The sequence below is a fragment of the Streptomyces xanthochromogenes genome, assembly GCF_014650455.1.
In the GTDB taxonomy this organism is placed as follows: Bacteria; Actinomycetota; Actinomycetes; order Streptomycetales; family Streptomycetaceae; genus Streptomyces; species Streptomyces xanthochromogenes.
Map to the genome: position 1 here is coordinate 1 of NZ_BMUZ01000014.1, position 55,695 is coordinate 55,695.

The 55,695-nt window shown below is 71.2% G+C and carries 55 protein-coding genes (1 of these 55 only partly in view); 29 read left to right on the forward strand and 26 right to left on the reverse strand.

Annotated features, from left to right (window positions below; translation table 11 throughout):
• Positions 1-81 precede the first annotated feature (81 nt).
• Positions 82-642 (forward strand): GNAT family N-acetyltransferase, encoded by a 561-nt coding sequence (locus IE267_RS31195; protein WP_229861515.1) that lies wholly within the window; start codon positions 82-84, stop codon positions 640-642.
• Between the two features lie 34 nt (positions 643-676).
• Here the strand turns inward: IE267_RS31195 and IE267_RS31200 are convergent, their stop codons facing one another.
• From IE267_RS31200 to IE267_RS31225, 6 genes are all read right to left on the reverse strand, one after another.
• A complete protein-coding gene (locus IE267_RS31200; protein WP_189765492.1) occupies positions 677-2,323 on the reverse strand; it encodes a type IV secretory system conjugative DNA transfer family protein in 1,647 nt (548 codons plus the stop codon).
• 1 nt (position 2,324) lies between these two features.
• Positions 2,325-3,752 carry an ATP-binding protein gene (locus IE267_RS31205; RefSeq protein WP_161245420.1) on the reverse strand — a complete coding sequence of 476 codons (1,428 nt, stop codon included), beginning with the start codon at positions 3,750-3,752 and terminating at the stop codon, positions 2,325-2,327.
• A 19-nt stretch (positions 3,753-3,771) separates the two neighbouring features.
• Positions 3,772-5,319 (reverse strand): SCO6880 family protein, encoded by a 1,548-nt coding sequence (locus IE267_RS31210; protein ID WP_161245419.1) that lies wholly within the window; start codon positions 5,317-5,319, stop codon positions 3,772-3,774.
• Positions 5,316-6,692 (reverse strand): hypothetical protein, encoded by a 1,377-nt coding sequence (locus IE267_RS31215; RefSeq protein ID WP_189765493.1) that lies wholly within the window; start codon positions 6,690-6,692, stop codon positions 5,316-5,318. Before IE267_RS31215 ends, IE267_RS31210 begins: the two co-directional genes overlap by 4 nt.
• The gene (locus IE267_RS31220; protein WP_167158192.1) at positions 6,682-7,548 is read right to left on the reverse strand and encodes a DUF8175 domain-containg protein; all 867 of its coding nucleotides are present in this window, start codon (positions 7,546-7,548) and stop codon (positions 6,682-6,684) included. Before IE267_RS31220 ends, IE267_RS31215 begins: the two co-directional genes overlap by 11 nt.
• 174 nt (positions 7,549-7,722) lie before the next feature.
• Positions 7,723-8,031, reverse strand: coding sequence for a DUF8827 family protein (locus IE267_RS31225; RefSeq protein WP_053729027.1), 309 nt, complete (start codon positions 8,029-8,031; stop codon positions 7,723-7,725).
• Positions 8,032-8,435: 404 nt separating this feature from the next.
• On the opposite strand from IE267_RS31225, the gene IE267_RS31230 reads away from it, so the two are divergent.
• The 3 genes from IE267_RS31230 to IE267_RS31240 all read left to right on the forward strand — a co-directional run bounded on the left by IE267_RS31230 (position 8,436) and on the right by IE267_RS31240 (position 11,525).
• A complete protein-coding gene (locus IE267_RS31230) occupies positions 8,436-9,395 on the forward strand; it encodes a trypsin-like serine peptidase (protein WP_189765494.1) in 960 nt (319 codons plus the stop codon).
• A gap of 215 nt (positions 9,396-9,610) precedes the next feature.
• On the forward strand, positions 9,611-10,618 hold the full coding sequence (locus IE267_RS31235; RefSeq protein ID WP_229861516.1) for a bifunctional lytic transglycosylase/C40 family peptidase: 1,008 nt from the start codon (positions 9,611-9,613) through the stop codon (positions 10,616-10,618).
• 202 nt (positions 10,619-10,820) lie between these two features.
• Complete coding sequence (locus IE267_RS31240; RefSeq protein WP_161245417.1) at positions 10,821-11,525, forward strand: phosphatase PAP2 family protein; 705 nt, start codon at positions 10,821-10,823, stop codon at positions 11,523-11,525.
• A gap of 77 nt (positions 11,526-11,602) precedes the next feature.
• On the opposite strand, the gene IE267_RS31245 is transcribed toward IE267_RS31240, so the two are convergent.
• Positions 11,603-13,177, reverse strand: coding sequence for an FAD-binding oxidoreductase (locus IE267_RS31245; protein ID WP_189765495.1), 1,575 nt, complete (start codon positions 13,175-13,177; stop codon positions 11,603-11,605).
• 114 nt (positions 13,178-13,291) lie between these two features.
• Positions 13,292-13,444 (reverse strand): hypothetical protein, encoded by a 153-nt coding sequence (locus tag IE267_RS31250; RefSeq protein WP_189765496.1) that lies wholly within the window; start codon positions 13,442-13,444, stop codon positions 13,292-13,294.
• 88 nt (positions 13,445-13,532) lie between these two features.
• Here IE267_RS31250 and IE267_RS31255 point away from each other — a divergent pair, with 88 nt between their 5' ends.
• Both IE267_RS31255 and IE267_RS31260 read left to right on the forward strand, forming a co-directional pair.
• Positions 13,533-14,324 carry an SCO4651 family lipoprotein gene (locus IE267_RS31255; RefSeq protein ID WP_189765497.1) on the forward strand — a complete coding sequence of 264 codons (792 nt, stop codon included), beginning with the start codon at positions 13,533-13,535 and terminating at the stop codon, positions 14,322-14,324.
• Positions 14,325-14,474: 150 nt separating this feature from the next.
• Entirely contained in the window at positions 14,475-14,666 is a 192-nt protein-coding gene (locus IE267_RS31260; RefSeq protein ID WP_161245414.1) for a hypothetical protein, read from the forward strand.
• Positions 14,667-14,920: 254 nt separating this feature from the next.
• On the opposite strand, the gene IE267_RS31265 is transcribed toward IE267_RS31260, so the two are convergent.
• On the reverse strand, positions 14,921-15,265 hold the full coding sequence (locus tag IE267_RS31265; protein ID WP_167158182.1) for a metal-sensitive transcriptional regulator: 345 nt from the start codon (positions 15,263-15,265) through the stop codon (positions 14,921-14,923).
• Positions 15,266-15,517: 252 nt separating this feature from the next.
• Between IE267_RS31265 and IE267_RS31270 the strand changes: the two genes are divergently transcribed.
• Both IE267_RS31270 and IE267_RS31275 read left to right on the forward strand, forming a co-directional pair.
• Positions 15,518-16,138 carry a DUF47 domain-containing protein gene (locus IE267_RS31270; protein WP_053729022.1) on the forward strand — a complete coding sequence of 207 codons (621 nt, stop codon included), beginning with the start codon at positions 15,518-15,520 and terminating at the stop codon, positions 16,136-16,138.
• A gap of 7 nt (positions 16,139-16,145) precedes the next feature.
• Complete coding sequence (locus tag IE267_RS31275) at positions 16,146-17,144, forward strand: inorganic phosphate transporter (protein ID WP_100577830.1); 999 nt, start codon at positions 16,146-16,148, stop codon at positions 17,142-17,144.
• A 900-nt stretch (positions 17,145-18,044) separates the two neighbouring features.
• Here IE267_RS31275 and pstB read toward each other — a convergent pair.
• The 8 genes from pstB to mshD all read right to left on the reverse strand — a co-directional run bounded on the left by pstB (position 18,045) and on the right by mshD (position 27,709).
• Complete coding sequence (gene pstB / locus IE267_RS31280; RefSeq protein WP_161253268.1) at positions 18,045-18,821, reverse strand: phosphate ABC transporter ATP-binding protein PstB; 777 nt, start codon at positions 18,819-18,821, stop codon at positions 18,045-18,047.
• A 78-nt stretch (positions 18,822-18,899) separates the two neighbouring features.
• Positions 18,900-19,976 (reverse strand): phosphate ABC transporter permease PstA, encoded by a 1,077-nt coding sequence (gene pstA / locus IE267_RS31285; RefSeq protein WP_167158180.1) that lies wholly within the window; start codon positions 19,974-19,976, stop codon positions 18,900-18,902.
• 76 nt (positions 19,977-20,052) lie between these two features.
• Positions 20,053-21,051, reverse strand: coding sequence for a phosphate ABC transporter permease subunit PstC (pstC, locus tag IE267_RS31290; RefSeq protein WP_167158178.1), 999 nt, complete (start codon positions 21,049-21,051; stop codon positions 20,053-20,055).
• Positions 21,052-21,188: 137 nt separating this feature from the next.
• Positions 21,189-22,331 (reverse strand): phosphate ABC transporter substrate-binding protein PstS, encoded by a 1,143-nt coding sequence (gene pstS / locus IE267_RS31295; protein ID WP_167158176.1) that lies wholly within the window; start codon positions 22,329-22,331, stop codon positions 21,189-21,191.
• A 415-nt stretch (positions 22,332-22,746) separates the two neighbouring features.
• Entirely contained in the window at positions 22,747-23,175 is a 429-nt protein-coding gene (locus IE267_RS31300; protein ID WP_189765498.1) for an NUDIX hydrolase, read from the reverse strand.
• Positions 23,172-24,188: a CHAD domain-containing protein gene (locus IE267_RS31305; RefSeq protein WP_189765620.1), complete on the reverse strand. Its 1,017-nt coding sequence runs from the start codon at positions 24,186-24,188 to the stop codon at positions 23,172-23,174. The genes IE267_RS31300 and IE267_RS31305 overlap by 4 nt, the downstream gene beginning before the upstream one ends.
• A gap of 13 nt (positions 24,189-24,201) precedes the next feature.
• Entirely contained in the window at positions 24,202-26,427 is a 2,226-nt protein-coding gene (locus IE267_RS31310) for an RNA degradosome polyphosphate kinase (RefSeq protein ID WP_189765499.1), read from the reverse strand.
• Between the two features lie 358 nt (positions 26,428-26,785).
• Positions 26,786-27,709, reverse strand: coding sequence for a mycothiol synthase (mshD, locus tag IE267_RS31315; RefSeq protein WP_189765500.1), 924 nt, complete (start codon positions 27,707-27,709; stop codon positions 26,786-26,788).
• A gap of 228 nt (positions 27,710-27,937) precedes the next feature.
• Here mshD and IE267_RS31320 point away from each other — a divergent pair, with 228 nt between their 5' ends.
• Positions 27,938-29,761, forward strand: coding sequence for a bifunctional metallophosphatase/5'-nucleotidase (locus tag IE267_RS31320; RefSeq protein ID WP_189765501.1), 1,824 nt, complete (start codon positions 27,938-27,940; stop codon positions 29,759-29,761).
• 369 nt (positions 29,762-30,130) lie between these two features.
• Here IE267_RS31320 and IE267_RS31325 read toward each other — a convergent pair whose 3' ends face one another.
• The 5 genes from IE267_RS31325 to IE267_RS31345 form a co-directional block, all read right to left on the reverse strand.
• Positions 30,131-31,510: a sensor histidine kinase gene (locus IE267_RS31325; RefSeq protein ID WP_189765621.1), complete on the reverse strand. Its 1,380-nt coding sequence runs from the start codon at positions 31,508-31,510 to the stop codon at positions 30,131-30,133.
• A gap of 26 nt (positions 31,511-31,536) precedes the next feature.
• Positions 31,537-32,268 (reverse strand): response regulator transcription factor, encoded by a 732-nt coding sequence (locus IE267_RS31330; RefSeq protein ID WP_161244393.1) that lies wholly within the window; start codon positions 32,266-32,268, stop codon positions 31,537-31,539.
• A 136-nt stretch (positions 32,269-32,404) separates the two neighbouring features.
• Positions 32,405-33,562: a S1C family serine protease gene (locus IE267_RS31335; protein ID WP_189765502.1), complete on the reverse strand. Its 1,158-nt coding sequence runs from the start codon at positions 33,560-33,562 to the stop codon at positions 32,405-32,407.
• Positions 33,563-33,683: 121 nt separating this feature from the next.
• The gene (locus IE267_RS31340; RefSeq protein WP_167158168.1) at positions 33,684-34,706 is read right to left on the reverse strand and encodes a LacI family DNA-binding transcriptional regulator; all 1,023 of its coding nucleotides are present in this window, start codon (positions 34,704-34,706) and stop codon (positions 33,684-33,686) included.
• A gap of 81 nt (positions 34,707-34,787) precedes the next feature.
• Positions 34,788-35,555 (reverse strand): response regulator transcription factor, encoded by a 768-nt coding sequence (locus tag IE267_RS31345; protein ID WP_161244395.1) that lies wholly within the window; start codon positions 35,553-35,555, stop codon positions 34,788-34,790.
• Positions 35,556-35,881: 326 nt separating this feature from the next.
• Between IE267_RS31345 and IE267_RS31350 the strand changes: the two genes are divergently transcribed.
• From IE267_RS31350 to IE267_RS31380, 8 genes are all read left to right on the forward strand, one after another.
• On the forward strand, positions 35,882-36,700 hold the full coding sequence (locus IE267_RS31350; RefSeq protein ID WP_189765503.1) for an alpha/beta hydrolase: 819 nt from the start codon (positions 35,882-35,884) through the stop codon (positions 36,698-36,700).
• Positions 36,701-36,706: 6 nt separating this feature from the next.
• The gene (locus IE267_RS31355) at positions 36,707-36,988 is read left to right on the forward strand and encodes a MoaD/ThiS family protein (protein WP_328315117.1); all 282 of its coding nucleotides are present in this window, start codon (positions 36,707-36,709) and stop codon (positions 36,986-36,988) included.
• Between the two features lie 10 nt (positions 36,989-36,998).
• A complete protein-coding gene (locus tag IE267_RS31360; protein WP_229861517.1) occupies positions 36,999-38,312 on the forward strand; it encodes a hypothetical protein in 1,314 nt (437 codons plus the stop codon).
• Between the two features lie 117 nt (positions 38,313-38,429).
• Complete coding sequence (locus IE267_RS31365) at positions 38,430-39,179, forward strand: LmeA family phospholipid-binding protein (RefSeq protein WP_189765505.1); 750 nt, start codon at positions 38,430-38,432, stop codon at positions 39,177-39,179.
• An 849-nt stretch (positions 39,180-40,028) separates the two neighbouring features.
• Positions 40,029-40,109 carry an Ms5788A family Cys-rich leader peptide gene (locus tag IE267_RS40500; protein WP_350751515.1) on the forward strand — a complete coding sequence of 27 codons (81 nt, stop codon included), beginning with the start codon at positions 40,029-40,031 and terminating at the stop codon, positions 40,107-40,109.
• 161 nt (positions 40,110-40,270) lie between these two features.
• A complete protein-coding gene (locus tag IE267_RS31370) occupies positions 40,271-41,116 on the forward strand; it encodes a sulfurtransferase (protein WP_167158162.1) in 846 nt (281 codons plus the stop codon).
• Between the two features lie 59 nt (positions 41,117-41,175).
• A complete protein-coding gene (locus IE267_RS31375) occupies positions 41,176-41,463 on the forward strand; it encodes a DUF1416 domain-containing protein (protein ID WP_030362227.1) in 288 nt (95 codons plus the stop codon).
• Between the two features lie 59 nt (positions 41,464-41,522).
• Entirely contained in the window at positions 41,523-41,864 is a 342-nt protein-coding gene (locus tag IE267_RS31380) for a DUF3099 domain-containing protein (protein WP_167158160.1), read from the forward strand.
• 50 nt (positions 41,865-41,914) lie between these two features.
• Here IE267_RS31380 and IE267_RS31385 read toward each other — a convergent pair whose 3' ends face one another.
• On the reverse strand, positions 41,915-42,280 hold the full coding sequence (locus tag IE267_RS31385; protein WP_100577811.1) for a DsrE family protein: 366 nt from the start codon (positions 42,278-42,280) through the stop codon (positions 41,915-41,917).
• Between the two features lie 143 nt (positions 42,281-42,423).
• Between IE267_RS31385 and IE267_RS31390 the strand changes: the two genes are divergently transcribed.
• The 6 genes from IE267_RS31390 to ygfZ all read left to right on the forward strand — a co-directional run bounded on the left by IE267_RS31390 (position 42,424) and on the right by ygfZ (position 47,279).
• The gene (locus IE267_RS31390) at positions 42,424-43,209 is read left to right on the forward strand and encodes a hypothetical protein (RefSeq protein WP_189765506.1); all 786 of its coding nucleotides are present in this window, start codon (positions 42,424-42,426) and stop codon (positions 43,207-43,209) included.
• A complete protein-coding gene (locus IE267_RS31395; RefSeq protein ID WP_189765507.1) occupies positions 43,206-44,090 on the forward strand; it encodes a hypothetical protein in 885 nt (294 codons plus the stop codon). Before IE267_RS31390 ends, IE267_RS31395 begins: the two co-directional genes overlap by 4 nt.
• Positions 44,087-44,971: a hypothetical protein gene (locus IE267_RS31400; RefSeq protein ID WP_229861519.1), complete on the forward strand. Its 885-nt coding sequence runs from the start codon at positions 44,087-44,089 to the stop codon at positions 44,969-44,971. Before IE267_RS31395 ends, IE267_RS31400 begins: the two co-directional genes overlap by 4 nt.
• Positions 44,972-45,225: 254 nt before the next feature.
• Positions 45,226-45,798: a heme-binding beta-barrel domain-containing protein gene (locus IE267_RS31405; RefSeq protein ID WP_100577809.1), complete on the forward strand. Its 573-nt coding sequence runs from the start codon at positions 45,226-45,228 to the stop codon at positions 45,796-45,798.
• Between the two features lie 67 nt (positions 45,799-45,865).
• On the forward strand, positions 45,866-46,303 hold the full coding sequence (locus tag IE267_RS31410) for a Fur family transcriptional regulator (protein WP_161250111.1): 438 nt from the start codon (positions 45,866-45,868) through the stop codon (positions 46,301-46,303).
• A gap of 10 nt (positions 46,304-46,313) precedes the next feature.
• Positions 46,314-47,279: a CAF17-like 4Fe-4S cluster assembly/insertion protein YgfZ gene (ygfZ, locus tag IE267_RS31415; RefSeq protein WP_161250109.1), complete on the forward strand. Its 966-nt coding sequence runs from the start codon at positions 46,314-46,316 to the stop codon at positions 47,277-47,279.
• An 87-nt stretch (positions 47,280-47,366) separates the two neighbouring features.
• On the opposite strand, the gene dtd is transcribed toward ygfZ, so the two are convergent.
• Positions 47,367-47,792, reverse strand: a complete 426-nt coding sequence (gene dtd, locus IE267_RS31420; RefSeq protein ID WP_167158158.1) for a D-aminoacyl-tRNA deacylase — start codon at positions 47,790-47,792, stop codon at positions 47,367-47,369.
• 166 nt (positions 47,793-47,958) lie between these two features.
• On the opposite strand from dtd, the gene IE267_RS31425 reads away from it, so the two are divergent.
• The 3 genes from IE267_RS31425 to IE267_RS31435 all read left to right on the forward strand — a co-directional run bounded on the left by IE267_RS31425 (position 47,959) and on the right by IE267_RS31435 (position 50,857).
• Positions 47,959-48,552 (forward strand): RsiG family protein, encoded by a 594-nt coding sequence (locus IE267_RS31425; protein WP_167158156.1) that lies wholly within the window; start codon positions 47,959-47,961, stop codon positions 48,550-48,552.
• Between the two features lie 61 nt (positions 48,553-48,613).
• Positions 48,614-49,573, forward strand: a complete 960-nt coding sequence (locus tag IE267_RS31430) for an asparaginase (protein WP_189765508.1) — start codon at positions 48,614-48,616, stop codon at positions 49,571-49,573.
• 24 nt (positions 49,574-49,597) lie between these two features.
• The gene (locus IE267_RS31435; protein ID WP_189765509.1) at positions 49,598-50,857 is read left to right on the forward strand and encodes a GNAT family N-acetyltransferase; all 1,260 of its coding nucleotides are present in this window, start codon (positions 49,598-49,600) and stop codon (positions 50,855-50,857) included.
• Between the two features lie 36 nt (positions 50,858-50,893).
• Here IE267_RS31435 and IE267_RS31440 read toward each other — a convergent pair whose 3' ends face one another.
• On the reverse strand, positions 50,894-51,871 hold the full coding sequence (locus tag IE267_RS31440) for a zinc-binding dehydrogenase (RefSeq protein ID WP_189765510.1): 978 nt from the start codon (positions 51,869-51,871) through the stop codon (positions 50,894-50,896).
• A 280-nt stretch (positions 51,872-52,151) separates the two neighbouring features.
• Between IE267_RS31440 and IE267_RS31445 the strand changes: the two genes are divergently transcribed.
• The gene (locus tag IE267_RS31445; RefSeq protein WP_189765623.1) at positions 52,152-52,748 is read left to right on the forward strand and encodes a TetR/AcrR family transcriptional regulator; all 597 of its coding nucleotides are present in this window, start codon (positions 52,152-52,154) and stop codon (positions 52,746-52,748) included.
• Positions 52,749-52,797: 49 nt separating this feature from the next.
• Here the strand turns inward: IE267_RS31445 and IE267_RS31450 are convergent, their stop codons facing one another.
• Complete coding sequence (locus tag IE267_RS31450) at positions 52,798-54,243, reverse strand: FAD-dependent monooxygenase (RefSeq protein ID WP_189765511.1); 1,446 nt, start codon at positions 54,241-54,243, stop codon at positions 52,798-52,800.
• A gap of 451 nt (positions 54,244-54,694) precedes the next feature.
• Here IE267_RS31450 and IE267_RS31455 point away from each other — a divergent pair, with 451 nt between their 5' ends.
• Both IE267_RS31455 and IE267_RS31460 read left to right on the forward strand, forming a co-directional pair.
• On the forward strand, positions 54,695-55,450 hold the full coding sequence (locus IE267_RS31455) for a TnsA-like heteromeric transposase endonuclease subunit (RefSeq protein WP_229861520.1): 756 nt from the start codon (positions 54,695-54,697) through the stop codon (positions 55,448-55,450).
• Positions 55,450-55,695: the 5' end (the start) of a transposase gene (locus IE267_RS31460; RefSeq protein WP_189765512.1), read on the forward strand. The gene runs 2,007 nt beyond the window's last position; only the first 246 of its 2,253 coding nucleotides appear in the window; the start codon lies at positions 55,450-55,452; the stop codon falls past the right edge of the window. Before IE267_RS31455 ends, IE267_RS31460 begins: the two co-directional genes overlap by 1 nt.

The following is a 55,695-nucleotide window of genomic DNA, read 5'->3' on the forward strand; positions in this document are numbered from 1 at the left end:
TTTGGGGAAAGCCCCGCATCATGATCTGTAGAAATACGGGTCACGGTGCGGGGCTTTTTCGCGTTGTGGCAGTATCTGCCCATGGAAATGGAACACCCCTCGAACCACGTCATACGTCCTGTGCGTGCCGACGAGTGGCGCAAGGTCAAGGAGCTTCGGCTCGCTTCCCTTGCCGATCCTGCCGCCCCGGTCGCGTTTCTCGACACGTTGGAGAGTGCGTCCGCGCAGCCCGACGAGTTCTGGCAGGAACGGGCGACGAACGCCCAGGGCCCGTCCGTGCGGCAGTTCGTCGCCGAGGGCCCGGACGGTGCCTGGGCCGGCAACGTGGTGGTGCTGATCGAGGCCGAGGGTGCCGATGACGTCTTCGGAAACCGGATCACCTCGCCGCAGGCGCACATCGTGGGCGTCTTCGTACGGCCCGAATACCGTGGCATCGGGCTGACCGAGCGGCTCTTCGCGGCCGCGCTCGACTGGGCCTGGGCGCAGGCGCCGCGGGTGGACCGGGTCCGTCTCCTGGTGCACGAGGACAACCCGCGTGCTCGGGGCTTCTACCGCAAGGCCGGCTTCGTACTCACCGGGTTCACGGCGCTGTTGACCGATGACGGCGGGCGCGACCTGGAGATGGAGATCCTCAGGCCGTAGCTGCGACTACATCGGGCGACAGCGTCGGGCGCGGCTACGTCAGGGCCTCGGTCCAGCGGGCCCGGGCCTGTTCGGGGGAGCGGAGCAGGACCAGGAGCGGGAGACCCTGGTCCTGACCGGTCGACAGCAGCTGCGGTAGCCGGGGAAGCGGAGCCACGGCCGCGACGTCGTCGAGGACGAGCGTCATTGGTGGGTCGAGGCGACCGTCAGATGACCGTTCGGCCATGCGGCGGCCGCGCTCGACCACGTCTGAGGCGAGTGCCGTGAGGAGCGGCATCGCGGCGGGGTCGGACCGGGGATCCTCGATCGCTTCGCCCACCACATAAAGAGTGCCCCCCTCGTCCACAAAAGATTCCAGAGCGAGCGAATCCGCTCGGTTCGGTGTGCAGGCGTCGCGGATGTGGATCGAGGAGAGACAGGAGAGGGCTCGGGCCGTCAACTCCTGGGCGATTTCCCGGCGTTCGGGGTAGGCCGTGAGCGCCGACTCCAAGAGGCCCGCGCTGCCGCTCTGCGCCTTGGGGTGCGTGCGCAGGATGCGTACGGCCTCGTGGGCGGCCGTTCCCTGTGCCCAGCGGTGCAGCTGCTTCGTCGCCCGGCCGTCGCGGCTCTCCAGGGCGGCGGCGTGCAGCCAGCAGCGCAGGAGGGTTTCCGCGGTGTCCGCCATGGCGGCGTCCATGCGGGCCTGGGGGCGTACGGGGGCGAGGAGGGCGGCCGCCCTTGCCGCGGCGAGGTCCGCGTCCGCGCAGCCGGCGGTGGGGGACCAGTGGAGTCGTGCGGGAGTGTCACAGCGGTGGGTCGGGTCGTAGACGTGTACGGGGCCGAGCTTGGCCCTGGCGTCCTTCGTCTCCGCCCACAGGGTGGGGTCCGAGGTGACGACGAGCGCCGCGCCCTCTGCGTCCTGGATTGCCTGGAGAGCGTGCGGCCTGCGCGATTCCGGGGGGCCGAAGTGCAGCCGTGGGGTTGGCTGTTCGGCCCGGGGGGCGGGGAACTGTTCCACCCCGCTCAGCGCGGTGGGGGCGCCGGCTCCCCAGGCGGGACGGCCGGGTTCGGGGGTCTCGGGCGCTGCGGGTGCCCCGGAGGCGGGCGCTGCGGGGGCCGGTACCAGCGGTTGCTCGGGACCGGGGTCGAGGGGCTGTTCGGGACCGGGGGCGGTGTCCGGGGTTTCGGCCGGCGGGGTTCGCCGTGCCCACTCTTCCCCACGGTCTCGGCTCCGCTCGACCGGGGGAGGCGCCAGGCGCTCTGCGACACGTCCGCCCACAGCGGGGGCGGGGGTGGCGTCCTGTGTCAGGGGTGCAGGGGCAGCCGGGGGCTGCTGTCTCGCTCTCGCCCGTACCGCTCGCCACCGCGTGAACGTTCCGAGCACGAAGATCGTCAGGACGATCAGGATCAGGAGTTCGCCGATGAGGAGGCCCCAGAAGAGGCCGTAGCCCGGGAGGGCCGGGGGCGGGGTGTCGGGCCAGGCGGCCGGCAGGTCCTGGGGGGCCGTGACCAGGGATCTCAGGGCCATCGGACTGTGCGTGAACGATACGCCTGGGGGCCAGGACCCGTGGGTGAGGACGCCCGCCAGGCCGGTGGCCGTCCAGACCAGGACCGTCAGGCCGAGCAAAAAGGCCAGGAGGCCGACCAGGAGGGAATCGGGGATGCCTCGCTGGTCGCCTCTCGGGGTGCCGGTTCCGCTCACTTCAGGCCACCGTGGACTCGGAGGAGTCGGGTGCGTTGGACAGTTGTTGTTCGATCATCGCTGCTCGGCGTTCCGTCTCCGATTCGAGTTGGGAGTCGAGCTCCGAGGCCAGGATGTCGTCCGTCGCCGCGGACTCCGTCATGGCGCGGTCGGTGAAGACCAGCGGGCGCTCGCGTTCCGTGATCAGGTGCTTGACCACCTGGACGTTGCCGTTCACGTCCCATACGGCAATGCCCGGAGTGAGGGTCGGGATGATCTCCACCGCCCAGCGCGGTAGGCCGAGGACCCGGCCCGTCGCCCTTGCCTCGTCCGCCTTCTGCGCGTAGATCGTCCTGGTCGACGCCATTTTCAGGATCGCTGCCGCCTCCCTGGCCGCGGCTCCGTCCACGACGTCGCTCAGGTGGTGGACGACCGCTACGAAGGACAGGCCCAGGCGGCGGCCGAACTTCAGCAGGCGCTGGAAGAGCTGTGCCACGAAGGGGCTGTTGATGATGTGCCAGGCCTCCTCGACCAGGAAGATGCGCTTCTTCCGGTCGGGGCGGATCCAGGTGTGCTCCAGCCAGACGCCGACGATGGCCATCAGGATCGGCATCGCGATCGAGTTGCGGTCGATGTGCGAGAGGTCGAAGACGATCAGGGGGGCGTCCAGGTCGATGCCGATCGTCGTCGGGCCGTCGAACATGCCGCGCAGGTCGCCGTCGACCAGGCGGTCGAGGACCAGGGCGACGTCCAGGCCCCAGGCGCGTACGTCCTCTATGTCGACGTTCATCGCCTCGGCCGACTCGGCCTCGGGGTGGCGGAGTTGCTCGACGATGTCGGTCAGGACCGGCTGGCGGTCCGTGATCGTGCTGTTGACGTACGCGTGCGCCACCTTGAGCGCGAAGCCCGAGCGTTCGTCCAGGCCGTGGCCCATCGCCACTTCGATGATCGTTCGAAGCAGGGCGAGCTGGCCGGTCGTGGTGATCGCCGGGTCCAGGGGGTTGAGCCGGATGCCGCCGTCCATCGCGGTCATCGGGTCGAGCCGGATGGGGGTTATCCCCAGCTCGCGCGCGATGAGGTTCCACTCGCCGACGCCGTCCTCGCCTTGGGCGTCGAGTACGACGACCTGACGGTCGCGGAACCTCAACTGCCGCAGGACGTACGTCTTTTCCAGGGCCGACTTGCCGTTGCCGGACTCGCCGAGCACCAGCCAGTGCGGGGCCGGGAGCTGCTGGCCGTACAGCTGGAAGGGGTCGTAGATGTAGCCCTTGCCGCTGTACACCTCGCGCCCGATGATCACGCCGGAGTCGCCGAGGCCGGGGGCGGCGGTCGGCAGATAGACGGCCTGGGCCTGGCCCGTGGAGGTGCGGACGGGCAGCCGGGTGGTCTCCACCTTGCCGAACAGCAGGGCGGTGAAGGCGTCGGAGACGAGAGACAGCGGATCTCGCATGGCGGGTACTGCCTCTCGGCTAGCGGCGGATTCCGGTCGCGAACGGCAAGGTGTTGACGAAGGCCCGGTGGTGCTCGCGGTCGCACCACTCCAGCTTCAGGTACGACTTGCCGGCGGAGGCTCTGATGGTCCGCTTGTCGCGGGCGAGGGCCTCCGGAGAGCGCGAGGACACCGTGATGTAGCCGACCAGGTTGACGCCGGCGGCGCCGCTCGCGAGGTCCTCGCCGCGCTGGTCGAGACGGCCGTGCGCGGCGATGTCGCGCGGGTCGACGGTGCGGTTCATCTTGGCGGCTCGGGACGCCTCCGCCTCGTCGTTGGTCTTCTCCGTGAGCATGCGCTCGATGGCAACCTCGGTCGGCTCCAGGTCCATGCAGACGGCGACCGTGCGGATCACGTCCGGGGTGTGGACGAGCAGCGGGGCGAGGAAGTTGACGCCGACCGGGGTCATCGGCCACTCCTTCACCCAGGCCGTGGCATGGCACCAGGGCGCCCGCGTCGAGGACTCGCGGGTCTTGGCCTGGAGGTAGGTGGGCTCCACGGCGTCGAGCTCGGCCGGCCAGGCGTTGCGCTTGGTCATGGCCTGGATGTGGTCGATGGGGTGGTCCGGGTCGTACATGGAGTGCACGAGCGAGGCGAGCCGGCTCTGGCCGAGCGGCTGGCGCACCCGGATGTCGGCCTCGGCCAACCGGGCGCAGATGTCGGTGAGTTCACGGGCCATGACGACGGCGAGGCCCGCGTCGCGGTCGAGCTTGCGGCCGTGCGGGTTGGCGGCGCGGGCCATGGCGTTGGCCTCGGCGGCCAGTTCGCGGCTGTACTGCATGCAGGCCACGAGGTAGGCGCGGTGCTGCTCGCTGGAGGTCGACACCATCGACTGGAGCTGCTCGTAGGAGTCCTGGAGCCAGCCGGGGGCCTTGGTGTCGCCGCGCTGGGCCACGTCCTTGGCGTGCGCGTCGGGGTCGGCGGGCAGGGTGCGGGCCAGCATCTGAAGGCGCGTCACGAAGCCGTCGCCGTTGGCGACATGCTTGAGGAGCGTGCCGAAGCGGTCGACGAGGGCCTCCTGGTCCTCGCTGTCGCGCAGGCCGACGCCGGGGCCCTCGATCTCGATGGCGGCGGTGACGGTACGCCGGTCCGCGTGCAGCAGGACCGCGATCTCGTCGGGGCCGAAGGGTGCGGCGAGCCAGTTGACGTGGCCGATGCCGGGCGGCGGCCCCACCTCGACCTCGCGCCCGTCGAGCCGCACGCCGGCCTCGGCCGTGCCGGAACGGAAGGCGGTGCCGCGGCGCAGCGAACGCTTGTAACTGCGGTTGATCTCGAACCACTTGTAGAACGTGCGGTGCTTGTACGGCAGGTACACCGCGGCGAGCGCCAGGAACGGGAAGCCCATCAGGAGCACGATCCGCAGAGATAGGACGGGGACGAGGAGCCCGCACATCATGCCGAGGAAAGCGCCGCCGATGATCAGTACGATCTCGCCGGTCTCGCGGTTCTTGCCGACGACGGCCGACGGCCGGGCGCGGCCGATCAGATACGTACGGCGGGGCGCGACCGGTTGGGACTGGGTCGTCAACGCCCTCCACCTCCAGTGTTCTTGTTGCCTGCGGTGCCGCCGGAGTTACGGCGGTGGGTGTGCGGCGTGCCGGACGTCGGGCCGGAGCCGCTGCGTGGCGGAGGTGCGGCGGAGGGGACAGTTCCGCCGCCGACCCCGCCGCCGGAGCCCCGGCTGCTGTGGGCGGCCACGCCACCGGACATGGGGTTGGCGGGGCGGGCCTGGGCGGCGCCGCCCCCTTGGTTGCCCCGGCCGCTGTGGGTCTTGATGCCCTGCGAGACGAGGGCTGCGGGCGAGGAGATGAGGGCGGCGGCCTGGGAGCCGTCGGTGGCCTGCTTGCGGTTGGTGCGGGCGGAGGCGATCTCGTCGCCGAAGCCGGGCACGAAGCGGTAGATCATCGCTGAGGCGAAGATCGCGAGCAGGATGATGGCGAGGCCCGAGACGACGGCGGAGAAGGAGTCGGGGCCCTTGCCGGAGGAGAGCGCTCCGGCGAGCCCGAGCACGATCACGATGACGGGTTTAACCATGATCACGGCGATCATGATGCCCGCCCAGCGGCGTACGTGGCCCCACATGTTCTTGTCGACGAGCCCCGCGTACACGACGGTGCCGAGCAGCGCGCCGACGTACAACAGGGCGGCGCGGATGACCAGTTCGAGGAAGAGGACGCCCGCGGCGAGGATCGAGACGAGGGCGACGACGATCAGCATGATCGGGCCGCCGCCGATGTCCGTGCCCTTCTTGAGCGCGGCCGAGAACGACCCGAAGAACACGTCCGACTGGTTGCCGGTCGCGTTCGAGATGGCCTCGGTGACGGCGTCCGTGGCCGATACGACGGTGTAGAGGATCAGCGGGGTGAACGCGGAGGCGAGCACGGTCAGCCACAGGAACCCGACGGCTTCCGAGATCGCCGTCGACAGCGGCACCCCGCGGATGGCCCGCTTGGCGACGGCCAGGAGCCACAGGACGAGGGTGAGGAAGGTGGCAGCGGCGAAGACGACGGCGTACTGGGTGCGGAAGCTGGGGTTGGTGAAGTCGACGGTGGCGGTCGACTTCACCGCGTCGGAGAGCTTGCCGACGATCCAGGCGGCGGCGTCGGCGCAGCCCTTTGCGAGGGAGGTCAGGGGGTCGGAGGCGCCCGCGGGGTCGGGGGCTAGGGTCTTGGAACCGCCCTTGCTCGCGCCGGATTCGCAGTAGTCCCGGGCGGGGCCGCGAATGAGGTCGCAGGCGTTGTTGCTCGGGCTCGGGCTGGGGCTAGGGCTGGCGCCCGATGACCCGCCGGGCGTGGGCGTGGGCGCGGAGTACGCCCTGCTCGCGAGCAGGATGGCCGCCGTCTGCACGGCGGTGAACGCGGCGGCGACGGAAAAGGCGCGGCGGGGCGGCTTAACGGGCATACGTGAACCCTCCGAACTGCTCCACGGCGTCGGTCATGTCCTTGGCGGGAGCGGCGGCCTGGTCACGGCCGACGGGTGCCGGGCCGTCCTTCTGCGTGAAGTCGGTGATCTTCCAGTCCCCGCCGGTCCACTTGAGCTGGAACGTGTTGGTGAACCAGCTCTCCGAGACCGGGTTCTTGGATCCCTCGCCGGCCAGCCCGAAGAGTGCGGAGTACCAGACGGACACGCTCGCGGTATTGCCGTCGAACTTGTCCGCCTTGGCGCCGACCGGGTTGAACCGGGAGATGAAGGTCTGTCCCGAAGGGGCGGTGCCGTCCGGATTGAGGCCGATGCGGGTCAAAAAGTCCTTGCCGGAGTACGCCTTGTCGAGATCTCCCTGCCGAGCTGCGGCGATGTCGGGTGCGTACACCGTGTTCACGATCTCGTGCCGACGGCCGGTGCTGTACATGCCGTCGGAGCCCAGGGCCACGAGATAGTTGACCGCAGCCGACTGCGCCCCCTGCTCGGTCCGGGCGAACCCGGACGCGATCCCGCCCTGCTTCCCCGGCACCGGCTTCGTGCCCGTCGCCGCCGTCGACTCGGCCGCCCCGGGCTTGGCCGCGTTGTCCGGGGTGGTGGCGGAGCCGTCGCCGCCCCGGTTGGCGAAGGCGATCGCGGCCACCAGCAGGACCACGACGCCGACGACCATGACGAGGGAGCGCGAGGTGCGCTGGGGGCGGCGGCCGCCGCCGTAGACGTCGCCGGTGGTCTCGGGCATGCGCGTACGGGTCTGCCGGGTGCCGCCCAGCGTGCTGAAGCGGTCGTCGCCGCGGCCGGGGTCGCCCCCGACGTGGCCCGGCTCGTCGTCGAAACTCATGCCTGCGCCCCCTCGGCCGTGTACGAATCCGCGTAGTACGACGGTAGCCGTGCTGGTTGCCGCGCGGGCGCGGTGTGGTGACTCGACATCAGGGAGACGCAACCTCTGCCGGTGGGCACGACGGACGGATGGTGTGAGGGGGACGGGAGGGGCGGCGTTGGGGCTGACGCGAGGTCAGACGGCCATCCCGTAAACGATGGTGAAGAGGGTGCCCAGGGAGCCGATGATGAAGACTCCCGTCAGGCCGGCCACGATCAGGCCCTTGCCCTGTTCGGCGCTGAAGGTGTCGCGCAGCGCCGTCGCTCCGATCCGTTGCTTGGCCGCACCCCATACCGCGATGCCGAGGCAGAGGAGGATGGCGACCGCCATCACCACCTCCACCATGATGCGGGCCTCGTTGCCGAGCGTCCCGAACGGCCCCCAGTTGGGGGCGATTCCGCCGATGATGGTGGTGATGTCGCCTTTTCCGGCTGCCAGGTACATGTAACTCACCGCCCCTGTCGGGTAGTTCGATGCCCCTGCCCCACGGCATGGGTCAGGTTCTATCTTCGCTGATGAAACCGGCGGAGTGGGACGCCTTGGTGCCCCTCTTTACCCGCCCTCGCACAGATGTGCCGTTCGCACCGCCCTGACCTGCGGTGAATCGGTTGTATGCGAAAACGCGTATGGTCACTCTGTGTATCACGCAGGGTGACTCCGGGCAATGACTGTCGTTGTTACACCCTTGGGCCGCTTGTCGTGTCGGTGGCCGACGGCGCAGGTCGGAGCGGCGGGCCGTTCATAGAAACTTCTCAGAAAAGGTTCATGGTCGCTCTCAGTCGGGGCAGCGAGAGTCAGAGTGTTCGCAGTCAGCAAGCACGCCCGCCGACCTCCAGGAGACGCACCGTATGAAGCGCACTGGCATCTTCGGGACGAGATTCGCGACCGGCCGCGGAAGGTTCGGTGCGCTGTCGGCCGCGGCCGTGCTCCTCGTCATACCGGCATACGGGGCCAGCGACGCGGGGGCGACCGGCCGGACGACGACGGCGCCGGCCACCGCCGACAACGCCCGGGTGGGCGCGCTGTTCAAGGGCGGCCTGGACGACGGGCACTACTGCACTGCCTCGGTCGTGCGGAGCTCCGGTCACGACGTCATCGTGACCGCCGCGCACTGTCTGCCCGCGGACGAGTCGGAGGGCGGCAAGGCGGTGTTCGCTCCCGCCTACCGCGACGGCTCCGCGCCTTACGGGACGTGGCCGGTGGAGTCGGTGTACGAGGAGGACAGCTGGACCGAGGACGGTGACCAGGACAGTGACGTCGCCTTCGCGGTCCTCGGGCCGGGGTCCGACGGGGGCAAGCAGATCGAGGACGCGGTGGGCGCCGCCCCGCTGTTCGCGGGCCGGGCGACCGGGGAGTCCGCGACGCTGACCGGCTACCCGTCCGACACCGAGGTCCCGCAGGTCTGCGCGAACACGGCCGTCGCGTACGGGGACACCCAGCAGCGCATCGACTGCCCCGACTTCCCGGGCGGCACCAGCGGCAGCCCGTGGGTCGTCGAGGGCGGGGCGGTGGCCGGCGTGATCGGCGGGTACCAGCTCGGCGGGGACGACCCCGACGTCTCCTACAGCATCGTGTTCGGACCGCACGTCAAGTCCCTGTTCCAGATGGCGGACGCCGCGGGTGCGCCCAAGCCGGCGGCTCCCACGCCCTCCCCGACCCCGCCGGCCCCCACTCCCTCGCCGACCCCGGCGGCGAAGGCACCCGCGACCGCGGAGTCCGCCCCCGCGTCCGCCGGTGCCAAGCCCGCTCCCGTCGGGTGGACGGGCGAGGCCCTGCGCATGCTCGGTGCCCTGATCCCCTGGGGCTGATGCCGCGTCAGATGACGCCGAGGTGTGGGTGAGTGTCCTCGGCCCGCTTCCGCCGACGCGTGCGGTGACGTAGCGTCATATGCGCCTGGGGAGGGTCGGACGGGCCTGGGCGGCCGTCATCGCCTCGGGGGGCCTCCTGGCCGAATGAGCGAGGGTCCGACACGAGTGCGGGCGAAGTTGCGGTGAACCGCGCCTCGATGGGGGAGGGTTGAGGGGTGCGCAGAGTCTGGGTGGTCGGTGGGATCGCGTTCGGGGTGTGCCTGAGCTTCGTCGCGCTGCTCGTCGTCGGTACGTACTCGGCCGCCGCCGGCCTCGCCTCCAGGGCGGGCGGTGCCATCGGGCTCGCCAAGGGTGCCGTGCCCTCGCTCTACCAGCCGCTCGTGCAGAAGTGGGGCGACTACTGCCCCAGCCTCAACCCGGCGATGCTCGCCGCCCAGCTCTACTCGGAGAGCGGCTGGAAGACGACCGCCGTCAGCCCGGTCAACGCGCAGGGCATCGCCCAGTTCATGCCCGCCACTTGGGCGAGTCACGGCATCGACGGCAACGGGGACGGCAAACGGGACATCTGGGACCCGGCCGATGCCATTCCGTCAGCGGCCTCCTATGACTGCGAATTGGCCAAATACGTCAAGGACGTGCCCGGCGACGCGAGCGACAACATGCTGGCCGCGTACAACGCGGGGGCGTACGCGGTCATCAAGTACAAGGGCGTTCCGCCGTACAAGGAGACCCAGGGGTATGTGAAGACCATCCGGTCCCTGGAGAAGAGCTTCGCCGCCCCCGTCGGCCGGGTCCAGCCGTCGCAGCAGGCGGCCGGGGCCATCTACTACGCGCAGCAGAAGCTCGGTACGCCCTACCTCTGGGGCGGGGAGGGGACGCCCGAGCAAGGGGGGCGTTTCGACTGTTCGGGGCTTACGCAGGCCGCGTACCAGAGCGTCGGGATCACCCTGCCCCGCGTCGCCAACGACCAGTACAACGCCGGGCCGCACCCCGCCCGCAACGAGCTGCTCCCCGGCGACCTGGTGTTCTTCTCGACCGACCTCGGCAATTCACGGGCCATCCATCACGTGGGGCTCTACGTGGGGGGCGGGTACATGATCAACGCCCCCTACACCGGTGCCGTCATCCGCTTCGACAAGATCGATGCACCCGACTACTTCGGCGCGACCCGGGTCACCAAGGACGGCGCCGCGGCGCTGCCCACCCCTCAACCGGGGGCTTGAACAAGGCCCTTCAATGGCCGGAACTCTCCGTGAAGCCAAGGCCCTGAGCTGGGGCTATTCGTCACTCTTCGATAACGTCGAGGTGATCATTCAGTGGAGAGTGGAACGCGGTGGCCGTGGAGGGCGTTCCCTGGACAGTGACTGATGTACGTACTGACCACGGGGGTTGGTAGCAGGACGGATCAAGGCAAGGGGCCGCAGCATGGCTGGACTCGCATTCGACGGAGCGAATCCCGATGTCAGCGTGCTCTACGACATCAACGGACTCGCCAAGGACGCCCCCTCCTGGCTCGACCGGGTCATGGCCTTCGTCGGGGAGTACGGGATTCTGCTCGGCCTCGTGCTCGTCGTGCTGTGGTGCTGGTGGAGCGTGCGGCGCGCGGAGGACCGGCAGGCGGCGGTCGCGTCCGTCGCCGGGATCCTGTGGGCGCCGCTGGCCGCCGGGATCGCCGTCCTCGTCAACATCCCCATCCGCGGCTTCGTGCAACGGCCGAGGCCCTTCCTCGACCACAAGGGGCTCGACGTCCTGGTCGGCGGCAAGAACGACTTCTCGTTCGTCAGCGACCACGCCACCCTCGCGATGGCGCTCGGCGCCGGACTGTTCGTCGCCAACCGGAAGTTCGGCCTGATCGCGCTCGGCCTCGCCCTGCTCGAAGGGTTCTGCCGGATCTACATGGGCGTGCACTACCCGACCGACGTCGTCGGCGGCTTCGCGCTCGGCACGGCGGTCACACTGCTCCTCGCGCCGCTCGCCCAGATGCTGCTCACCCCGGTCGTCGCGGCCGTCGCACGCTCGCCGCGGCTCGGCCTCCTGGTGCACTCGCGCAAAGCCCTGACGGTGGTGCCGGCCGCGCCCGGCGGTGCGGTGGAGCACTCGGGGCCCGAGGAGCGCGACCTCGCGGCCTGACGGACCGGCCCTGACCGTCGGCCGGCGAGCGATCGGCCCTGATCGTCGGCCGGCGAGCGATCGGCCCTGACCGTCGGTCAGAGCGCCTGGGGGAAGTCGAAGAGCCGGTTCGGGTCGTACTGCTTCTTCAGCGCGGCCAGCCGCGGTGCGGCCGACCCGTAGTACGCGGTACGCCAGTTGGTGAGCGAGGCGTCGGGGTAGTTCTGGTAGGCCGCGCCCGAGGCGTACGGGCGCATCGCGTCGTGCGTACGCGTCAGCCAGGACTGCTGGGTCGAGCCGGAGGTGCCCGGCCGCCACGAGGCGATGTACTGGGCGAGCACCCGTGAGGTGCGGTGCACGAAGGCGGTGGCGTCGGGCGAGACCCGGTTGATCGCGCCGCCGAGCGCGGTGAGCACGACGGTCCCGCCGCCCCCGTTGTCGGCCGCCGGGATGCGGGTGAACTCCTCGGCACCGGAAAGGAGTTGGCGTATCCCTGGCGCCGGTATCGCCTTCGTATAGAAGTCGGACTTCGCCGCGTACGTCTCGCGCTGGAGCACCCCCTGCGGGGAGCGGCCCGGGGTGCGGCCGGGCAGATGGCACTGGGCTTGGCTGAAGGTCGAGCACCCGCCGTAGAGCAGCATCGCGTCCTGGAAACCGGTGCGGTGCAGGGACACCGAGGACGCGGAGGCACCCGCCCGGTCGGCGAGGCGGTCGAGGGCGTTCTGCAGATCGCCGTACGAGCCGAGGGAGAACGCGGAGACGGTGAGCGTCGGGTTGCCGCCGCCGGCGCCGCCCGCCAGATGCGCGGCGGACCAGATCTCGTCGCCCTGGTCGGGCCCCCACTCCTGCCAGGCTTCGACCACCGCCTGCGCCTGCCGCCAGGGCCAGGTCAGATACGCGGTCACGCCCTGCGGGGCCTCGTGCGTACGGAAGGTGAGCCCGGTGACCACGCCGAAGTTGCCGTTGCCCGCGCCGCGCAGGGCCCAGAACAGATCCGGGTTCTGCTTCTCGCTCGCCGTCAGTTTCCGGCCGTCGGCGGTGACGAGGCTCACGGAGGTCAGGCTGTCGCAGGCGAGCCCGTACGCCCGGGCGGTGACGCCGTGGCCGCCGCCCAGGGTCAGGCCCGAGACGGCGACGGTGGGGCAGGAGCCGCCGGGGACGGTGCGGCCGCTCTTGGCGAGGCCGGTGTAGACGTCGAGAAGGCGGGCGCCCGCGCCGACGGTGCCGTCGGCCGACACGGTGTTCAGCCGCGATACGTCGATGACCAGGCGGCCGGTCCCGGACGACCAGCCGGCGTAGTCGTGGCCGCCGCTGCGGACGGAGATCGGGGCGTGGTGGGCGCGGGCGTAGGCGAGGCACTCCTGGACGTCCGCCTCGTGCGCCACGTACGCCACGGCGTCGGGCTTCTGGTCGTCGAAGCGGGTGTTGTAGAGCTGGCGGGCGGCGGCGTAGTCGGCGTCGCCGGGCCGGACGAGCTTGCCCTCCAGGGAGTGGGCCAGGGCGTTCCAGTCCGCCGGGGCCGAGGCGCTCGGCGAGGGGCTGCGGCTCGCGGTGCCGGTGGGGGTGGCCGTGCCGGTCGGCGCGGGTTGCGGGTGCGCGGTGCTGCCGCAGCCGGAGGTGGCGAGGGTGGCGGCGGTGCCGGTGGCTGCGGTCAGGAGGGTGCGGCGGCGCATGGGGGCTCCCGGGGGGCGTGGGGGGCGCTGGGCTGGCTCCTTCCCCGAGCCTGCCGTTCCCGAACCGGGGAAGGTCCGGGGAAAGGGAGCCGGATGCGCCGACGGCCCTCGGGCTCAGTCGGCGGACGGGGTCGGGTCCGGGGAGTCGTGGAATTCGGCGTCCGTGCGGGCTCGGTCGCGGCTCCGGCGGGCCGGGCCCGTCCAGCCGCAGGAGCAACGGGCCACCGCGAAGCTGCCGCGTTCCGTGATGGTGGTCTGGTGGAGCACCTCACCACCGTACTGCGGGCGTGACGGTGGCCGTACCGCGGTCGTTAGGAGTACGGGCTAGGCCAAGGGCGTTGGGGGTTCGGCGGCGATGGTGGTGCAACGGCACGGAGCCGGGCGAGCGGGTGCGATCGTGACCGCCGCGCTGGTGGGCGGTGTGTTCGCGGCTGCCTCCGGATGCGGTGGCGGCACCGCGGAGATGACGGGCGGGCCCACGCCCGACCCGGCGGCGCTGGTCCGCGCGGCCGCCGACCGCCTGGTGGCGGCGGGCAGCTCACAGGCCACCACGTCCATGGAGATGGCCACCGGGGGCACCCGGGTCACCATCCGCGGCGAGGGCACCTACGACTACCGGCACCGGACCGGGCAGTTGACGGTGATGCTGCCCAAGGACGTGAAGGGCGCGGAGGAACGGCGCCCGATCACGGAGCTCCTGGCGCCGGGCGCGCTCTACATGAAGAACCGGGGAGCCGGGGTGCCGGCGGACAAATGGGTACGGGTCGACACCGCCACGCTCGCCGACGGCAACCTGGTCACGGGCGGTGCCACCGACCCGTACGCCGCCGCCGAACTGCTGCGCGGCGCACAGGGCGTGACGTATGTCGGCGAGGAGGGCCTCGCCGGGGTGAAGGTGCGTCACTACCGGGGGAGCGCGGTGCTGCCCGCGAAGGTGGCGAAAGGGTTCTCCACAGCCGTCGTGCCGTTCGACGCGTACTTCGACGGGTCGGGCCGGCTGTGCAAGGTGCGCCAGCAGTTCAGCTACGTCAACCGGGACCGGCCCGTCGCGGTCGCCTCGACGACGCTGCTCTACGGGTTCGGGGCGGCGGTCGGCGTGCGGCTGCCGGAGGCGCGGGACATCTTCGACGGGAAGATCCAGCCGTAATCAGCCAGATATGGCCCCCTCAGGTGGGTCGGGGGTGGCGGAAATGGTCCGTCCGTGCCATGCGCGGTCCGTGTCGCCCTCCCTACGCTAGGAAGCCGAGCGGACGACGGCGGAAGAGCGGATGAGTGGGAAGAGGTCGAGGAAGAGGTGATGTGCGTGGCTTCGCTTCGCGGCGCGACCGTCCAGGACCACGTGGCCCTCGTCGAGATCGAACTGTGCGGTGAGTTGATGATCGCGGCGTCCGCCGCGGAGGGGGACCGGCTGAGCCCGGACCTCATCGACGAGGTCCTGAACGTCGGGCGCCCGGGCCCGCCCCCACCGGCCGGGGTGTGGCCCCGGTAGACCCCGATGGCCCCCGGTAGACCCCTTGGTGTGGGGTGCCCCTTCGGGGCGGGGTGCGGGGGCGCTGCCGCGAGTTCGGGGGACGGACCGTGCGGGGCCGTTCGCGCAGTTCCTCGCGCCCCTGAAGGATTCGGTGCTGGGCCGCGTCGGGCATTTCAGCCCGTCATGGGGGTCCCCCTGGCCCTTGAGGCCTTGGGGGAGTTCGAGGACGAGCGCCTTTCGGGCGCGAACGGGGGCCGGGGCGGAGCCCCGGGTCAGGTGCGCATCATGCGGGCGATGGCCTTCGTGGCCTCCTCGACCTTCGCGTCGATCTCGTCGCCGCCCTTGACCGCCGCGTCGGCGACGCAGTGCCGCAGGTGTTCCTCCAGGAGCTGGAGCGCGAAGGACTGCAGCGCCTTGGTGGACGCGGAGACCTGGGTGAGTATGTCGATGCAGTAGACGTCCTCGTCGACCATGCGCTGCAGGCCGCGGATCTGGCCCTCGATCCGGCGCAGCCGCTTGAGGTGCTCGTCCTTCTGCTGGTGATAGCCGTGCACGCCGTGGTCGTGATCGGTCACAGGGGTCTCGACCGGGGGGCCGGCTGCCTCGGTGGTCGTCATCGCGTCCTCCCGTTGTCTGCCAAGTGGTCTGCCAGGTGCCCGGTGGCCTGCCGCATGCCTGAGGGCCTGCCGTGTGGGGCAAGGGGAGTGATACCCCTCATGGGTATATGGTAACGAATTTCCGGATCCCTGGCGGGGGCCCGTGCTGATCACTGTGCCTGATGGGCGACACTGAAGAACGCCGGTTAGCCGTGGCCGGATGATGCGCCTAGCATCAGCCTGACCGAATCCCAAGCACTCCGAGGACCCCACGTGCGCTTTCGTCTGACCCCCAGGGAGACGAGCTTCTACGACATGTTCTCCGCATCCGCGGACAACATCGTCACGGGCTCGAAGCTCCTCATGGAACTGCTCGGAGCGGATTCCGCGTCCCGGGCCGAGATCGCGGAGCGCATGCGGGCAGCGGAGCACGCGGGGGACGATGCCACCCACGCGATCTTCCACCAGCTGAACTCCTCCTTCATCACGCCGTTCGACCGCGAGGACATCTACAACCTCGCCTCGTGCCTCGACGACATCATGGACTTCATGGAGGAGGCCGTCGACCTGGTCGTCCTCTACAACGTGGAGGAACTGCCCAAGGGCGTCGAGCAGCAGATCGAGGTGCTCAACCGCGCGGCCGTGCTGACCGCCGAGGCGATGCCGAACCTGCGGACGATGTCCAACCTGACCGAGTACTGGATCGAGGTCAACCGCCTGGAGAACCAGGCCGACCAGATCCACCGCAAGCTGCTCGCCCACCTCTTCAACGGCAAGTACGACGCCATCGAGGTGCTCAAGCTGAAGCAGATCGTGGACGTACTCGAAGAGGCGGCGGACGCGTTCGAGCACGTGGCGAACACGGTGGAGACCATCGCCGTCAAGGAGTCCTGACCCGGTCATGGACACCTTTGCTTTGATCGTGACCATTGGCGTCGCGCTCGGATTCACGTATACGAACGGCTTTCACGACTCGGCGAACGCCATCGCCACGTCGGTGTCGACGCGGGCGCTGACCCCGCGCGCCGCCCTCGCGATGGCCGCCGTGATGAACCTCGCCGGTGCCTTCCTCGGCAGCGGCGTCGCCAAGACGGTGAGCGAGGGGCTCATCTCCACGCCCGAGGGCAACAAGGGGATGGGCATCCTGTTCGCGGCGCTGGTCGGCGCGATCATCTGGAACCTGGTCACCTGGTACTTCGGGCTTCCTTCCTCGTCGTCGCACGCCCTGTTCGGCGGCATGGTCGGAGCTGCCCTCGCGGGCGGTACGACCGTGTACTGGTCCGGGGTGCTCGACAAGATCGTCATTCCGATGTTCGTCTCGCCGGTGGTCGGCCTGGTGGTCGGCTACCTGGTGATGTGCGCGATCCTGTGGATGTTCCGCAAGGCGAACCCGCACAAGGCCAAGCGCGGCTTCCGCATCGCGCAGACCGTCTCGGCGGCCGGGATGGCCCTCGGCCACGGCCTCCAAGACGCGCAGAAGACCATGGGCATCGTGATGATGGCGCTGGTCATCGCCGATGTGCAGGACGCCGGCTCGGAGATCCCGATCTGGGTCAAGATCGCGTGCGCGGCGATGCTGTCGCTCGGTACGTACGCGGGTGGCTGGCGGATCATGCGGACGCTGGGCCGGAAGATCATCGAGCTCGACCCGCCGCAGGGGTTCGCCGCGGAGGCGACGGGGGCGTCGATCATGTTCGGGTCGTCGTTCCTGTTCCAGGCGCCGATCTCCACGACGCATGTGATCACCTCGGCGATCATGGGTGTGGGGGCGACGAAGCGGGTCAACGCGGTGCGGTGGGGGGTCGCGAAGAACATCATCCTGGGGTGGTTCATCACGATGCCGGCGGCGGCGCTGGTCGCAGCGCTGAGCTATCTGCTGGTCCACGTCTTCTTCAGCTAGCCCTGGCTCTCGGGCCCCCGGCTTTCGGGCCGCGCCCGGAGCCCACCCCGCCCTTTCCGGCTCTGCCGGGGGGGTGGGGTTTCGGCTTTTCGGGGTGCGCCGGGCTCGGCCCGGGGGGCTGGGTTTGCCCCTCCCCGCCCCTTCCCCAGACCCGCCGGGGGTGGAGTGGGCCGGGCCGACTTCCTGGGGCTGCGCCCCGGGTCCCTGCTTTCGGCTACGGACCGTAGGGGGCGTTCGCGCAGTTCCCCGCGCCCCTGACCCCGTTTTTGTCCTCAGGTCGTGGGTGGCTGGTTCGCGCAGTTCCCCGCGCCCCTAAAAACGTCTGTCGGCTGCGGACGGTGGGTGGCTGGTCGCGCAGTTCCTCGCGCCCCTGAAAACCCGTCGTCGTCCTCGGGCCGTGGTCGCTTTTCGCGCAGTTCCCCGCGCCCCCAAAAACCCGTTTTCGTCCTCGGGCCGTAGGTGGCTGGTCGCGCGGTTCCTCGCGCCCCTGAAGGATTCGGTGCCGGCCCGCATTGGGCATTTCAGCCCGTCCGGCGTTTGAGGACGAGCGCCCTTTAGGCGCGAACGGGGGTGTAGGGGGCGGAGCCCCCGCAGGGGTCTGGGGCGGAGCCCCAGGGACCCGGAACCAACCAACCCCGGGTCACGGGCGGGCGGGTGGGCAAACTCCCCGGGGTCTGGGGCGGAGCCCCAGGGCTCAGCCGATCAACCCGCCGCACGGGCGGGTGGGTGGGCAAACTCCCCGGGGTCTGGGGCGGAGCCCAATCCCGCCGCACCGGCGGGCAGGTGGGCAAGATGCCCGGGGTTCGGGCGGAAAAGGGCCCGCCTCCCGGGGTGCGGGAGGCGGGCCGTTCGTCTGGCGGTGGCACCGCCATGCAGCACCGCAGACGGTCGGTGACGGGCCTAGCCGAAGCGGCCCGAGATGTAGTCCTCCGTGGCCTGCACGGACGGGTTGGAGAAGATCCGCTCGGTCTCGTCGATCTCGATCAGCTTGCCGGGCTGGCCGACCGCCGAGAGGTTGAAGAAGGCCGTACGGTCCGAGACCCGGGCCGCCTGCTGCATGTTGTGCGTCACGATCACGATCGTGAAGCGCTCCTTCAGCTCCCCGATCAGATCCTCGATCGCGAGCGTGGAGATCGGGTCGAGCGCCGAGCAGGGCTCGTCCATGAGCAGCACGTCCGGCTCCACCGCGATCGCCCGCGCGATGCACAGCCGCTGCTGCTGCCCGCCCGACAGACCGGAACCCGGCTTGTTGAGGCGGTCCTTGACCTCGTTCCAGAGGTTGGCGCCCTTGAGCGACTTCTCCACCACGTCCGCCAGCTCGTTCTTCTTGAACTTGCCGTTCAGACGCAGCCCCGCCGCCACGTTGTCGAAGATCGACATCGTCGGGAACGGGTTGGGGCGCTGGAAGACCATGCCGACCGTGCGGCGCACGGCCACCGGGTCGACCGCGGAGCCGTACAGGTTCTCGTCGTCCAGGAGCACCTTGCCCTCGACGCGCCCGCCGGGGGTCACCTCGTGCATGCGGTTCAGGGTGCGCAGGAACGTGGACTTGCCGCAGCCGGACGGGCCGATGAAGGCGGTCACGGAGCGCGGCTCCACGGTCATCGAGATGTCGTCGATCGCCTTGTGGGCGCCGTAGTAGGCGGAGAGGCCCGATACGTCGATTCGCTTGGCCATGACTTGATCACTGCTTCTTTCGGGATGGCGAGACGGTCGCTGGGGTGGCCCCGCCCGGCGGGACCGAAGGGTGTCGCGTCAGCGACCGGTCTTGGGGGCCTTCCAGCGGGCGATGCCGCGGGCCACCAGGTTCAGGATCATGACGAAGGCGATCAGGACCAGGGCGGCGGCCCAGGCGCGGTCGTACGCCGCGTCGCTGCCGACCCGGTACTGCTCCCAGATGTAGAAGGGGAGCGAGGACTGAGCACCCTGGAAGGGGTTGGTGTTGATCAGCTGGTTGCCGAAGACCAGCAGCATGATCGGGGCGGTCTCACCGGCGATGCGGGCGATCGCGAGCATGACGCCGGTGGTGATGCCGCCGATCGCCGTCGGCAGGACCACCTTCAGGATCGTGCGCCACTTCGGTACGCCGAGGGCGAGCGAGGCCTCGCGCAGCTCGTTCGGTACGAGCTTGAGCATCTCCTCGGTGGAGCGGACCACGACCGGCAGCATCAGGATCGACAGGGCGAGCGAGCCCATGAAGCCCGAGGGGCCCAGGTCGAACATCAGCATCAGGGTCAGGATGAACAGGCCGGCCACGATGGACGGGATGCCCGTCATCACGTCCACGAAGAAGGTCACGGCCTTGGCGAGCGTGCCCTTGCCGTACTCCACCAGGTAGACCGCGGCGAGCAGGCCGAGCGGGGCCGAGATCAGGGTGGCGATGCCGACCTGCTCCAGGGTGCCGATCAGCGCGTGGTAGACGCCGCCGCCGGTCTCGAAGCCGGGGACGCCGGCCATCGAGTGGGACAGGAAGTACCCGTTGAGGACCTTGGTGCCGCGGCTGATCGTCGTCCACAGCAGGGAGGCCAGCGGGATCACGGCGAGGATGAAGCAGACCCAGACCAGGGAGGTCGCCACCCGGTCCTTGGCCTGCCGCTTGTTCTCGACGGCCGTGGTGACCGCGTACGAGACGAGGATGAAGAGCAGGGCCGCGATCAGGCCCCACTGGACCTTGCTCTGCAGGTCGAAGGCGAGGCCGATGCCGATCGCGAGCGCGATGGAGACGACCGCGAAGCCGGCTCCCGCCCAGCGCGGCAGCGAGCGTGCGCTGAGGCTGCCCTTGCGGGGGGCCGGAGTGGCGGGCCGGGCGTCCTGAACGGCTACGTGGCTCATGCGGGGCTCCCTTCGGGGGCTGCGGGGCGGAGGGCTCGGGGCTGGGCGGGGCGCGGGTCCCGCGGCTCGGCGGGGCTCATGCGTTGGCCCCCGAGTACTCCTTGCGGCGCGCGATGATCATGCGGGCGGCGCCGTTGACCAGCAGGGTCAGCACGAAGAGGACCAGGCCGGAGGCGATCAGGGCGTCCCGGCCGAGCTGGTTGGACTCGTCGAACTTCGCGGCGATGTTCTGCGCGAAGGTGCCGCCGCCCGGGTCGAGGACGTGCAGCGACAGGACGTAACTCGGGGACAGGACCGTGGCGACGGCCATCGTCTCGCCGAGCGCGCGGCCCAGGCCCAGCATCGAGGCGGAGATCACGCCCGAGCGGCCGAAGGGCAGGACGGAGAGGCGGATGACTTCCCAGCGGGTCGCGCCGAGGGCCAGGGCGGCCTCCTCGTTCATGCGCGGGACCTGGAGGAAGACCTCACGGCTGACGCTGGTCACGATCGGCAGGATCATGATCGCGAGCAGGATGCCGACGGTGAACATCGAGCGGGCGACGCCGACTTCGGTCTTCTCGAAGACGTACGTCCAGCCCATGTACTGGTCGAGCCAGTCGTTCAGCCCGCCGAGGTAGGGCACCAGGAACAGGGCGCCCCAGACGCCGTAGACGATCGAGGGCACCGCGGCGAGCAGGTCGACGACGTAGGCGAGGGGTGCGGCCAGCTTGCGCGGCGCGTAGTGCGAGATGAACAGGGCGATGCCGACAGCGATCGGAACCGCGATGGCCATCGCGATGATCGAGCTGACGACGGTGCCGAAGAGCAGGACCGCGATGCCGAACACCGGCGGGGTGCCGGCCGGGTCCCAGTCGAAGGTGGTCAGGAAGTTGCCCTGGTCCTTCGAGATCGCGATGCCGGCCCGGACGCTGAGGAACACGGCGATGGCCGCCATGACGACCAGCAGGAAGATGCCGGAGCCCCGGGAGAGCCCGAGGAAGATCTTGTCGCCCGCGCGGCCGGTGGACTGCTTGCGGCGCTGCGCGGAAGCGGGAGCGGGTGGTGGCGGTGTGTCGGTTGCTATGGAAGAAGCCATGATCTTTCCGGTCTGTGGGCGGGGACTTGATGGGTCCCCTGGCGGCGGTGCACCGGATGGTGTGCGGCGGGGGCCGGATCGGGGCCCCCGCCCCACCTGAGCCGCCGGGTCTTCGGCCCGGCGACTCAACTGTGGTTCTACGAGAGGGAGTTGACCGTCTCAAGAACCTTGGCGTTGATCTCGGCCGGAATCGGGGCGTAGCTGGCGTCGGTGAGCAGCTTCTGGCCGTCGGCGCCGGCGGTGTAGGCGAGGAAGGACTTGACCGCGCCGAGCGTCGCCGGCTTGTTGCCCTTGTCGCAGGCGACCTCGTACGTGACGAGGACCAGCGGGTAGGCGCCGTCGGCCTTGGTCGTGTAGTCGAGCTTCAGGGCCAGGTCCTTGCCGGTGCCCGCGATCTTCGCGGCGGCGATGGCCTTGGAGGCGTTCTCGGCGGTCGCCTTGACCGGGGCGGAGGCACCGGTGTTGATGTCGACCGTCTTGATGGACTGCGAGGCGGCGTAAGAGAGCTCGAAGTAGCCGATCGCGCCGTTGACCTGCTTGACCTGGGCGGCGACGTCGCCCGAGCCGGAGGCGGCCTGACCGCCGGAGGCGGCCCACTTCTTGGCCGGCGGGTAGGGCCAGTCGGTCTTGGCGGTCGCGGAGAGGTACTTGGTGAGGTTGTCGGTGGTGCCCGAGTCCGTGGAGCGGTGGAAGGCCTGGATCGCGAGGTCGGGGAGCTTGGCGCTCGGGTTCAGCTTGGTGATCGCCTCGTCGTTCCACTTGGTGATCTTGCCGTTGAAGATCTTGGCGATCGTGGAGGCGTCCAGGACCAGGCTGTCGACGCCCTCGACGTGGAAGCCGATCGCGATCGGGCCGCCGACCATCGGGAGGTTGATGCCCTGGCCGCCGGAGCAGACCTTCTTGGAGTCCTCGACCTGCTGCGGGTTGAGCGGCGAGTCCGAACCGGCGAAGCCGACCGTGCCCTGGGTGAACGCGACGATGCCGTCACCGGAGGAGGAGGACTTGTAGTTGACCTGGGCGTCCTTGCAGGCCGCCATGTAGTTCTTGACCCACAGGTCCATGGCGTTCTTCTGGGCGGACGAACCGGAGGCCAGGAGCTGGCCCTTGGCGCCGTCGCACTTCACGCTGGAGGCCGCCCCGGTGGTCTTGTCACCGCTGCCGCCCGTGCTCCCGCCGCCGCTGTTGTTGTCGCTGCCGCACGCCGTGAGGGCCAGGGCGCTGGACACGGCGATGACGCCGAGGGCGGTGGCGCGGAGCCGGTTCTTGCGCTGAAGCTTCACTTTCGGGTGTTCCTTCCGGGAGCCGCCGGTTTCCGTTCGTTGTACGGCGGCGTGCGTTGGATGGGCGGTGAGGGCGGGATGCCGTGCACCGTGTAAGGCCGAAATTAGGCAGAACAGGTGAAGTGGTCGGCGGGGAAGAGTTAACGGAAGGTGAACCGTGGCGGGCAGTGCGGTGCCGACCGTTACCGGTTCGTGTTCAGCAGGCGTACGCATCCGCCCGCACACCGGTGCGCGCCCCGGCCCCGGGCCCGATTTCAGGGGCCTCAGGACTTCAGGGGCTGCGGAGACCTCGGGTGACTCGGGGACTTCAGGGGCTGCGGAGACCGCGGGTGCCTGAGGGGCTTCCGGGACTTCAGGGAGCTTCGGAGGCTTCGGGGATCTCGGGGCTTCGGTGATCTCCGGGTTGGGGGGGGGCTCAGGCGGAGTGCAGCGCGTCGAGCAGCGCGAGGACCAGCTGGCGGTCGCGGGGGTGGGTGAGTCGGTGGTGGGCGGCCGACGGGGTCAGCCACAGCAGCCGGTCGACCTCGTCGTTCGCGGCGAAGCGCCCCTCGCCCGCCTCGGCGGCCCAGTACTCGACGCGCTTGGGGCGGCCCTGGCCGTCCGTGTAGTGGGCGGTGGGCAGCGCCGCGCCCGGCGCGCACGTGAACCCGGTCTCCTCAAGGACCTCGCGCAGCGCGCCGTCGAGCGCGGCCTCGTCCCGCTTCAGCTTGCCCTTGGGGTGCGACCAGTCGTCGTACTTGGGCCGGTGCACGAGGCAGATCTCGATGCCGCCGTCGCCCCAGGGGGAGCGGCGCCACAGGACGCATCCCGCGGCGAGGACGGTTCCGTCGGGTGCGGTGCTCATGGGACCGCCGGGGCGGTGGACGCTGCGTGGGACACCGCCACAGGCTGCCAGATCCGCTGGAAGGCGAAACGTGCGGCCTCCACCTCGTGCCGCTGATCGGCGTGCAGCACGCCGAGCGCGTACGCGGTGGCCGGGGCGATCCGGGGGGTACGGGCCGCGGCGGACGCGGCGGCGGCGGCCTCGGCCGCGTCCCGGTGCCGGTCCAGGGCCCGCCCCGCGGCCAGCAGCCGCTCGGGCGGCTCCGGCTCGCCGAGCCCGTGGTGCAGCACCTCCTGTGCGTACCGGTGCAGCCGGAGCAGCAGCCGCACCTGGTGCCAGGGGCTGTCCTGGCTCTCGCTCTCCTGGACCAGGGCCTCCGCGTTGTACGGATGCGCGGCCCGGGCCAGCGGCAGCGCGGCCACGGCCCGGTCGAGCCGGTCCTCGGCGTCCAGGGCCGCGGGTGCGAGCACCTCGCAGGCGTGCGCCGCGGCGGCCGAGGCCAGCGGCACCTCGCTGGCGAGCAGCGCGACCGCGTCCGCCACCGCGTGGAAGCGGGAGGAGCCGAGCGCCTGGAGCGCCGCCGAGTGGGCCCGCGTGCGGGCCAGGGTCAGCTGGCGGTCGAGCAGGGCGCCCGCACGGGCGGCGCCCACGGTGAGCGTCCCGGTGTCGCCGCGCGGCGGCGGTACCCGGGAGCCGGCGAGCCGGTGCAGGGCGTCCAGGAGCCGGGCGAGCCGGGCCGAGCAGGCGTGCTCGCCCGCCAACGTGCCCGAAAGCCAGGCGAGTTCGGCCCGCAGTTGGTCCGCCCAGACGGGGTCGAGCAGCGGCCGGAAGGTGTGCAGGGTCGCGCTGATGCGGCGGGCCGCGGCCCGCAGCGCGAGTGCGGCCTCCTCGGTGGACTGGTTGTCGGGGCCCGCCTCGCGGTGGAGGCGCAGGCCGCGCAGGAATTCCCCCGCCTGTTCGTGGAGATAGGGGGCGAGGATCTCGCCCGCCAGCTCCTGTCCGGCGATCCTGGCTGTTCCGGCGGTTCCGGTGATTCCGGCAGTGTTCTCAGGGCGTTGCACGCCGGCGCCTCCGGGCGTCTATCAGCATCTCCTGTACGTTCCGCAGCGGCTGGCCCTCGGCGTCGGTCGCGTGCCGGGTCCAGTTTCCGTCGGCGCCCAGGTGCCAGGACGCGGTGGTGTCCGACATCCCGGTCTCCAGGAGCCGGCTCAGGGCCGCGCGGTGGGCCGGGTCGGCGACCCGGACCAGTGCCTCGATGCGTCGGTCGAGGTTACGGTGCATCATGTCGGCGCTGCCGAACCAGACTTCGGGCTCGCCGCCGTTGCCGAAGGCGAACACCCGCGAGTGTTCCAGGAAGCGGCCGAGGATCGAGCGCACCCGGATGTTCTCCGAGAGGCCGGCGACCCCGGGCCGCACCGCGCAGATGCCGCGGACCCAGACGTCGACCGGCACACCGGCCTGCGACGCGCGGTAGCAGGCGTCGATCACGGCCTCGTCGACCATCGAGTTGACCTTGATGCGGACGTAGGCGGGGCGCCCGGCGTGCTGGTGGGCTATCTCCTTGTTGATCCGCGAAACCAGGCCGTCCCGAAGGGACTTGGGGGCCACGAGCAGCCGCCGGTAGGTCTCCCTGCGGGAGTATCCGGACAGCCGGTTGAAGAGGTCCGAGAGGTCCGCGCCGACCTGCGGGTCGGCGGTGAGCAGTCCCAGGTCCTCGTACAGCCGGGCCGTCTTGGGGTGGTAGTTGCCGGTGCCGACGTGGCTGTAGCGGCGCAGTGTCTCGCCCTCCTGGCGCACCACGAGCGACAGCTTGCAGTGCGTCTTGAGGCCGACGAGCCCGTAGACGACGTGACAGCCGGACTCCTCCAGCTTGCGCGCCCACTTGATGTTGGCCTGCTCGTCGAAGCGCGCCTTGATCTCGACGAGGACGAGCACCTGCTTGCCCGACTCGGCCGCGTCTATCAGCGCGTCCACGATCGGTGAATCGCCCGAAGTCCGGTACAGGGTCTGCTTGATGGCGAGCACGTCCGGGTCGGAGGCGGCCTGTTCCAGGAAGGCCTGCACCGAGGTGGAGAACGAGTCGTAGGGGTGGTGGAGCAGTACGTCGCGCTCGCGGACCGCCGCGAAGATGTCCGGCGCCGAGGCGGACTCCACCTCGGCGAGGTCGCGGTGGGTGCCCGCCACGAACTTGGGGAACTTCAGCTCCGGCCGGTCCAGCGCGGAGATCCCGAACAGTCCGGTCAGGTCGAGCAGGCCGGGCAGCGGATAGACCTCGGCGTCCGAGATCTTCAACTCCCTTACCAGCAGGTCGAGTACGTACGGGTCGATGGACTCCTCGACCTCCAGGCGCACCGGCGGGCCGAAGCGGCGCCGCATGAGTTCCTTCTCCAGGGCCTGGAGCAGGTTCTCGGCGTCGTCCTCCTCGACTTCGAGGTCCTCGTTGCGCGTCACCCGGAACATGTGGTGCGCGAGCACCTCCATGCCGGGGAACAGCTCCTCCAGGTGCGCCGCGATGACGTCTTCGAGCGGTACGTAGCGCTGCGGCGAGGCCTCCAGGAACCGGGAGAGCAGCGGCGGCACCTTCACGCGCGCGAAGTGGCGGTGGCCCGAGACCGGGTTGCGCACCACCACGGCGAGGTTGAGCGAGAGCCCCGAGATGTACGGGAAGGGGTGCGCGGGGTCCACGGCCAGCGGGGTCAGGACCGGGAAGATCTGCTGCCGGAACAGGGTGAAGAGGCGGGCCTGCTCCTTCTCGGTGAGGTCCGGCCAGCGGATGAGGTGGATGCCCTCGTCGGCCAGGGCCGGGGCCACGTCCTGCTGGTAGCAGGCGGCGTGCCGGGCCATGAGCTCGCGCGAGCGGGTCCATATCAGGTCCAGGACCTCGCGCGGCTGGAGACCGGAGGCCGACCGGGTGGCCACCCCGGTCGCGATGCGCCGCTTGAGTCCGGCCACCCGGACCATGAAGAACTCGTCCAGGTTCGAGGCGAAGATCGCCAGGAAGTTCGCCCGTTCGAGGAGCGGGGTCGCCGGGTCCTCGGCCAGCTCCAGGACGCGCTCGTTGAACGCGAGCCAGCTGCGCTCCCGGTCCAGGAAGCGCCCCGAGGGCAGCTCGTCGCCCTCGCTCTCGTCCTCGTAGGCGTCCAGGTCCGCGTCGAGGTCCGGCTCCAGGTCGGAGACGGCGGCCGCGAGCGTGTGCGGCCGGTGCGCGGCTATGGAGCCGACGGACGGCTGGGCGGGCTTGAGCGGGACGTCGGCGCTGGGCTGCTGGCTCATGTCCCCATTGTTCCGCGCACCGGGGTCCTCCAGCGCGTCGGAGAGAGCGGGAGTGAGGGCCCGGGGGGTTCTGGGCGGGGGAACTGTTCCGTTCCGGGGGGTGGGCGCCGGCGGCTTCATTACGCGAGCGTCGCAAGCGTGTCTGAATGGCTGGTTACGAGGACATGACGTGCGGGCAAGCGAACCCGGGCCCCGGGGCGTCGGAGCGGGGGCCGCGCGCCGTCCCGGGAGCGGCCGGGAGCGGCCGGGAGCGGCCGGGACCCAGGATGCGGCGCCGGGGCCGCATCGGGCAAGGCCGCCGACGGCCCGCGCCCGGGGCCGGACGCGGGGCCGGCCGCTCAGGCCGCCGGCTTGCGGCTCAGGACTCCGCGCGGTACATCAGGTCCACCTCGTGGGTGGTGAAGCCGAGGCGCTCGTAGACGGTGACGGCCGCCGTGTTGTCGGCGTCGACGTACAGCATCGCGGTCGGCAGGCCCTCGGCCGCGAGGTGGCGCAGACCGGTCGCGGTCAGGGCCTTGCCGAGACCGCCGCCCTGGGCGTCCGGCCGGATTCCGACGACGTACACCTCGCCGAGCCGCTCCTCGGCGTGCACCTTCGTCCAGTGGAAGCCGACGAGTTCGCCGTCCCTCTCCGCGAGGAAGAAGCCCTTGGGGTCGAACCACGGCTCGGCCTTGCGGTCGTCGAGGTCGCGCTGGGTGAGCGAGCCCTGCTCGGGGTGGTGTGCGAAGGCCGCCGCGTTCACGGCGAGCCAGGCCGCGTCGTCCTCGCCCGGGGTGAAGGTGCGCACGGTGACGCCCTCGGGCCAGGTCGGCTCGTTGATGCCGAGCGGGCTCAACGGCCGCCGCAGCTGGCGCAGTTCGCGGAACAGGGTGAGGCCCAGGACCTGCGCGAGGTGGCGGGCCGCCGAGTGGCCGCCGTGCGCCCACACCCGCAGCCGCTTGCCGGTCGCCCCGAGCAGCGCGCTGCCCAGCGCCCGGCCGTGCCCGTGCCCGCGGTACCCGGGATGCACGACGAGCTCGGCGGCGGGCGCCTCGATGGGGTCGGTGTCCTCCAGCTGGGCGTACCCGACGAGCACGTCGTCCACGGTCAGCAGAAAATGCCGCACGCCCGCGCGTCCGCCGCCGCGCAACCGGAGCCGCCCCTGCTCGGAAACCGCCTGCTGCCCGTCGGTACGGGCGGCTTCGGCGAGCAGGTCGAGCACGGCCTGCGCCTGGACGGGACTGAGCTCGTCGAGCGTCTGGATGTCGCGGGAGGACGGCGAGGGGGCGGCTTCGTCTGTCATGGATACGAGGGTACGGCGGGGGGTGCGGTGGGCGGGGGCGGGTGAACGTCCCGGATCGCGGACCGAGGTCGTTCCCGGGCGCACAGGGTCAACGGGCCGAGGACCGTGCGGGGCGTACGGGGGCAACGGCAACCAGCTCGTAACCCGCCACCCCCTGTTGCGCTACGCGCGTTGACCCTAGGCTGCGCCGGGACTTCACCGGAAACTCACAGGGGACTCAAAGAACACATGCCAGCGAAACCCCACATGAAGCGTGCCGCCACACGAATGTGGGCGGGGGCCGCCGGACTCGCCACCGTCGGAGCGCTCGTCGCCGCGATGCCCGCGGACGCGCACGAGCGCGGCCACGGACACCACCCGAAGCCGGACCGCACCGTCGACGTCCAACTCCTCTCCTTCAACGACCTGCACGGCAACCTGGAGCCCCCGGCCGGTTCGGCCGGCGCGGTGACGGAGCGTCAGGCGGACGGGACCACCAAGTCCGTGCCGGCCGGTGGCATGGAGTACCTCGCCACCTCGCTGCGCACCGCCCGCAAGGGCCACCCGTACTCGATCACCGCGGCCGGCGGAGACATGATCGGGGCGAGCCCGCTGCTGTCCGGGCTCTTCCACGACGAGCCGACCATCGAGGCGCTCAACAAGCTGAAGCTGGACGTCACGGCCGTCGGTAACCACGAGTTCGACGAGGGTGCCACCGAGCTCGCGCGCATGCAGAACGGCGGCTGCCACCCCACCGAGGGCTGCTACGAGAAGGGCAAGAAGTTCCGCGGCGCGGACTTCCCCTACCTCGCGGCCAACGTGACGAACGAGAAGACCGGCAGGCCGATCCTCAAGCCGTACACGGTGTGGGAGAAGAACGGCGTCAAGATCGGCTTCATCGGCGTGACGCTGGAGGGCACCCCGAACGTCGTGACCGCGTCCGGCGTCAAGGGCCTCAAGTTCGCCGACGAGATCGAGACGATCAACAAGTACGCCAAGGAACTCGACCGCCAGGGCGTCAAGTCGATCGTCGCGCTGATCCACGAGGGCGGCATGCCGTCGAGCAACGCCTACAACGACAGCTGTGACAGCCAGGGTCCCGGCAGCGGGATCTCCGGCCCGATCGTCGACATAGCCAAGGGCATCACGCCCAAGGTGGACGCGCTGGTCACCGGTCACACCCATCAGGCGTACGTCTGCACCATCCCGGACCCGGCGGGCAACCCGCGCCTGGTGACCTCGGCGGCCTCGTTCGGCAAGCTGTACACGGACACGACGCTGACGTACGACCGCCGCACCAAGGACATCGTGCGCACCGCGGTGAAGTCGCCCAAGTCCCCGAAGTCGGCGAACCACATCGTCAGCAGGGACCAGGCGAAGGCGCCCGACATGACCCAACTGATAGCCCGCTGGGGCAAGTTGGCGGCGCCCGTCGCCAACCGGCCGCAGGGCTACATCTCGGCGGACATCAACGGGCGCGGCTCCGACGCTCCCGAGAAGCCGCTCGGCGACCTGATCGCGGACGCGCAGCTCGCCGGGCTCTCCGCTCCCGACAAGGGCGGCGCACAGCTCGCCCTCATGAACCCCGGCGGCATCCGCTCCGACCTCGTGTACAAGGCGAGCGGGAGTGAGGGGGACGGGGTGGTGACGTACGGCGAGGCGTTCACGGTCCAGCCGTTCACCAACATGATGAACGTGGTCGACCTGACCGGGGCGCAGCTCCTCGCGGCGCTCCAGCAGCAGGTCAGCGGCCCGAACGCGGCGGACCTGAAGATCCTCCAGGTCTCCAAGGGGCTGACCTACACGCTGGACCTGACGAAGTCGGGCGCGGCGCGGGTGGTCGTCGACACGGTGAGGCTGAACGGGGCCGCGATCGACCCCGCGAAGACGTACCGGGTGGCCATGAACGAGTTCCTGGCGGGCGGGGGTGACGGGTTCCCGGCGCTGGTCGGCACGAACAAGTTGGTCGGGGCGTCGGACCTGGACGTCTTCGACGCGTACCTCGCGGCGAACTCTTCGGCCTCGGCGCCGATGGTTCCGCCGGTCTCCGGGCGCATCACGGTGCTGAAGTAGCCCGTCCGGGCGGGTAGTCGGGGCGGCGGGCCTGAGCGGCCCGCCGCCCCCCTTTTTTTTGCCCCGCCCCGCCCCTTCCCGCAACCCTCCGGGGGTGGAGTGGGGTGCCCCCGACCCCGTTTTCGTCCTCGGGCCGTGGGTGGCTGGTCGCGCAGTTCCTCGCGCCCCTGAAGGATTCGGTGCTGGCCAGCGCAGGCACCTTCAGCCCGTCCGGCGAATTGAGGACGAGCGCCGTTCAGGCGCGAACGGGGGTGCAGGGGGCGGAGCCCCCGCAGGGGTCTGGGGCGCAGCCCCAGGGACCCGGAGCCAACCAACCCCGGGCCACGGGCGGGCGGGTGGGCAAATCCCCCCGGGCCGGGGCCGGGCGCGTCAGGGGGTTTCCGGAGGGGGCGTCGGGGCGCCGGGCAGGGTGAGCCGGGCCAGGGTGCCGCCGCCTTCGGCGGGGGCCAGGGACACCTCACCCCCCGCGTGCCGGACCGTACGGGCCACGATCGAGAGCCCGAGCCCCGACCCGGGCAGGGCCCGCGCCGACGGAGACCGCCAGAAGCGCTCGAAGACGTGCGGCAGGTCCTCCGCCGGAATGCCGGGCCCCTGGTCGCGGACCGTCAGGACCCCCCGGTCCAGGGCCACCGTGACCGCCCCGTGCGGCGGGCTGAACTTCACCGCGTTGTCCAGGACGTTCACCACCGCCCGCTGCAGCGCCGCCGGCTCGGCCCGTACGTACCAGGGCGCGAGCTCCGCCGTGATCGTGAGCTCGGGCCCCCGCAGCCGCGCCCGGTCGAGCGCGATCCGCGTGATGTCGTGCAGGCCGACCACTTCGAGCGGACCCTCACGGACCGCGTCCGGGCGCGAAAGTTCCTGCAAGTCCCCGATGAGGGAGGCGAGTTCGGACATCTGCGCGGTCACGGACGCCATCAGCGCCTTGCGGTCGGCGGGCGGAATGGCCCGCCCGGTCTCCTCGCTGCGGGCGAGCAGCTCGATGTTCGTACGCAGCGAGGTGAGCGGCGTACGCAGCTCGTGCCCCGCGTCGGCGATGAGCTGTGCCTGCCGGTCCCGTGAGGAGGCGAGCGCGGCGGTCATCGCGTTGAAGGACCGCGAGAGGCGGGCGATCTCGTCCTCGCCCTCGACGGGGATGCGGACCGTCAGGTCCTCGGTGCGGGCCACGTGCTCGACGGCCCCGGTCAGCTTGTCCACGGGCCGAAGCCCGGTCCGCGCGACCCAGAGGCCGGCCGCCCCGGCCGCGATCACGCCGATGCCGGCCAGACCCGTCAGCAGCAGCGCGAGCCGGTTGAGGGCGGAGTCGATCTCGGTCAGCGGGCGGGACAGCGAGACGGTGACCCACCTGCCGCCGAACTCCTGGTACTGGGTGTGCACCCGTACCTCCATGCCGCCCTCGGTGATGCTGTTGTGCAGGGACTCGGCCTTGAGGTTGCGGCCGGCGGCGATCGCGACGTCCTGCGGCATGACCTGCACGGGCGGGGAGTCGGGGGCCACGCAGCGGGTGCCGTCCGGCAGCACCACCTGGATGTAGGCGAAGGGCTTCTGCCCCGGCGGCATGCTGCCCTGCGAGGTGCAGGACTGGAGCGCGCCCTGGACCAGGCTGCCCGGCGCGCTGGTGTTGCGCAACGTGGTGTCGAGCTCGGCGCGCAACTGGGCCCGGGTCAGCAGCCAGCAGGCCACCGCTACCGCCGCCACCGCCACCGCGACAGCCGTCGCGACCAGCATCGCGAGGCGGGAGCGGAGCGGCATCGCGCGGTAGCGGCGCAGTACACGGTTCACTCCGCGCCGCCGGGCCGGAGCGCGTACCCCACGCCCCGGACCGTGTGCACGAGCCGCGGTTCGCCGCCCGCCTCGGTCTTGCGGCGCAGGTACATCACGTACACGTCGAGGGAGTTGGACGAGGGCTCGAAGTCGAAGCCCCACACCGCCTTGAGGATCTGCTCGCGGGTGAGCACCTGGCGGGGGTGGGCCAGGAACATCTCCAGGAGCGTGAACTCGGTGCGGGTCAGCTCCACCACCCGGCTGCCGCGGGTGACCTCGCGCGTGGACAGGTCCATCCGCAGGTCCGCGAAGCTGAGGACGTTCCCGGCGTCCTGCCCGGCCGCGCCCGTGTCCACCGCGTAGGAGCTGCGGCGCAGCAACGCCCTGATGCGGGCGAAGAGTTCGTCCAGCTCGAACGGTTTGACCAGGTAGTCGTCGGCGCCCGCGTCGAGCCCGGTGACCCGGTCGCCCACCGTGTCGCGCGCGGTCAGCATGAGGATCGGGGTGGTCGAGCCGGCCGCGCGCAGCCGGCGGGCGGCGGTGAGCCCGTCCATCCTCGGCATCTGGATGTCGAGGACGATCAGCTCGGGCTGGTAGGCCTCCGCCTTCGCGAGGGCGTCGAGGCCGTCCACGGCGACCTCGGTGCCGTATCCCTCGAAGGCGAGACTGCGCTGCAGCGCCTCGCGGACGGCGGGTTCGTCGTCGACGATCAGGATGCGCTGCGGTTCGTCCTCGGCGGGGCTCATGAGCGGGTTTCCTTCTGGTGCGTCGTGGCGGCTCGGGACCTTCAGCCTCGCATGCGGACGGTGTGGCGCGGGGCGGCTCGCTGCCCCGGGAGGGTCAGTTGCCGCCCCGCGCTGTTCGGTGGGCGCCGGGGGCGCCTCAGTAGCTGCCGCCGAAGCCGCCGGAGCTGTCGCTGCCCTGGCTGTTGTCGCTGCCGCCGGTGTCGGCGCCGCCGCTGCCGCCGCTGCGCAGGCTGGCGAGGTCGGACTTGACGGTGTTGATCGGGATGGCGAAGCCGAGCCCGACACTGCCGGCCGACGAGCCGCTCGCGCTGCTCGAACTCGGCGAGTACATCGCCGAGTTGATGCCGATGATGTTGCCGTTCATGTCGATGAGTGCGCCACCGGAGTTGCCCGGGTTGAGCGAGGCGTCGGTCTGGAGCGCCTTGTACGTGGTCTTCGACGAGCCGGTGTCGCCGTTGAACTGCTGCCCGCCGAACTCGAACGGCCAGCCGCCCTGACCGCGCCCCTGGCCCTGTCCTTGTCCCTGGCCCTGCCCCTGGTTGCCCTGCTCCTTGGCGACGGTGACATCGCGGTCGAGGGCGGAGACGATGCCGCTGGTGACGGTGCCGGTGAGGCCCTCGGGGGAGCCGATGGCGACGACCTGGTCGCCGACCGCGATCTTGCTGGAGTCGCCGAGGGAGGCGGGCTTGAGCCCGCTCGCCCCGTCCAGCTTGATCAGCGCGAGGTCCTTGTCGGGGTCGGTGCCGACGACCTTCGCGGTGTACGTCTTGCCGTTGCTCAGCTTCACCTTGACGGAGGTCGAGCCCGAGATGACGTGGTTGTTGGTGATGATCTCGCCGTTGGCGGTCACGATCACGCCGGCCCCGGTCGACTCGCCCGAGCCGGACGTCGCGTTGATCTCGACGATGCTCGGCATGACGGCCTTGGCGACGCCGGAGACGGTGCCGTTGGTGCTGTTGGAGGCGTTGGTGCCGCTGACTCCGGAGCTGACGGTGGCGTTGTCGTTGCCGACGTAGTGCTCGACGAAGCTGGCGGTGCCGCCGCCTATCGCCGCCGCGATGATGGCGACGGCCGCGATGAGCCCCACCGAACGCTTGGCCCGCCGCGGCTTCGGGGCCTCCGGCTCGGCGGTGGCGAAGTGCGCGGTGGCCGGGTACTGGGGCGGCGGCGGGTATGCGGCCGCGTGGGCCTCTGCCTCTCGCCGGGCGTCGTCCTTGGCTCGCTGCCAGGACTCGTAAGAGTGGTTCGGCTGCTGCTCGGGGTACTCGCCGCTGTGGCGGGGGCTCTCGGTCATGTCTATGACCTTCGCCACGGATGATGAGAGCAGTCTGAGGACGGGGTAAGAAGCCCGGCAGAACCGCGTTTGCCCGAAATAAAGACGCCTCGCGGCGTCCGGCAACGGCTCGTCGGGCGGGCTAGCCGCAGCCGCAGGAACGGCGCACGACGAGCCGCGAGGGGAACTGTTTGAGGCGTTCGCGGCGCGAGCCCGCGACCCGCAGCCCGTCGTCCAGGACCAGGTCCACCGCGGCCCGCGCCATCGCGGGCCGGTCGGAGGCGATCGTGGTCAGCGGCGGGTCGGTCAGGGCCGCTTCCTTGACGTCGTCGAAGCCGGCCACGGCCAGCTCGCCCGGCACGTCGATGCGCAGCTCGCGGGCGGCCCGCAGCACCCCGATCGCCTGGTCGTCGGTCGAGCAGAAGATGGCGGGCGGCCGCTCGGGCCCGGCGAGGATCTCCAGGGCCACCTTGTAGGCGTCGTAACGGTTGTACGGGGCCTGGAAGAGACGGCCTTCGAGCGAGCGGCCGGACTCCAGCATGGCCCGGCGCCAGCCCTCGACGTGGTCGGCCACCGGGTCGCCGACGGCCGGGGTCGACTCGACCCCGCCGAGGCAGGCAACGTACTCGTGGCCGTGTTCGAGCAGGTGACGGGTGGCGAGCTGGGCGCCGCCGATGTCGTCGGTCACCACCGCCACGTCGTCGATCGCCTCGGGCCGCTCGTGCAGCAGCACCACCCGGGCGTCCCAGGCGTCGATCTCGGCCGCGGCGCGCTCGCTCGGACCCTGGCTGACCAGGATCAGACCGGCGACCCGCATGCCGAGGAAGGCCCGCAGATAGTGGACCTCGCGGTCGTCGACGTAGTCGGAGTTGCCGACCAGGACCATTTTTCCGCGCTCGGATGCGGCCTGTTCGACGGCGTGCGCCATCTCGGCGAAGAACGGCTGGCGCGCGTCCGGGACGATCATTCCTATGAGGTCGGTACGCCGCGACGCCATGGCCTGGGCGACCCGGTCCGGCCGGTACCCCAGCTCCTTGATCGCGGCGAGGACACGCTCGCGCGTGGCCGGGGCGACCGGCCGGGGTCCGTTGTTGATGACATAGCTGACGACGGCGGTCGAAGTACCCGCAAGTCGTGCCACGTCGTCCCGCGTCACCTTGGCCACGCGCGGCAGTCTACGCGGGGTGACCCCCCTCTGGGCAGGGCATATCGCAGGTCGTACCCCAGGTGTGATCTACCGTTCGGGTTACGGCTTCGAGGAGCGCGCCGCCGCTTCCTTCGTCTCGGCGGTGGCCGCGTCGACCACCGCCTTCGCCTTGGCGTCCTCGGCGGAGCGCTCGGGCTTCTCCGGGGTCACGAAGCGGTAGCCGACATTGCGTACGGTGCCGATCAGCGACTCGTGCTCGGGGCCGAGCTTGGCCCGCAGCCGCCGTACGTGGACGTCGACCGTGCGGGTGCCGCCGAAGTAGTCGTAGCCCCAGACCTCCTGGAGCAGCTGGGCGCGCGTGAAGACCCGGCCCGGGTGCTGGGCGAGGTACTTGAGCAGCTCGAACTCCTTGAAGGTCAGGTCCAGGACCCGCCCCTTCAGCTTCGCGCTGTACGTGGCCTCGTCGACCGAGAGGTCGCCGTTGCGGATCTCCATGGGGGAGTCGTCCGAGACGGCCTGCGCGCGTCCGGTCGCGAGCCGCAGGCGCGCCTCCACCTCGGCGGGGCCCGCGGTGTCGAGCAGGACGTCGTCGATGCCCCAGTCGGCGGTGACGGCGGCCAGGCCGCCCTCGGTGACGACCAGCACCAGCGGACAGCCGGGTCCGGTGGAGCGCAGCAGCTGGCACAGCGACCGCACGTGCGGCAGGTCGCGGCGGCCGTCGATCAGGATGACGTCGGCACCGGGGGTGTCGACGAGGGCCGGGCCCTCGGCGGGGGCGACCCGCACGCTGTGCAGGAGCAGGCCGAGAGCGGGAAGCACCTCCGTCGACGGCTGGAGGGCGTTGGTGAGGAGCAGCAAGGAGCTCATCGGGCTCCACCTGCCCGGGTAGTCCGCTTCGTATCGTGCACGGTTGGCTCGCCCATGACGTCTTTTCCTCCTGCTCGCCGGGAGCTCGGGGGCGTTGCGGCACTGCTTCGTACGTACTGCGTTCGGTGCTGTGCTGTGCTTTTGTGCTGCGTTCGCTTCTCTGTGTTCCGCACGCTCTGGATCTTTCGATCCTCGATCTCCTGGCCCGCACGCACGACCCGAGACGTTTGTGAGCGTTTGTTCACCCGTCCGTAACAACGACCGGGAAACACAAAAGGACCCGGGGGCTTCGGTGCCCGGATCCTCTGCCGAGCAGAATAGCCCACATGAATGCCGAGGCAGATGATCGATTTCACACTTCCGCTGTTTCCTCGATCACTCCCGGCCTCCGGCGCGCCACTTTGCGTACGACAGACGGTGTCCGGATCGAGGCGGTTCACACCCCCTGTGCGCAGGGTCACGCCGAGAGCGCGATCGTGGTCGCGCACGGCTTCACGGGCTCGGCCGACCGGCCCGCCGTGCGGCGGGCCGCGGGGGTGTTCGCGCAGTACGCGGGCGTGATCACCTTCTCGTTCCGCGGGCACGGGAAGTCCGGCGGCCGCTCGACCGTCGGCGACCGCGAGGTGCTCGACCTGGCGGCGGCCGTCGAGTGGGCCAGATCACTCGGATACGAACGGGTGGTGACCGTCGGCTTCTCGATGGGCGGATCGGTGGTGCTGCGGCACGCGGCGACCCACCGGGGGAGCACGGCGGGGCGCACGGAAGCAGTGGCGGCGGTCAGCGCACCTGCCCGCTGGTACTACCGGGGCACGGCCCCCATGCGGCGCGTGCACTGGCTGATCACCCGGCGCGCGGGCCGTCTGGTCGGCCGCCTCGGCTTCGCCACCCGTATCCATTCCGAGGACTGGGACCCGGTGCCGCTCTCGCCCGTCGAGGCGGTCCCGCTGATCGCGCCGACCCCGCTGCTCATCGTGCACGGCGACCGCGATCCGTACTTCCCGGTGGACCACCCGCGCATGCTGGCGGCGGCCGGACCTGCGCGGTTGTGGCTCGAAGCGGGCATGGGGCACGCCGAGAACGCGGCCGGTGACGAGCTGCTCGGACGGATCGCGGACTGGCTCATCGCGGCGCGGCCCGCCGCGTAGCCCATCATGGAGGGCGACGAAAGGAGCCTGACCATGGCAGCGGGAACCATCCGCTTCTGGGCCGCGGCCAAGTCCGCCGCCGGTGTGGCCGAGGAGCCGTACGCGGCCCGGACGCTGGCCGAAGCCCTCGACGCGGTGCGCGAACGGCACCCCGGAGAGCTCACGCGCGTACTCCAGCGGTGTTCCTTCCTGGTCGACGGCGACCCCGTCGGGAAGCGGAAGCATGAGACCGTACGCCTTGCCGAGGGCGGCACGGTCGAGGTGCTCCCGCCGTTCGCAGGAGGGTGACCCCCACGTCATGAGCGAGCAGTACCCGTATCAGCAGCAGCCACAGGGCCGGCCCCAACACGACCAGCCCCAGTACGACCAGCCGCAGTACGACCAGTACGGGCAGCCCCTTCATCCGCAGCCCCAGCCGTCGTTCCCGCACGAGCCGTACCAGGACCACCAGCAGTACACGCAGACGTGGGAGGGGCAGACCTGGGACACCCAGTACCAGCCCACGATCCCGCCCCTGCAGCAGCAGCCGGTGCAGCAGCAGCCGGTGGAGCCCGAGCCGCGCCGGGGCCGTCACGCGCAGCCCGCGCAGCCCGAGCCGTCGTGGGAGGGGCATCCGGTCGACCCGGTGTACGCGCCGCCGCGCCACGCGGGTGCCGAGGAGACGGCTTACCTGCCGCCGCAGCACGGCGCGGGAACGGCCTCCGTGCCGCTGCCGCCCGAGATGCCGATGGCCTCCGCACCCGCTCCGGCGCCGGTGTACGAGCCCGCGGCCACGCCGGCGCCGTCCGCCGCTCCGGCCGCCGCGGCCGGTTCGGGCCCGGCCTACAGCCCGCCCACCACGGTCGGCAACGCGCGGATCACCGACGCCCAGCGGGCCCGCGCGGAGGGCCGCTCACCGGTCATCGCGCCCGGAATGCAGCCCGCGGCCCTCACCGCGGTCCTCGGCCTGCTCCTGGCGGTCGCCGCGCCCGTCGGCCCCTACGCCCTGGTGATCCCGCTCGTCGCCCTCCAGGCCGTCAACGCGGCGGGCTGGTTCCGGCTCAACGGGATGTGGCCGGCCCGGCAGGGCATCGCGCTCGCCTTCGCGGGCGCGCTCGTCGCCGACGTGGCCCTGCTCGCGCTCGGCCGTGAGCACGCGCCCGCCGCGATCCTCGGCACGCTCGGCGTCTGGGTGCTGCTCACCCTCGTCCTCCAGCTCCGCTCGCACGCCGACCCCGACGAGCGCATGTACGGGCTGATGGCGACCGTCACCTCGGCGGCCCTCGCGGTCCTGGCGGGCAGCTTCCTCGCGGCGCCGCCGCACGCGGTGTCGGTCGGCGCGGCCGCGGTGGCCGTCGCCGTTCTGGCCCGCGCCCTGCCGCTGCCGTCGGTCGTCTCCGTGGCGGTCGCGCTGCTCGCGGCGGCGGGCTCCGGCATCGCGGTGGGCGGCCTGACCGGCATCGGCGCGTCCGGCGCCCTGCTCGGCCTGGCGGCCGGTGCCTGCGCGCTGATCGGGCTGCGGGTCGCCTCGTACGACTACCCGTCCCGGTTCGTCCACATGACGGCGGGCGTGGCCCTGCCGCTCACCGCGGCCGTGCCTGTGCTGTATCTCATCGGGCGGGCCGTGGCGTAGGGAACCGCGGTTAGTGTCGTGATCGTCGTTCAGAGGCGTCGGCTTTTCCGCTTCTGACGTTTCTGATCAAAGGGTCGATGGCCGAGTGGCGGCCGACTGGTGGGGGACACGTAGGCAATGCGCGCACTGCGAATACTTCTGATCATCGCGATCGTCCTCGGCGGCATCTTCGTCGCCGTCGACCGCATCGCGGTGAACGTCGCCGAGTCGAAGACGGCCGACAAGATCAAGAGCAGCCAGCGGCTCGGCTCGACGCCCGATGTCGACATCAAGGGCTTCCCCTTCCTGACGCAGGTGCTCGGCAAGGAGCTCGACGAGGTCGACGTCTCGCTGTCCGGGGTCACCGCGACGGCCGGGGGCCACTCGGTCAACGTCACCGAGGTGACGGCCGAGCTGCACGCGGTGAAGATCGACAGCTCCTTCTCGTCGGCGGTGGCGGGCCGGGCCGACGGGGCGGCGAACATCTCGTACGCGGACCTCTCCAAGGCCGCGCCCAAGGGTGCGACGGTCGGCTATGCGGGGCCGGAGCGGGCGGCCAAGGGCCAGGTCAAGGTGTCCGGCCCCCTCACGGACCTCATCGAGGGCCAGGGCGTCGCGCTGCCGGCGCCGGTCAAGGCGCTGCTGCAGGGCCGTACGGTTTCGGCCTACAGCACGGTCAGTCTGAACGGGGCGGGGGCGGTGCAGCTTCGGGCGGAGTCCCTGCCGAAGTTGCCCGTGCCGGGGTTCGACACGCGGTTGCGCAAGGCGGTCGACTACGACCTGAAGATCGACGGCATGCCGTCGAGCATCAAGCTGAACAAGGTCACGGCTTCGGAGTCGGGTCTCCGCTTCTCGGGCGAGGGCACGGAGGTCCGCCTCGCGGGCTGACCTTCCCGACCCAGGCGGCTCCCCGGCCGGGGTACGACCGACGGGGTGCACCGCGGCTCCGCCCCAGCCCCGCTTCCCCTGCGGCTCCGCCCCAGCCCCCGCTTCCCCCGCGGCTCCGCCACGTGCCCGAGGCTCCGGGGGAGGTCACCGCCTTCGGCCCGTGCGGGCCGTGGGTGGCTGATCGCGCAGTTCCCCGCGCCCCTTCACCCCGTTTTCGTCCGCGGACCGTGCCCGCTTCCCGCGCAGTTCCCCGCGCCCCCAACCCCGTTCATGGCTGCGGGCCGTGGCCGCTTCTCGCGCAGTTCCCCGCGCCCCCAAAAAACCTGACGTCGGCCTCGCACCGTGGGTGGCTGGTCGCGCAGTTCCCCGCGCCCCTGAAGGATTCGGTGCTGGTCAGCGCAGGCACCTTCAGCCTGTCCGGCGTTTGAGGACGAGCGCCGTTCAGGCGCGAACGGGGGTGCAGGGGGCGGAGCCCCTTGCGGGGGTTCGAGGGGCGCAGCCCCTCAGGGGGTCTGGGGCGCAGCCCCAGGGACCTGGACCCAACCAACCCCGAGCACCGGGCGGGCGGGTGGGCAAACCCCCGGGGTCTGGGGCTCAGCCCCAGGGCTCAGCCGGTCCAACCCGCCGCACGGGCGGGCGGGCAAACCCCCCGGGCCGGGGCAAACCCCCAGGAGGGGGCCGCATTCTGAGACGGGGGTGTCCGTAGGGCAGGAGGGGGGCCGGGGGCGGAGCCCCGGGAGGGGGCGGAGGGGGCTTCGAAAGGGCCCGCGTATCAGTATGCGGATGATCGAGTCTCAGCATGCGACACACCGGTGACACGCCCCCGTCCCCCTCCCTACGATCGGACGCATGAAGCGACAGGCGGACCTCACGAAGCGGCGGGCAGTAGACCTGTGCCGCGTCGCCGCCATGCTCTGTCGCCCCTTCTGAGCGGGACGCTCGTACTCCCGCATTCCCCGGGCTTCTTGGCCGTACTCAGGCCACCCAGGCCCACCCCTCGTGCCGCCGTACGCGCGCCGCAGCCGCGCGAAGCCGAGGCCGCGTACCCGCACTCCGCACCGCCCCCGCAGACTGCCCCGGAGGAGAAGAACATGAGCCGCAGTGACGTCCTGGTAGACGCCGACTGGGTCGAGGCCCACATCGAGGACCCGAAGGTCGCCATCGTCGAGGTCGACGAGGACACTTCGGCCTACGAGAAGAACCACATCAAGAACGCGATCCGGATCGACTGGACGAAGGACCTCCAGGACCCGGTCCGCCGCGACTTCATCGACCAGGAGGGCTTCGAGAAGCTCCTCTCCGCCAAGGGCATCGCGAACGACACCACCGTCGTCCTGTACGGCGGCAACAACAACTGGTTCGCCTCGTACGCCTTCTGGTACTTCAAGCTCTACGGCCACCAGGACGTGAAGCTCCTCGACGGCGGCCGCAAGAAGTGGGAGCTCGACTCCCGCGACCTCGTGGACGGCGACGAGGTGCCCAGCCGCCCGGCCACCCAGTACAAGGCCAAGCCCCAGGACGCCTCGATCCGCGCCTTCCGCGACGACGTCGTGAACGCGATCGGCTCCAAGAACCTCGTCGACGTGCGCTCGCCCGACGAGTTCTCCGGCAAGCTGCTCGCCCCGGCCCACCTCCCGCAGGAGCAGTCGCAGCGCCCGGGCCACGTCCCGTCCGCCCGCAACATCCCGTGGTCGAAGAACGCCAACGACGACGGCACCTTCAAGTCGGACGACGAGCTCAAGGCCCTCTACGAGGACGAGCAGGTCGACCTCGCGAAGGACACCATCGCGTACTGCCGCATCGGTGAGCGCTCGGCCCTGACGTGGTTCGTGCTGCACGAGCTGCTCGGCCAGACGAACGTCAAGAACTACGACGGTTCGTGGACCGAGTACGGCTCCCTCGTCGGCGTGCCGATCGAGCTCGGCGCCAACAAGTAGTCCGCCCAGCCCGCGCAGCCCCCAGCCCCCAGACCAGCAGAGACCGTAAGGAAGAACCCATGTGTGGAGCGAAGGCCGGCGGCCCCGACGCCTCGACGATCAAGCCCGGTGAGACCACGATCCAGGGCCAGGTGACCCGCGACGGCGAGCCCGTCACCGGTTACGTGCGCCTGCTCGACTCGACGGGCGAGTTCACCGCCGAGGTGCCCACCTCGGCCACCGGACAGTTCCGCTTCTACGCGGCCGAGGGCACGTGGACCGTGCGCGCCCTGGTGCCGGGCGGCAGCGCGGACCGTACGGTCGTCGCCCAGACCGGTGGCCTCGCCGAGGTCGCCATCGCCGTCTGACCGACGGCAGCACGCAGTACCGGCCGGAGGGCCGCACCCCGGGGGTTGGACGCCTTGGAATGGGGTGCGGCCCTCCGTGCCGTTCGGCCGGCCGGCCTCTTCCCGTATCCGGCTCGGCTCCCCGGTCGTACGCTGGAAGCATGTTGGCCCGGCGTCGGCGCGGCTATTTCTGGATGATGGGCGGCTGCATCCTGCTTTTCGTGTCCGCCTGGGGCTTCGTGCGCCTGTGGTCGATTCCGGTGGCGGTCGGGATGTGCGTCGTCGCCATGGTGATCCCACCGATCGCAGCGATGGTCGCCAATCGGCGCGGCCCCGACGACCGGTGGTGGGACGACCCCTCGGGCGACCCCAAGTCCGACGAGTGGTGGGACGAGCTGGACGGCAAGAAGCGCCGCCCGTAGTCCGTGGTCCCTAGTCCGCAGTCCCGCCGTCCGTCACCCCGCGCGCGACCTCAGTAGACGAGCGCCTGCACGCCGTCCGCCATGATCTCCTGCACGAAGACCTGCGCCCCCGCGATCCGTACGCCCTCCAGGACGTCCTGCTCCGTGATCTCCCGCCGGGTCGCGCACTGCGTGCACAGCGTGATCCGGCCGCCCGCCTGCACCGACGCGATGAGGTCCGGCAGCGGCGCGGCATGGGGGAGCGTGAACTCGGCGGCCCGGCCCGGCAGGGCGAACCAGGACGATTCGCCGGTCAGCCAGAGCGAGACCTCGACCCCGCTGGCCACGGCCACCGCCGCCACGGTGAAGGCCTGCGAGCACCGCTCGGGCGCGTCGGCGCCGGCGGTCACCTTGATCACGAGCTTCTTGTTCGGCATATGCGGAACTGTAATCCGCCAGGTCACAACCTCCCCCGGTGGCTGTGAGTCCTCTGTGTGCCGCGGCCGGCGCAGTCCACGGCACACACCGTTCCAAGCCGCGTCAAAAGGTGGCTGGACTTCTCAATTCCCAGGGGGAGCAAGTGAGTTCGACCGAAGAGCCACCGGATCTTCCGGACCTTCCAGATTTTCCGGATCCCGCGGGCCCGCGCCGCGCTCAGGGCCGCACCGCCCGGATCGTCGCGGGAGCGGCCGTACTCGGAGTGCTGGCGGGCACCGTCACCGGTTACGTCGTGCAGTACCAGCGACAGCCGACCCCCTTGGCACCGCTCGCCCAGCCGAACCTGGCGGAGTCCAGAACGACACCGGCGGACGAGAACACGACGCCCCGCACCGTCTCGGCCGACCGTTGGGCCGAGAAGCCCGACGGCGACCTGCGCCACCTCCTCCTGCCGAAGCCGCCCGGCGCGAAGGTCGGGGAGGAGCCCGGATACCGCGATCTGGCGACCACCGTGGAGGGCTTCGCGTATCCCGACAAGGTGTTCACGCACTTCTTGCGCGACGGGTTCAGGCGCGAGGTGACGACGTCCTGGACCCAGGGCGGCCATGTGGGAGTCACCGTCTCGCTCACGCAGTTCCGCGACGACGTGGCGCTCAAGTCCAAGGACTACGTCGACGAGCAGCAGGACGCCGTGCGGACGGACGCGTACGCCGGAAGTCCCGGCAAGCCGATCCCCGGCAGCGTCGGCGGCCGCACGTACGTGTACGCCAAGCCGTACAGCGAACCCGGCTATGAGCCCGTGTACCAGGGGCGGGCCTACGCCTGGCGCGACGGCACCGCCATGGAGATCTACTACGAGGACAGCACGGGGCCCGTTTCGGAGTCGGCCCTCCAGGCCCTGGCCGAACGGCAGTTGGAGCGCCTGTGACCACGAACCCCGCGCCCGCGAACCCCGTGCCCACGGACCCCGCGCCCGCGAACCCCGTGCCCACGAACCCCGCGCCCGCGAACCCCGTGCCCACGGACCCCGCGACTGCGAAAGACGTACCCGGCGACTCGGCCACCACGCCCGTCTCCGCCGCGCCCGTGCCGGCCCGTCGGCCGCGCCGCCCGGTGCCGCTCGTGTCGGGAGCCGTCGCTCTCCTGCTCGTTGCCGGAGGCGGGGTATGGGCCTTCGCCGCGCTGGGGGACGCGGACCGCAGCGCCCCCACGGTCCTCGTGGGGACCCCCGGAGCGGCAGCCTCGCGGTCGCCCGGGGCACCGGTCGCCCCCGGGCTCCGCGGCAAGTTGCTGCCGTTGCCGAGGGGCTATCAACTCGGCCCGGACATCGACGAGTTCGGCAACGAAGCGGCCTTCGGGGCCCAGCAGGCGACCGCCCGGATGAAGGAGGGCGACCGCGGGCTTCCGGCCGACCGGCGCGAGAAGTACGACAAGGCGGTGGACGGCCTGAAGATCCAGGGCGCCGCCATGCGCAGCTACACGGACAGCAACTTCGTCACCGAGATGTGGCTGGCCCGGCTGGAGAACACCAAGGCCATCAAGAACCTGACCGATGCCCAGACCGAGGTCATGCGCGCCTCCGGGGGCCTGCGCAAAGGGCCCGTGATCGAGGGCCACGCCAATGCCGTCTGCTTCCTTGAGCCCAAGGACGACACGACGAAACTCGACGTGATGCTGTGCAACGCCTACGAGGGCGATGTCATGGTCACCGCGTACACCTACGCCCCGGTGCCGCTGGACACCGCCGCGGCGGCAGGGCTGCTGCGCAAGCAGCTCGACTTCATCAAGTCCCCCGGGGAGTCCGAGTGAGCGATGTGAGCGATGTGAGCCCCGTGACCGGGCGGACCACGGCCCCCGCGCCGCCGGAGTCCCTCCCACCCTCGCCCCTCGTCATCCCGTCGGCCGGCCCGCCCGCCGGCCCCAAGGAACGCCGTGCGCTACGGGCGGTGCTGCGCTGGACGGCGGCCGCGGCCGTCTTCGGGGTGCTCGGCGGCGGGGTCGCGTACGGGATCACCGCGCAGGACCGCACCGATGTGCCGGGGCTGTCCACCAAGGGCGACGACCGCTGGGACTATCCCGCGCTGGTGAGGCCGGCCCTGCCGGCCGGCGCCCCGCTTCCGTACGCCCCCGACAACCCGGGGGTGATCCACTACGCCGATCTGGACCGGCTCCTGCTGCCCGCCCCGGCCGGTTCCGTCCCCGATCCCACGCTCAACGGGGACCGGAGCCGGGTTTCGGCCGACCGGTTCCTCCAGGAGTTCGGCACCGACTACCGGGTCTCCAGCATGCGCGACGACCTCGCCCACGGCGGGCCGGTGCAGATCGCGGCCCGCGGCTGGACCATGCCGGACGGCACCGCCACCCGCATCTACCTGGTGCGGTTCCACAGCGTCGGCTATCGGAGCGCGTTCACCTCGCTCTACCTCTCCAACGCGGGCGTCGCGCCGCGCGTCCTGAAGGACGTAGAGAGGGAGTCCGTGGTGGACGAGGGCTACGACAGCGGGCGCCGGGTCCCGTACGTACAGCACGACGTGTATGTGGAGTCGGCGCCGACCGGGCCCGTCCAGGTCCGGCACGCCTACCTGACGGCCGGTGACATCGCCGCCATGGTCGTGCAGTCGAGGAAGGGCTCCGCCGCCGCGGTCCCCTTCCGCCAGACGACCGTCCTCCAGGAGCAGCTCCTGGGCTGATCCGCCCGTACGCGGCGGGCGCGCCACCGGCGGCGTACCTCACAGAGAGGGCCGGCCCCCCACCCATTAGGCTGGGGGCCGGCCCTGACCGCCCCTACACCCGCTCATGCGAGGAGCCCCCCGTGCTTGAGGCTGTTTTCTCCACCCTCCTTGTCCTGGTCTGCGTCGGCGTCCTCGCCTTCGCCGGTCTGACCGTGAAGAAGCTGTACCAGGGTCAGCGCTAACCCCGACCGCAACGAAGAGATCGCAGCCTCATGATCGAGATTCCGTCCGACCTCCACCCCGACCTGGTTCCCCTGGTCTTCCTCCTCGGTACGTGGGAGGGCGCCGGCGTGACCGACTTCCCGGGCGCCGAGAAGGCGAACTTCGGGCAGTCCGTGACCTTCTCCCACGACGGCCGCGACTTCCTGGAGTACGTCTCGCACTCCTGGATCCTGGACGCCGAGGGCAACAAGGTGAAGCCCCTGGAGTCCGAGTCGGGCTACTGGCGCATCGACAAGGACCGCAAGGTCGAGGTCGTCATGGTCCGTGACCAGGGCATCGTCGAGATCTGGTACGGCGAGCTCGCCCACCAGAAGCCGCAGATCGACCTGGTCACCGACGCCGTCGCCCGCACCGCGGCCTCCGGCCCGTACACGGGTGGCAAGCGCCTGTACGGCTACGTCAAGAGCGATCTGATGTGGGTCGGCGAGAAGGCGACCCCCGAGGTCGAGCTCCGCCCCTACATGTCGGCGCACCTGAAGAAGGTCGTCACCCCGGAAGAGGTCGCGGACATGGCCCGTGGCCTCGGCGACCTCCCGGATGACGGCATCGCCTTCTTCAAGTAGGCCCGCCGCCGGAAGTCGGGGGTTCTTCGCCCCTGGGAGTCGCCGCGTTCCCTCCTACACTGGGAGCGTGGTGACCACCGACTGGCAGAGCGACCTCCGCAGGCGCGGGTACCGCCTGACCCCCCAGCGACAGCTCGTCCTGGAGGCGGTCGACGTGCTCGAACACGCGACGCCCGACGACATCCTCACCGAGGTGCGGAAGACGGCGGGCGGCGTGAACATCTCCACCGTCTACCGGACCCTGGAGCTCCTGGAGGAGCTGGGTCTGGTCTCGCACGCCCATCTGGGCCACGGCGCCCCCACGTACCACCTGGCCGACCGGCACCACCACATCCACCTGGTGTGCCGGGACTGCACCACGGTGATCGAGGCGGACGTGTCCGAGGCCGCGGACTTCACCGCGAAGCTCCGGGACACCTTCGGCTTCGAGACGGACATGAAGCATTTCGCCATCTTCGGGCGCTGCGCGGACTGTGCAAAGAAGGCTTCAAGCGCCGGGTCGTAGGCTTGCCCGTATGAAGAGCCCCTTGCTGTCCAAGCCCGGCGCCGTCCCCGCCGAAGGGCGCGACGAAGGAGTCGCCGCGCACTACGGCGACCTGTTCCGCGAGCAGCGCGCGCTCGCCGGCGGCACCGGCCTCGTGGACCTTTCGCACCGCGGGGTCGTCACCGTCACCGGCGACGACCGGCTGAGCTGGCTGCACCTGCTGCTGACCCAGCACGTCAGCGAGCTGCCCGTCGGGCGGGCCACCGAGGCGCTGGTGCTGTCCGCCCACGGACACGTCGAGCACGCCCTCTACCTCGTCGACGACGGCACCACGGTGTGGATCCACGTCGAGCCGGACACCCAGGGCGAGCTGATCGCGTACCTGGAGTCGATGAAGTTCTTCTACCGGGTCGAAGTGGCCGACCGCACCGAGGAGTTCGCGGTCGTGCACCTGCCGGCCGGGTCCATCGCCGAGGTCCCGGACGGGGTGGTCGTGCGCGAGACGGCGTACGGCCGTGATCTGTTCCTGCCGCGCGCCGACCTGGAGAAGTACGCGGACCTCGCGGGTCCGCTCGTCGGGATTCTGGCGTACGAGGCGCTCCGGGTCGAGGCGCACCGGCCCCGGCTCGGCTTCGAGACCGACCACCGGACGATCCCGCACGAGGTGGGCTGGATCGGCCCGGCCGTGCACCTCCAGAAGGGCTGCTACCGGGGTCAGGAGACGGTGGCCCGCGTCCACAACCTGGGTAAGCCCCCGCGTCGCCTGGTCTTTCTGCATCTGGACGGCAGCGAGGTGCTGCTTCCCGGTCCCGGCACCCCGGTGCGGCTCGCGGCCGACGGAGCCGAGGGCCGCCAGCTCGGTTTCATCACCACCTCGGCCCGCCACCACGAGCTGGGCCCGATCGCCCTGGCCCTGGTGAAGCGGAACGTCCCGGTGGACGCGGAGCTGCTCGCGGGGAACACGGCGGCGGCCCAGGAGGTCGTGGTCGAGCCGTAGGCGGTGGCCGGTGGCCGGTGGCCGGTGGCCGGTAGGCGGTAGGCGTTGGGCCGGGACCGGGGCGCGGGCTCGGGTTCGCGTGGGGTCTCAGACCTCGATCTGGAGCGTGAACGGGCCGTGGTTGGTGAGGGACACCCGCATGTCCGCGCCGAACCGGCCCGTCTCCACCCGGGCGCCCAGCGCCCGCAGCCGGTCCACCACCTCGTCGACCAGGGGCTCGGCGACCTCGCCGGGGGCGGCCGCGTTCCACGTGGGGCGGCGACCCTTGCGTGCGTCCCCGTAGAGGGTGAACTGCGAAATCACCAGCAAGGGCGCATTCACGTCCGAGCAGGACTTCTCGTCCTCAAGGATGCGAACCGACCACAACTTGCGGGCGAGCTGCGCCGCCTTGTCCGTATTGTCCCCGTGGGTGACCCCGACCAGGACACAGAGGCCCTCGCCCTCGATCTCGCCGACCGTCTCGCCGTCCACGACGACCTTCGCGCCGTCGACTCTCTGCACCACCGCTCGCATGCGCCCCAACCTATGCCACCGGCGCGTCCGAATTCCGAGCGGCTGAACGGGTGCAGTGCACCTGCACGTGCCGTACCCGGAGTGGCACGATGCGTACAGGCGGTGCTTCCCCTGGGTCCCCTGGGCCGGGGGAGACCCCATGCACCGGTCGAGGGGACGAAAGAGCATGAGCACATCAGGCGCCGGGCAGTCGCCCGGTCCCGTATCGCTGACCCGGACCAACCCGCGTACCGCCCTGCGACCGCCCGTGCAGCGGGCCGGCGGCACCCTGCCGCCCCAGCGCGAACACGACCTGGCCGCGCTCAGGCTGGCCGAACTGCGCATCCTGCGCCGTCAGTCGCAGCGCGACGAGGCCGACCTCAGCTATGTACGACGGCTGCTGCACGGCCGGATCGACATCCTGCGGGCCGAGCTGACCCGGCGCACCGGACCGCAGGCGCCGGTGGTGGAGCGGCTCGCCGAGATCCTCACCGACGCGCCGTCCTCGCACCGCGCCTCGGCCCGCCACGTCACGCTCTCCGCGCCGCGCAGCGAGGAGTACCGCCTGCTGGCCGCCGAGATGGACGCCGAGGTCGAGCTGTCCGACCTGGACGCCCGGACGGACGAGGAGCTGCACACCGCCACCGGGCGCCTCATCCGCTACGAGCAGCAGGTCTCGCGGCGCCGCAAGGAGGTCCAGCGGACCGCCGACGATTGCAGTGCGGAGATCGCTCGCAGGTACCGTGATGGGGAAGCACAAGTAGACGATCTGCTCATTTGACCCGCCCGTATCGGAAGCGATCCCTCCGGGGCAGGTCACCTGCCCGGAAGGCCGCACCCCCATGACCGCCGTGACGCCCCCGATACCCCCGGTCCTCGCCGAAGTCGTACGTTCCGGATTCGTCGAGGGCCACCATCGGGGCTCGCTGGTGGTGCTGGCGGCCGACGGCAGCGTCGAGTTCTCGCTCGGCGACCCGGCCGCGCCCGTCTTCCCCCGCTCGTCCAACAAGCCGATGCAGGCGGCCGCCGTGCTGCGGGCCGGCCTCGACCTGTCCGGCGAGCGCCTGGCCATCGCCGCCGCGAGCCACTCGGGCGAGGGCTTCCACCTCGATCTCGTCCGCAAGATGCTGGCCGAGCACGGCCTGACCACGGACGACCTCCAGACCCCGCCCGACCTGCCGCTCGACCCGGCCGAGGCGGAGACGTACCTGGCCGCCGGCCAGGTCCGCGAGCGGCTCACCATGAACTGCTCCGGCAAGCACGCGGCGATGCTCGCGGCCTGCCGGCTGAACGGCTGGGACCAGGCCACCTACCTCGACCCGGACCACCCGTTGCAGCGGCTCGTCCTGGAGTCCGTCGAGTCGGCCGCCGGCGAGCGGGTCGCCTCGGTCGGCACGGACGGCTGCGGGGCGCCGCTGATGGCGATCAGCCTGACCGGCCTCGCGCGCGCCTTCCGGACCTTCGCGACGGCGGACGCGGGCACGGTCGAGGGCCGGGTCGCCGAGGCCATGCGGGCCCACCCCGAGTACGTGGCCGGCACCCGGCGGCCCGACACCTGGCTGATGCGCGAGGTGCCCGGCACCCTGTCGAAGATGGGTGCCGAGGCCGTGCAGGCGGTGGCCCTCGCCGACGGCCGCGCGCTCGCCTTCAAGGTCGACGACGGCGCGATCCGCGCGCTCGGCCCGATCCTGGCCCGTGCGCTCCGGCAGCTGGGCATCGAGGGGCCGGTCGTGGACCGCATCGGCCGGGCGCCGCTGTTGGGCGGGGCCGCGGAGGTCGGCGAAATACGGGCGACATTCTGAGCCGAGCTGCCTAGCGTGGCCGGTATGAGCACTCCGGCCACGCCCGCCATCGAGGTCCGTACCGTCACCGACGACGAGTTCACCGACTGGATCAGGGCGGTCAACGTGGGATTCCTGCGGCCGCCCGCGGTGGACGAGGAGTACGTGAGCGGTCTGAAGGCCAACAGTGATCTGAGCCGTATCCAGGGCGCCTTCGACGCCGGGCGGTGCGTGGCGACGTTCCGCTCCTTCGCGCAGGAGCTGACCACGGTCGGTGGTGCCGCGCTGCCGGTGAGCGCGGTCAGCGGTGTCACCGTCACGCCCACCCACCGCAGGCGCGGCCTGCTGACGCGGATGATGGCGACCGAACTGGCGGCGGCCAAGGAACGCGGCGAGATCGCCTCCACGCTGATCGCCGCCGAGTACCCGATCTACGGCCGTTACGGGTACGGCCCGGCGTCCCACATCACCGAGTGGGAGATCGACACCGCGCGGGCCGGGCTCGACCCGCGCTGGGCGGCCCCGGCCGACGGCGGCAGCGTCGAACTCGTGCCGCTGGCGGACGCGGCGAAGCTCGGCGCCGAGGTGTTCGAACGTTTTCGGCCGACCCGGCCCGGGGCGATCGACCGCGACCGGCGCTGGTGGGACCTGACGACCGGCGTGGTCCGCCGCTACGACCCCTGGACCGAGCCGTTCTTCGCGGTGTACCGCACCGCCGACGGCGACCCGGCGGGGTTCGTCGGCTACCGCGCCGACGACAGGTGGAGCGACGCCAAGCTGCCGGAGAACACGGCGACGGTGGCGGATCTGATCGCGCTCACCCCCGAGGCGGAGCGCGCCCTGTGGCACTACCTGTGCTCCATCGACTGGATCCGCAAGGTGCGCACCGGCCGCCGAGCCCCCGACGACCTGCTGCCACAGTACCTCCCGAACCCGCGCGCGGCCGCGATCGTGACCCACTCCGACTACCTGTGGCTGCGGCTCCTCGACGTCGTACGGGTCCTGGAGGCGCGCACCTGGGCGAGCGAAGGCGCCGTGGTCCTTGAGGTCGTGGACCCGGCGGGCCTGGCGGCGGGCCGCTTCCTCCTGGAGACGGACGAGGCGGGTGCCCGCTGCACCCCCACCACCCGAAGTGCCGAACTGACGCTGGACGTAAGGGAGTTGGCGTCAATCTACCTCGGCGACGAGTCGGTGCGGCGACTGCTCGCGCTCGGCCGGGTGACGGAGGAACGGGCAGGGGCGGCGGCACGCGCGGACGGACTCTTCCGCACGGCCGGCCGCCCCTGGTGCCCCGACATGTTCTGACCCCCACCCCCGTGGGGGATCGGCGCCGTGCGGGGCTCATCCGCGGGGTGCGAGCAGCACTTTTCCGACCAGGGCGCGGCCCTCGATCGCCCGGTGCGCGTCGGCGGCGCGGGCCAGCGGGAACACCTCGCCGATCACCGGCCGCAGCCGGCCGGCCGCCGCTTCCCTGAGCACCCGGCCGAGCAGCGCGGTGCGGCGCTCGGGCGTCAGCTGTACGTCGCCGATGCCGAGCAGGGTGATGCCGCGCCGCCGGGCCTCCTCCGGGTCGACGGCGGCGAACCCGGTACCGGTGGGGGCGCCGTGCGCAGAGAAGCGGCCGCCGTCGGCGGTCAACGAGAAGGCCTCCAGACCCAGTTGGCCGCCAACTCCGTCCAGTACGAGATCGGCGCCCTCCCCGCCCAGCGCCGCGCGGGCCTGGCGGCCCCACCCCGAATCCGTCGCGTCGATGACGCGGTCGGCCCCCAACTCCCTTACCAGCGCGGTCTTTTCGGGCCCGCGCGCCACGCCCACCACCCGTGCGCCGAGCGCGTGGGCGAACTGGACGAGCAGGGTGCCCATGCCGCCCGATGCGCCGGTGACCAGGACGGTCTCGCCCGGCTTGAGCGCGGTGTTGTCGAGGAGCGCGAGGGCGGTGACCCCGTCGTGCACGAGGGAGGCCGCCTCGCGCAGGCCGACGCCGTCGGGCACGGGGGAGAGGTGGGCGGCCGGGGCCGCCACGAGCTCCGCGTAGGTGTCGGCCGCGCCGGACACCGCCACCCGGCGGCCCACGAGGCCCGCGTCGACACCGGGGCCGATGGCGGTGACCGTGCCGGAGATTCCGCCGCCGGGCACGTAAGGGGGCTCGACGCCGAAGAACTCGTCGAAGGCGCCCGCGCGGATCTGGGTCTGCACGAAGAGGGTGTCGATGTGGTCGACGGCCACCACGGCCTCGCCCTCCCCGGCGACCGGCTCCGGCGCGCTCGCCGTCACCAGTACCTCGGGCCCGCCGAACTCCTGGACCTGTGCCACACGCATGCCGATCACTGCTCCGCCCGGTTGTCCGCACCCGCGCGCGGCCTGCGTCGGCCGTGCCGCGGGTGCCGCTCTCATTGCCCTTGCCGAGCGCGCTTGTTGGCCTCGCCGCTCTCGCTGCTCGTACGGCGAGTGTTCAACCTGAACCACGCTTGAGGTCAAGAGCGACCCCGGAGGCCCGTACTGGAGCCCGGAGGCCCGTACTAACGGTGCTGGAATTCCCTTAAAGTGAGGGAAGGGGTCGTCTTCGTCGGGCAAGGAACGGGAGTCGCGCGTGGAGGGCATGGAGCCGGGAACGGTCCGGCCGGGCGGACGGACGGCCCGGGTGCGGGCGGCGGTGCTGCGGGCGGCCGGGGACGCACTGGTGGAGCACGGCTTCGACCGGCTCGACCTCGCCGACGTCGCGCGCCGGGCCGAGGTGGGCAAGACCACCGTCTACCGGCGCTGGTCCACGACGACGGGCCTGGTCGCCGACCTCCTGGACGACATGGCCGAGCAGTCCTCGCCGCGTACGGACACCGGCTCGCTCGACGGCGATCTGCGGGCGAACGCCCGGCTCGTCGTCGGGACGCTGACCGATCCGCGGCAGGGCGCCCTGTTCAAGGCGGTGATCGCCGCGGCCACCTGCGACGACCGCGCGGCCGGCGCGCTGCGCCGTTTCTACGCGACCCGCATCGCGGAGTGGGCGCCCTGTGTGACGCGGGCCGCCGAGCGGGGCGAAGTGCCGTCCGGCACGGACGCGCGCGAGGTGATCCGGGCGGTCTCCGCCCCGCTCTACTACCGCTTCCTGGTGAGCGGCGACCCCTTGGACGAGCCGTCCGCGGACCGCGCCGCGCTGGCCGCGGGGGCGGCGGCGAGGGCGGGCGCGTACGGGAGTTGAGGGCTGGTGGTTCGGCTCCGCACCCCGGGTCGGCTCGGCTCAGTGCGGCTCAGCTCGGCTCGCCGAACCAGTGGCCGAGCGCCGCTTCCAGGCCGTCCCCTCCGGCCCAGCACACGTAACCGTCCGGCCGGATCAGCATCGGCTTGGTGTCTGCGCCCGGGGCCACCCGGTCCGTCCGGTCCACCCGGCCCGTCCAGGGGGCGGCGAGATTGGCGAACGCGTCGGCCGGGTCGAGCAGCACACCGCGCCCGGACCGAAGCAGCTCGTGCACCCGGGCCGTGCCGAGGTCCAGGTCGGGCGCGGGGCGGCCGACGAGCGGATGGGCCCCGGTGCCCGGCATCGGGTAGCGGACGGCCGTACCGGACATCAGGTCGGCGAGATGGCGCCGGACGTCCGGGAGTTGGGCCATGGCCGTGAAGACCTCCCGGGTGGCGAGCACGTCCGGATCGCGGGTGCCGGCCCAGTCCATGAGGAGGCTCTGCGCCCGGACGTTGCGCAGGACGGCGGCCCCCGCCGGATGCCGTTCCGCGTGGTACGTGTCGAGGAGGTGCTCCGGCGCCCAGCCGTGCACGGCGGCGCCGAGCTTCCACCCGAGGTTGAACGCGTCCTGCATCCCGGTGTTCATGCCCTGCGCACCGAGCGGAAGGTGTACGTGGGCGGCGTCGCCCGCCAGGAACACCCGCCCGTGCCGGTACCGCTCGACCTGCCGGGACGCGTTGGTGATGCGGCGGGCGTAGCGCAGTTCGAGCAGTCGCACGCCCGTGCCGAACACGGTGGTGAGGCCGTCGCGTATCTCGTCCTCGGTGACCGGCGTCTCCCTCGGCAGCGACCGGCCGGGACCGCCGAGGACCAGTCGGCGCAACGGTCGGCCCTGTGCGTCGGTGCCGAGCGGGAACAGGGCCGCCCAGTGCCCGTCCTCGTTCCAGGTGTGCGAGGCGGCCGGATCGGCGGCGCTCAGCCGCACGTCGGCGGCGACGATCGTCAACGTGCCGGGCTGCCCGGGGAACGCGGCCCGCAGCAGCGACCGTACGGTGCTGTGAGCTCCGTCGGCCGCGACGAGGTGACGGGCGCGGAGTGCCGAGCCGTCGGCGAAGGCCGCGGTGACCCCGTCCTCGTCCTGTACGAGGCCGGTCAGCTCATGGTCCCGCCGCGCGTGCAGGCCGTGCTCGGCGAGGTGCCGCTCGAAGAATCCCTCGATCACGACCTGCGGCACGGACCGCCAGGGCAGCCGGTGCCCGTTGGAGTCGAGCGGGAGCGGGATTCCCGCGAAGTGGCCCGCGGCGACGGGGTGGTCCCCGGTGGCCAATAAGGGTTCGAGGAGCCCGCGCTGGTCGAGCGCCTCCAGGGTGCGGGACTGCACGCCGCCCGCCTTGGACAGGTCGCTGCGCCGGGCCATCCTGTCGACGAGCAGGGTCGACACCCCCGCCGTCAGCAACTCGTTGGCGAGCGTCATTCCGGTCGGCCCGGCGCCGACGACGAGCACATCGGTGTCCATGAAATCTCCTCTGCCTGTACGGATCAGGACAGGGTCAACGCTCCGCCGCCCACCCCGTCCGATCCAGAAACGGGCCCTGTCATGTCGGTATCCGACACACCAGCAGCTGGAGGAGGTGTAATCCGACACTCGGTGCGCTCGTGAGCCGCGGGTGGGTGTACGGATTGTGACTTCCAGCGTTAGATGTCACCGGCGATGGCTTTTGACCTGACGTGTTCTCTCGCGCTTCCAGGGCTTCCTGTCACCAGATTCATGTGGCAGTTGTCACTTCCGGCTGTTTCTCGGCCGAGTTGTCACCAGATCCGGAGATCACTCTGCTTGCCGCTCTCGACGGTGGTCGAGTGGTGCCGTGGACGGAGCACGTTCCCTCGTACAGCCAGCGTCCCCGGCTGATGCTCGGGTCCGTGGGCTGTGGTCACACAGCTGCTGGTGGGAGGACCTGCTCGTCCCGGTGTCCGTGGCGCTGGGCAGGGACGGCCTCGGCCTCGGGCCGGAGTGGACGCGCCGCTGGACGGTGACCTGGCGGACAGCGGGCGACGAGGTGTCGTGCACCGTGCGGGACCTGGCCCACACGCCTCTCGCGGACGGCACTCCGATGCGCTGGTTCTCCTGGCGCCGGGCCCAACGCCACCGCCCCAGCCTTCAGTTCCTCGTCAGTACCGGCCGTCATCACGGGGCCGAGAGCCTGGAGGAGGCACGACTGCTCCTGGTCCTCGACTTCGCGGGCGGCCTCTTCGACGTGTTGTCGCAGCCTCTGCGGCTGCGGTTCGACACCGCGACCGGCCGCAGGGGACACATCCCGGACTTCCTGGCGGTGACGCGGACCGGCCTCTGGCTGATCGACGTACGGCCACGGGCACTGATCGCGTCGGAGGACCTGGAAGCGTTCGCCGCGACCGCCGAGGTCGCGCTGGCCTGCGGCTGGCACTACACCGTCGTGGCGGGCTGGAGGGATCATGTTGCCGCCGCGGTCGATGTCTTCTCCTCACAGCGCCGGCCTCTGTCCGACCCGCTCGGACTACGGCCGGTGCTCGTGGCGGCGGCCCGGGAGGGCGGCACGTTCGGCGAACTCGTTGACGCCACCCCCTTTCCGCCTCTGGCCCGTGCCCAGCTTCTGCACCTGCTTTGGCACCGGCGCCTCGGCACGGACCTGAACCGGCCATTCGGCGACCGGTCCACGGTGATCGACCCCGCCAGGTGGGCGTGATGGGGACGGCGGCCGTCCTGGACCTGTCGCCGGGGGCGGCCCTGGTGCTGGACGGCAGGCACTGGACGGTCGAGCGCCGCGAGCCCGAGCTCGGCCGGGTCCACCTGGTGGGTGACGACGGCACCCGGCAGCCGGTGACCTTCCGCTTCCTGGCCAACCATCCCAACTGCCGTCCCTCGTCCCGGACCGCGGCCCAGGGCTCTGGCCGGGGCCGGCAGCCGAAGACCGTGCAGGATCTGGAGCCC

Bases quoted from the DNA above. Each gene is read 5' to 3' on its own strand.
- IE267_RS31375 (WP_030362227.1), top strand. From the start codon at position 41,176: ATGTGTGGAGCGAAGGCCGGCGGCCCCGACGCCTCGACGATCAAGCCC.
- IE267_RS31445 (WP_189765623.1), top strand. From the start codon at position 52,152: ATGGAGCCGGGAACGGTCCGGCCGGGCGGACGGACGGCCCGGGTGCGG.
- IE267_RS31255 (WP_189765497.1), top strand. From the start codon at position 13,533: ATGGTGGTGCAACGGCACGGAGCCGGGCGAGCGGGTGCGATCGTGACC.
- pstA (WP_167158180.1), bottom strand. From the start codon at position 19,976: ATGAGCCACGTAGCCGTTCAGGACGCCCGGCCCGCCACTCCGGCCCCC.
- IE267_RS31370 (WP_167158162.1), top strand. From the start codon at position 40,271: ATGAGCCGCAGTGACGTCCTGGTAGACGCCGACTGGGTCGAGGCCCAC.
- IE267_RS31380 (WP_167158160.1), top strand. From the start codon at position 41,523: ATGGGGTGCGGCCCTCCGTGCCGTTCGGCCGGCCGGCCTCTTCCCGTA.
- IE267_RS31330 (WP_161244393.1), bottom strand. From the start codon at position 32,268: ATGAGCCCCGCCGAGGACGAACCGCAGCGCATCCTGATCGTCGACGAC.
- IE267_RS31435 (WP_189765509.1), top strand. From the start codon at position 49,598: ATGAGCACTCCGGCCACGCCCGCCATCGAGGTCCGTACCGTCACCGAC.
- IE267_RS31405 (WP_100577809.1), top strand. From the start codon at position 45,226: ATGATCGAGATTCCGTCCGACCTCCACCCCGACCTGGTTCCCCTGGTC.
- IE267_RS31220 (WP_167158192.1), bottom strand. From the start codon at position 7,548: ATGAGTTTCGACGACGAGCCGGGCCACGTCGGGGGCGACCCCGGCCGC.
- IE267_RS31225 (WP_053729027.1), bottom strand. From the start codon at position 8,031: ATGTACCTGGCAGCCGGAAAAGGCGACATCACCACCATCATCGGCGGA.
- IE267_RS31260 (WP_161245414.1), top strand. From the start codon at position 14,475: ATGTGCGTGGCTTCGCTTCGCGGCGCGACCGTCCAGGACCACGTGGCC.
- IE267_RS31440 (WP_189765510.1), bottom strand. From the start codon at position 51,871: ATGCGTGTGGCACAGGTCCAGGAGTTCGGCGGGCCCGAGGTACTGGTG.
- IE267_RS31355 (WP_328315117.1), top strand. From the start codon at position 36,707: ATGGAGGGCGACGAAAGGAGCCTGACCATGGCAGCGGGAACCATCCGC.
- IE267_RS31425 (WP_167158156.1), top strand. From the start codon at position 47,959: ATGAGCACATCAGGCGCCGGGCAGTCGCCCGGTCCCGTATCGCTGACC.
- IE267_RS31350 (WP_189765503.1), top strand. From the start codon at position 35,882: ATGAATGCCGAGGCAGATGATCGATTTCACACTTCCGCTGTTTCCTCG.
- IE267_RS31365 (WP_189765505.1), top strand. From the start codon at position 38,430: ATGCGCGCACTGCGAATACTTCTGATCATCGCGATCGTCCTCGGCGGC.
- IE267_RS31195 (WP_229861515.1), top strand. From the start codon at position 82: ATGGAAATGGAACACCCCTCGAACCACGTCATACGTCCTGTGCGTGCC.
- mshD (WP_189765500.1), bottom strand. From the start codon at position 27,709: ATGACAGACGAAGCCGCCCCCTCGCCGTCCTCCCGCGACATCCAGACG.
- IE267_RS31265 (WP_167158182.1), bottom strand. From the start codon at position 15,265: ATGACGACCACCGAGGCAGCCGGCCCCCCGGTCGAGACCCCTGTGACC.
- IE267_RS31360 (WP_229861517.1), top strand. From the start codon at position 36,999: ATGAGCGAGCAGTACCCGTATCAGCAGCAGCCACAGGGCCGGCCCCAA.
- ygfZ (WP_161250109.1), top strand. From the start codon at position 46,314: ATGAAGAGCCCCTTGCTGTCCAAGCCCGGCGCCGTCCCCGCCGAAGGG.
- IE267_RS31325 (WP_189765621.1), bottom strand. From the start codon at position 31,510: ATGCCGCTCCGCTCCCGCCTCGCGATGCTGGTCGCGACGGCTGTCGCG.
- IE267_RS31310 (WP_189765499.1), bottom strand. From the start codon at position 26,427: ATGAGCCAGCAGCCCAGCGCCGACGTCCCGCTCAAGCCCGCCCAGCCG.
- IE267_RS31450 (WP_189765511.1), bottom strand. From the start codon at position 54,243: ATGGACACCGATGTGCTCGTCGTCGGCGCCGGGCCGACCGGAATGACG.
- IE267_RS31275 (WP_100577830.1), top strand. From the start codon at position 16,146: ATGGACACCTTTGCTTTGATCGTGACCATTGGCGTCGCGCTCGGATTC.
- IE267_RS31320 (WP_189765501.1), top strand. From the start codon at position 27,938: ATGCCAGCGAAACCCCACATGAAGCGTGCCGCCACACGAATGTGGGCG.
- IE267_RS31245 (WP_189765495.1), bottom strand. From the start codon at position 13,177: ATGCGCCGCCGCACCCTCCTGACCGCAGCCACCGGCACCGCCGCCACC.
- dtd (WP_167158158.1), bottom strand. From the start codon at position 47,792: ATGCGAGCGGTGGTGCAGAGAGTCGACGGCGCGAAGGTCGTCGTGGAC.
- IE267_RS40500 (WP_350751515.1), top strand. From the start codon at position 40,029: ATGAAGCGACAGGCGGACCTCACGAAGCGGCGGGCAGTAGACCTGTGC.
- IE267_RS31300 (WP_189765498.1), bottom strand. From the start codon at position 23,175: ATGAGCACCGCACCCGACGGAACCGTCCTCGCCGCGGGATGCGTCCTG.
- IE267_RS31230 (WP_189765494.1), top strand. From the start codon at position 8,436: ATGAAGCGCACTGGCATCTTCGGGACGAGATTCGCGACCGGCCGCGGA.
- IE267_RS31430 (WP_189765508.1), top strand. From the start codon at position 48,614: ATGACCGCCGTGACGCCCCCGATACCCCCGGTCCTCGCCGAAGTCGTA.
- IE267_RS31215 (WP_189765493.1), bottom strand. From the start codon at position 6,692: ATGCCCGTTAAGCCGCCCCGCCGCGCCTTTTCCGTCGCCGCCGCGTTC.
- IE267_RS31385 (WP_100577811.1), bottom strand. From the start codon at position 42,280: ATGCCGAACAAGAAGCTCGTGATCAAGGTGACCGCCGGCGCCGACGCG.
- IE267_RS31335 (WP_189765502.1), bottom strand. From the start codon at position 33,562: ATGACCGAGAGCCCCCGCCACAGCGGCGAGTACCCCGAGCAGCAGCCG.
- pstB (WP_161253268.1), bottom strand. From the start codon at position 18,821: ATGGCCAAGCGAATCGACGTATCGGGCCTCTCCGCCTACTACGGCGCC.
- IE267_RS31205 (WP_161245420.1), bottom strand. From the start codon at position 3,752: ATGCGAGATCCGCTGTCTCTCGTCTCCGACGCCTTCACCGCCCTGCTG.
- IE267_RS31240 (WP_161245417.1), top strand. From the start codon at position 10,821: ATGGCTGGACTCGCATTCGACGGAGCGAATCCCGATGTCAGCGTGCTC.
- pstC (WP_167158178.1), bottom strand. From the start codon at position 21,051: ATGGCTTCTTCCATAGCAACCGACACACCGCCACCACCCGCTCCCGCT.
- IE267_RS31345 (WP_161244395.1), bottom strand. From the start codon at position 35,555: ATGAGCTCCTTGCTGCTCCTCACCAACGCCCTCCAGCCGTCGACGGAG.